The sequence below is a fragment of the Mesorhizobium sp. LNHC221B00 genome (assembly GCF_000502935.1).
GTDB classification, from domain to species: Bacteria; Pseudomonadota; Alphaproteobacteria; order Rhizobiales; family Rhizobiaceae; genus Mesorhizobium; species Mesorhizobium opportunistum.
Map to the genome: position 1 here is coordinate 287,032 of NZ_AYWR01000005.1, position 57,671 is coordinate 344,702.

Annotated in this window: 47 protein-coding genes, 1 tRNA gene and 1 pseudogene (2 of these 49 only partly in view); 25 read left to right on the forward strand and 24 right to left on the reverse strand. The window is 63.3% G+C overall.

Going from position 1 to position 57,671, the window contains the following annotated elements; translation table 11 throughout:
- The 3 genes from X741_RS157190 to X741_RS157180 all read right to left on the reverse strand — a co-directional run.
- Nucleotides 1-521, reverse strand: partial view of a magnesium and cobalt transport protein CorA gene (locus X741_RS157190; RefSeq protein ID WP_013897272.1) — the 5' portion only. 487 nt of this gene lie to the left of the window's left edge; the window shows 521 of its 1,008 coding nt (coding positions 1-521); its start codon is at nucleotides 519-521; its stop codon lies off the left edge, out of view.
- 98 nt (nucleotides 522-619) lie between these two features.
- Nucleotides 620-1,345: a phosphate signaling complex protein PhoU gene (gene phoU, locus X741_RS157185; protein WP_023777201.1), complete on the reverse strand. Its 726-nt coding sequence runs from the start codon at nucleotides 1,343-1,345 to the stop codon at nucleotides 620-622.
- A 109-nt stretch (nucleotides 1,346-1,454) separates the two neighbouring features.
- Entirely contained in the window at nucleotides 1,455-2,720 is a 1,266-nt protein-coding gene (locus X741_RS157180) for an ATP-binding protein (RefSeq protein WP_023777202.1), read from the reverse strand.
- Nucleotides 2,721-2,839: 119 nt separating this feature from the next.
- On the opposite strand from X741_RS157180, the gene ppk2 reads away from it, so the two are divergent.
- On the forward strand, nucleotides 2,840-3,748 hold the full coding sequence (gene ppk2 / locus X741_RS157175) for a polyphosphate kinase 2 (protein ID WP_023777203.1): 909 nt from the start codon (nucleotides 2,840-2,842) through the stop codon (nucleotides 3,746-3,748).
- A 99-nt stretch (nucleotides 3,749-3,847) separates the two neighbouring features.
- On the opposite strand, the gene X741_RS157170 is transcribed toward ppk2, so the two are convergent.
- The 3 genes from X741_RS157170 to X741_RS157160 form a co-directional block, all read right to left on the reverse strand.
- Nucleotides 3,848-4,606 (reverse strand): enoyl-CoA hydratase-related protein, encoded by a 759-nt coding sequence (locus X741_RS157170; RefSeq protein WP_031249924.1) that lies wholly within the window; start codon nucleotides 4,604-4,606, stop codon nucleotides 3,848-3,850.
- Nucleotides 4,603-5,241, reverse strand: coding sequence for an acyl-homoserine-lactone synthase (locus X741_RS157165; protein ID WP_023768365.1), 639 nt, complete (start codon nucleotides 5,239-5,241; stop codon nucleotides 4,603-4,605). The genes X741_RS157170 and X741_RS157165 overlap by 4 nt, the downstream gene beginning before the upstream one ends.
- Nucleotides 5,242-5,357: 116 nt before the next feature.
- Nucleotides 5,358-6,089: a LuxR family transcriptional regulator gene (locus tag X741_RS157160; RefSeq protein WP_013897278.1), complete on the reverse strand. Its 732-nt coding sequence runs from the start codon at nucleotides 6,087-6,089 to the stop codon at nucleotides 5,358-5,360.
- A 260-nt stretch (nucleotides 6,090-6,349) separates the two neighbouring features.
- Between X741_RS157160 and X741_RS157155 the strand changes: the two genes are divergently transcribed.
- A complete protein-coding gene (locus tag X741_RS157155) occupies nucleotides 6,350-7,198 on the forward strand; it encodes a transporter substrate-binding domain-containing protein (protein ID WP_023768367.1) in 849 nt (282 codons plus the stop codon).
- A gap of 41 nt (nucleotides 7,199-7,239) precedes the next feature.
- Here the strand turns inward: X741_RS157155 and X741_RS157150 are convergent, their stop codons facing one another.
- The gene (locus X741_RS157150; protein WP_023777205.1) at nucleotides 7,240-7,653 is read right to left on the reverse strand and encodes a tellurite resistance TerB family protein; all 414 of its coding nucleotides are present in this window, start codon (nucleotides 7,651-7,653) and stop codon (nucleotides 7,240-7,242) included.
- A 168-nt stretch (nucleotides 7,654-7,821) separates the two neighbouring features.
- Here X741_RS157150 and X741_RS157145 point away from each other — a divergent pair, with 168 nt between their 5' ends.
- A complete protein-coding gene (locus tag X741_RS157145) occupies nucleotides 7,822-9,468 on the forward strand; it encodes a lysine--tRNA ligase (RefSeq protein WP_023768369.1) in 1,647 nt (548 codons plus the stop codon).
- Here X741_RS157145 and X741_RS157140 read toward each other — a convergent pair.
- The 9 genes from X741_RS157140 to X741_RS157100 all read right to left on the reverse strand — a co-directional run bounded on the left by X741_RS157140 (nucleotide 9,434) and on the right by X741_RS157100 (nucleotide 19,593).
- The gene (locus X741_RS157140) at nucleotides 9,434-10,291 is read right to left on the reverse strand and encodes a thermonuclease family protein (protein ID WP_031249925.1); all 858 of its coding nucleotides are present in this window, start codon (nucleotides 10,289-10,291) and stop codon (nucleotides 9,434-9,436) included. The genes X741_RS157145 and X741_RS157140 overlap by 35 nt on opposite strands.
- A gap of 9 nt (nucleotides 10,292-10,300) precedes the next feature.
- Nucleotides 10,301-10,951: a helix-turn-helix transcriptional regulator gene (locus X741_RS157135; RefSeq protein WP_023777207.1), complete on the reverse strand. Its 651-nt coding sequence runs from the start codon at nucleotides 10,949-10,951 to the stop codon at nucleotides 10,301-10,303.
- A 123-nt stretch (nucleotides 10,952-11,074) separates the two neighbouring features.
- A complete protein-coding gene (locus X741_RS157130) occupies nucleotides 11,075-11,620 on the reverse strand; it encodes a thioesterase family protein (protein ID WP_023777208.1) in 546 nt (181 codons plus the stop codon).
- A gap of 8 nt (nucleotides 11,621-11,628) precedes the next feature.
- Nucleotides 11,629-13,848, reverse strand: a complete 2,220-nt coding sequence (locus X741_RS157125; protein ID WP_023777209.1) for a 3-hydroxyacyl-CoA dehydrogenase NAD-binding domain-containing protein — start codon at nucleotides 13,846-13,848, stop codon at nucleotides 11,629-11,631.
- Between the two features lie 14 nt (nucleotides 13,849-13,862).
- Nucleotides 13,863-15,071, reverse strand: a complete 1,209-nt coding sequence (locus X741_RS157120) for an acetyl-CoA C-acetyltransferase (RefSeq protein WP_023777210.1) — start codon at nucleotides 15,069-15,071, stop codon at nucleotides 13,863-13,865.
- Nucleotides 15,072-15,104: 33 nt separating this feature from the next.
- The gene (locus X741_RS157115) at nucleotides 15,105-16,274 is read right to left on the reverse strand and encodes an acyl-CoA dehydrogenase family protein (RefSeq protein ID WP_023777211.1); all 1,170 of its coding nucleotides are present in this window, start codon (nucleotides 16,272-16,274) and stop codon (nucleotides 15,105-15,107) included.
- A 232-nt stretch (nucleotides 16,275-16,506) separates the two neighbouring features.
- Nucleotides 16,507-18,297 carry an acyl-CoA dehydrogenase gene (locus X741_RS157110; protein WP_023777213.1) on the reverse strand — a complete coding sequence of 597 codons (1,791 nt, stop codon included), beginning with the start codon at nucleotides 18,295-18,297 and terminating at the stop codon, nucleotides 16,507-16,509.
- Nucleotides 18,298-18,398: 101 nt separating this feature from the next.
- Nucleotides 18,399-18,902: a hypothetical protein gene (locus X741_RS1000000169670; protein WP_156937865.1), complete on the reverse strand. Its 504-nt coding sequence runs from the start codon at nucleotides 18,900-18,902 to the stop codon at nucleotides 18,399-18,401.
- Between the two features lie 229 nt (nucleotides 18,903-19,131).
- Nucleotides 19,132-19,593: a MerR family DNA-binding transcriptional regulator gene (locus X741_RS157100; RefSeq protein WP_023777215.1), complete on the reverse strand. Its 462-nt coding sequence runs from the start codon at nucleotides 19,591-19,593 to the stop codon at nucleotides 19,132-19,134.
- Between the two features lie 482 nt (nucleotides 19,594-20,075).
- On the opposite strand from X741_RS157100, the gene X741_RS157095 reads away from it, so the two are divergent.
- The 4 genes from X741_RS157095 to X741_RS157080 all read left to right on the forward strand — a co-directional run bounded on the left by X741_RS157095 (nucleotide 20,076) and on the right by X741_RS157080 (nucleotide 27,444).
- Nucleotides 20,076-24,095, forward strand: a complete 4,020-nt coding sequence (locus X741_RS157095) for a peptidoglycan-binding protein (RefSeq protein ID WP_023777216.1) — start codon at nucleotides 20,076-20,078, stop codon at nucleotides 24,093-24,095.
- 192 nt (nucleotides 24,096-24,287) lie between these two features.
- Nucleotides 24,288-25,211, forward strand: a complete 924-nt coding sequence (locus X741_RS157090) for a sulfite exporter TauE/SafE family protein (protein ID WP_023777217.1) — start codon at nucleotides 24,288-24,290, stop codon at nucleotides 25,209-25,211.
- Nucleotides 25,211-26,002: a TIGR02186 family protein gene (locus X741_RS157085; RefSeq protein WP_023777218.1), complete on the forward strand. Its 792-nt coding sequence runs from the start codon at nucleotides 25,211-25,213 to the stop codon at nucleotides 26,000-26,002. The genes X741_RS157090 and X741_RS157085 overlap by 1 nt, the downstream gene beginning before the upstream one ends.
- Before the next feature lie 185 nt (nucleotides 26,003-26,187).
- A complete protein-coding gene (locus X741_RS157080) occupies nucleotides 26,188-27,444 on the forward strand; it encodes an Hsp70 family protein (RefSeq protein ID WP_023777219.1) in 1,257 nt (418 codons plus the stop codon).
- Between the two features lie 143 nt (nucleotides 27,445-27,587).
- Here X741_RS157080 and X741_RS157075 read toward each other — a convergent pair whose 3' ends face one another.
- Nucleotides 27,588-28,490 (reverse strand): LysR family transcriptional regulator, encoded by a 903-nt coding sequence (locus X741_RS157075; RefSeq protein WP_023777220.1) that lies wholly within the window; start codon nucleotides 28,488-28,490, stop codon nucleotides 27,588-27,590.
- A 269-nt stretch (nucleotides 28,491-28,759) separates the two neighbouring features.
- On the opposite strand from X741_RS157075, the gene X741_RS157070 reads away from it, so the two are divergent.
- From X741_RS157070 to X741_RS157060, 3 genes are read left to right on the forward strand one after another with little or no spacing between them, the layout of a single operon-like run.
- Nucleotides 28,760-31,690 (forward strand): molybdopterin oxidoreductase family protein, encoded by a 2,931-nt coding sequence (locus X741_RS157070; RefSeq protein WP_031249926.1) that lies wholly within the window; start codon nucleotides 28,760-28,762, stop codon nucleotides 31,688-31,690.
- Nucleotides 31,687-32,421 (forward strand): 4Fe-4S dicluster domain-containing protein, encoded by a 735-nt coding sequence (locus X741_RS157065; RefSeq protein ID WP_023777222.1) that lies wholly within the window; start codon nucleotides 31,687-31,689, stop codon nucleotides 32,419-32,421. The genes X741_RS157070 and X741_RS157065 overlap by 4 nt, the downstream gene beginning before the upstream one ends.
- A 3-nt stretch (nucleotides 32,422-32,424) precedes the next feature.
- The gene (locus tag X741_RS157060; RefSeq protein WP_023777223.1) at nucleotides 32,425-33,360 is read left to right on the forward strand and encodes a DmsC/YnfH family molybdoenzyme membrane anchor subunit; all 936 of its coding nucleotides are present in this window, start codon (nucleotides 32,425-32,427) and stop codon (nucleotides 33,358-33,360) included.
- 2 nt (nucleotides 33,361-33,362) lie between these two features.
- On the opposite strand, the gene pdeM is transcribed toward X741_RS157060, so the two are convergent.
- Nucleotides 33,363-34,079: a ligase-associated DNA damage response endonuclease PdeM gene (gene pdeM / locus X741_RS157055; protein ID WP_013897299.1), complete on the reverse strand. Its 717-nt coding sequence runs from the start codon at nucleotides 34,077-34,079 to the stop codon at nucleotides 33,363-33,365.
- Nucleotides 34,076-36,610: a ligase-associated DNA damage response DEXH box helicase gene (locus X741_RS157050; RefSeq protein WP_023777224.1), complete on the reverse strand. Its 2,535-nt coding sequence runs from the start codon at nucleotides 36,608-36,610 to the stop codon at nucleotides 34,076-34,078. The genes pdeM and X741_RS157050 overlap by 4 nt, the downstream gene beginning before the upstream one ends.
- 440 nt (nucleotides 36,611-37,050) lie before the next feature.
- On the opposite strand from X741_RS157050, the pseudogene X741_RS1000000170815 reads away from it, so the two are divergent.
- From X741_RS1000000170815 to X741_RS157040, 3 genes and pseudogenes are all read left to right on the forward strand, one after another.
- Nucleotides 37,051-38,366: pseudogene (locus tag X741_RS1000000170815) on the forward strand (helix-turn-helix domain-containing protein); the annotation flags it as partial.
- A 180-nt stretch (nucleotides 38,367-38,546) separates the two neighbouring features.
- Entirely contained in the window at nucleotides 38,547-38,897 is a 351-nt protein-coding gene (locus X741_RS157045) for a transposase (RefSeq protein ID WP_023777226.1), read from the forward strand.
- Nucleotides 38,846-39,694 carry an IS3 family transposase gene (locus tag X741_RS157040; protein ID WP_245272681.1) on the forward strand — a complete coding sequence of 283 codons (849 nt, stop codon included), beginning with the start codon at nucleotides 38,846-38,848 and terminating at the stop codon, nucleotides 39,692-39,694. The genes X741_RS157045 and X741_RS157040 overlap by 52 nt, the downstream gene beginning before the upstream one ends.
- 78 nt (nucleotides 39,695-39,772) lie before the next feature.
- Here the strand turns inward: X741_RS157040 and X741_RS157035 are convergent.
- Together X741_RS157035 and X741_RS157030 are read right to left on the reverse strand one after the other, a co-directional pair.
- Nucleotides 39,773-39,847, reverse strand: a tRNA-Gln gene (locus X741_RS157035).
- 117 nt (nucleotides 39,848-39,964) lie between these two features.
- Complete coding sequence (locus tag X741_RS157030; protein WP_023764462.1) at nucleotides 39,965-40,309, reverse strand: VOC family protein; 345 nt, start codon at nucleotides 40,307-40,309, stop codon at nucleotides 39,965-39,967.
- 225 nt (nucleotides 40,310-40,534) lie between these two features.
- Here X741_RS157030 and ppdK point away from each other — a divergent pair, with 225 nt between their 5' ends.
- From ppdK to X741_RS157015, 3 genes are all read left to right on the forward strand, one after another.
- Nucleotides 40,535-43,213 (forward strand): pyruvate, phosphate dikinase, encoded by a 2,679-nt coding sequence (gene ppdK, locus X741_RS157025; protein ID WP_023777228.1) that lies wholly within the window; start codon nucleotides 40,535-40,537, stop codon nucleotides 43,211-43,213.
- A gap of 131 nt (nucleotides 43,214-43,344) precedes the next feature.
- Nucleotides 43,345-44,445, forward strand: a complete 1,101-nt coding sequence (locus tag X741_RS157020) for a glycosyltransferase family 9 protein (protein ID WP_023777229.1) — start codon at nucleotides 43,345-43,347, stop codon at nucleotides 44,443-44,445.
- Nucleotides 44,446-44,696: 251 nt separating this feature from the next.
- Complete coding sequence (locus X741_RS157015) at nucleotides 44,697-45,437, forward strand: polysaccharide deacetylase family protein (RefSeq protein ID WP_023777230.1); 741 nt, start codon at nucleotides 44,697-44,699, stop codon at nucleotides 45,435-45,437.
- Between the two features lie 77 nt (nucleotides 45,438-45,514).
- On the opposite strand, the gene X741_RS157010 is transcribed toward X741_RS157015, so the two are convergent.
- Together X741_RS157010 and X741_RS157005 are read right to left on the reverse strand one after the other, a co-directional pair.
- Entirely contained in the window at nucleotides 45,515-45,904 is a 390-nt protein-coding gene (locus tag X741_RS157010) for a DUF427 domain-containing protein (RefSeq protein ID WP_023777231.1), read from the reverse strand.
- A gap of 131 nt (nucleotides 45,905-46,035) precedes the next feature.
- The gene (locus X741_RS157005) at nucleotides 46,036-46,392 is read right to left on the reverse strand and encodes a hypothetical protein (RefSeq protein WP_013896531.1); all 357 of its coding nucleotides are present in this window, start codon (nucleotides 46,390-46,392) and stop codon (nucleotides 46,036-46,038) included.
- Between the two features lie 323 nt (nucleotides 46,393-46,715).
- Between X741_RS157005 and X741_RS157000 the strand changes: the two genes are divergently transcribed.
- Together X741_RS157000 and X741_RS156995 are read left to right on the forward strand one after the other, a co-directional pair.
- Entirely contained in the window at nucleotides 46,716-48,344 is a 1,629-nt protein-coding gene (locus X741_RS157000) for a fatty-acid--CoA ligase (RefSeq protein ID WP_023777232.1), read from the forward strand.
- Between the two features lie 81 nt (nucleotides 48,345-48,425).
- Complete coding sequence (locus X741_RS156995; protein ID WP_023777233.1) at nucleotides 48,426-49,211, forward strand: DUF1499 domain-containing protein; 786 nt, start codon at nucleotides 48,426-48,428, stop codon at nucleotides 49,209-49,211.
- A 41-nt stretch (nucleotides 49,212-49,252) separates the two neighbouring features.
- Here X741_RS156995 and X741_RS156990 read toward each other — a convergent pair whose 3' ends face one another.
- A complete protein-coding gene (locus X741_RS156990; protein ID WP_023777234.1) occupies nucleotides 49,253-50,173 on the reverse strand; it encodes an MBL fold metallo-hydrolase in 921 nt (306 codons plus the stop codon).
- 185 nt (nucleotides 50,174-50,358) lie between these two features.
- Here X741_RS156990 and X741_RS156985 point away from each other — a divergent pair, with 185 nt between their 5' ends.
- The 7 genes from X741_RS156985 to X741_RS1000000169675 all read left to right on the forward strand — a co-directional run.
- Nucleotides 50,359-50,949, forward strand: a complete 591-nt coding sequence (locus X741_RS156985; RefSeq protein ID WP_023764453.1) for a biotin transporter BioY — start codon at nucleotides 50,359-50,361, stop codon at nucleotides 50,947-50,949.
- A gap of 64 nt (nucleotides 50,950-51,013) precedes the next feature.
- Nucleotides 51,014-52,039: an NAD-dependent epimerase gene (locus X741_RS156980; protein ID WP_023777235.1), complete on the forward strand. Its 1,026-nt coding sequence runs from the start codon at nucleotides 51,014-51,016 to the stop codon at nucleotides 52,037-52,039.
- Between the two features lie 123 nt (nucleotides 52,040-52,162).
- Nucleotides 52,163-53,044, forward strand: a complete 882-nt coding sequence (gene rfbA / locus X741_RS156975) for a glucose-1-phosphate thymidylyltransferase RfbA (RefSeq protein WP_023777236.1) — start codon at nucleotides 52,163-52,165, stop codon at nucleotides 53,042-53,044.
- The gene (gene rfbC / locus X741_RS156970; RefSeq protein ID WP_023777237.1) at nucleotides 53,045-53,599 is read left to right on the forward strand and encodes a dTDP-4-dehydrorhamnose 3,5-epimerase; all 555 of its coding nucleotides are present in this window, start codon (nucleotides 53,045-53,047) and stop codon (nucleotides 53,597-53,599) included.
- Nucleotides 53,600-53,628: 29 nt separating this feature from the next.
- Entirely contained in the window at nucleotides 53,629-54,699 is a 1,071-nt protein-coding gene (rfbB, locus tag X741_RS156965) for a dTDP-glucose 4,6-dehydratase (protein ID WP_023777238.1), read from the forward strand.
- Nucleotides 54,696-55,598 carry a dTDP-4-dehydrorhamnose reductase gene (gene rfbD / locus X741_RS156960; protein WP_023777239.1) on the forward strand — a complete coding sequence of 301 codons (903 nt, stop codon included), beginning with the start codon at nucleotides 54,696-54,698 and terminating at the stop codon, nucleotides 55,596-55,598. Before rfbB ends, rfbD begins: the two co-directional genes overlap by 4 nt.
- A 98-nt stretch (nucleotides 55,599-55,696) precedes the next feature.
- Nucleotides 55,697-57,671, forward strand: partial view of a glycosyltransferase gene (locus tag X741_RS1000000169675; protein ID WP_198023946.1) — the 5' portion only. 1,289 nt of this gene lie beyond the right edge of the window; the window shows 1,975 of its 3,264 coding nt (coding positions 1-1,975); its start codon is at nucleotides 55,697-55,699; its stop codon lies off the right edge, out of view.

Below are 57,671 nucleotides of genomic sequence, written 5' to 3' on the forward strand. Positions count from 1 at the left end.
TCGTCCTCGATCTGCTCGAGCACCGGCATGTAGTTGTCGACGATGAAGTCGAGAATGGCATAGAGGACGAAATCCTCGCCCTTGGCCAGCGAATGCGGGCAGCTTTCCCAGTGCTGGCGCACGGCGGCATAGGATGTCGAAGGCCCGTGCCTGACGCTGACGATGTAGCCGCTGCCGACGAACAGATGCGTCTCGCCGAAGGTGACACGTCCTTCGATCAGCTGCGCGGTACGGGCGACGATGAACAGCGCATCGCCATATTGTTCGATCTTGGGCCGTTGATGCGGATGTTCGGCATCCTCGATCGCCAGTTCGTGCAGATGAAATTGCGCCTGGACACGCGACAGAAGCTCCCGGTCGGGTTCAAGCAGCCCGATCCAGACGACGTGTCCCGACTTCTTGGCCCACTCGCCGGCTTCCTCGATCGGGATGTCGGCAATGCGACGCCCGGCGGTATAGACGCCGGAGGCGATGATGCCTGACTGCGGCGGCGCGGGCTTGAACTCCCGGACATATTCCATCGCTGCCTCCCGAAAGCATTGCCCTCACTGGGGAACCAACCCGTCTGGCATCGGGATAGTTTAGCGCAATATGATCAAGCGTTCGAGAAAAAGTGCACTCACTTCGCCGACGGTGGCGGTGAAAGGCCTATCTTGTCCGTCTTGTCGCCCTTCGGCCGGTCCGCGGGCATCTGGTCGCCGGTGACGATGTAGTAGATGGTCTCGGCGATGTTGGTGGCATGGTCGCCGATGCGCTCGATGTTCTTGGCGCAGAACAGGAGATGCGTGCAGGGCGTGATGTTGCGCGGATCTTCCATCATGTAGGTCAGCAATTCGCGAAACAGCGACGTGTACATGGCATCGATCTGGTCGTCGCGGTCGCGCACGAAACCGATCTTCTCGACCGAGCGCGACGCGTAGACGTCGAGAACTTCCTTGAGCTGGGTCAGCGCCAAATTGGCCAGGGCCTCCAGGCCACGGAACAGGCTGGTCGGCTGGCGCCCGTCGGTGACGGCGACCACGCGCTTGGCGACGTTCTTGCCGAGGTCGCCGACCCGTTCGAGGTCGGCGGAAATGCGGATGGCGCCGACAATCTCGCGCAGGTCCGTCGCCATCGGCTGGCGTCTGGCGATGATGATGATCGCCTTGTCGTCGATCTCGCGCTGTCCCTCGTCCAGCACCGCGTCGTCACGGATGACCTTCTGGGCCAGTCCCGGATCGGCGTTGACCAGGGCGGCGACCGCCTGCTCGACCATGCGTTCGGCATGGCCGCCCATCGCCGCGATGCGCTTCGACAGATATTTCAGTTCCTCGTCGTAGGCGCTCACTATGTGCACGGACTGCATGGACGAATGCCTTCCCACGGATGTCTTGAGTCGTTTCCTTCGAATCCCCGCTGATACGCTAACCGGATGACAGAAAAAAGAAACGGCCTCTGGGAAAACTAGGGCAGTATCAGTGCGCCGGCAAATGAACAGAGAAGGCGGCGCCCTTGCCGACCTCCGACCTGATCGTCAGCCTGGCGTTGTGACGCGTCAGGATATGCTTGACGATCGACAGGCCGAGGCCGGTGCCTTTCTGGGTCCGGCTGGTCTCGACATCGATACGGTAGAAGCGCTCGGTGATGCGCGGAATGTGCTCCTCGGGAATGCCGGGGCCGAAATCCCTGATCGTCACGTCGACACCGGGTTCGGAACCATCGTCACCGGGCGCGATCGACACGATGACGCGGCCGCCCGACTGGCCGTATTTGCAGGCGTTCTCCAGAAGGTTCTCGAAAACCTGGAACAGCTCGTCGCGGTCGCCCGGCACATCGAGCGGCCCGTCGGCGAAATCGCGCTCGATGACGACGCTATTTTCACGGGCCAGCGGGGCCAGGGAATCGATGACGCTGTCGACGGTCTGGCGCAAATCGACCTCAGTTCCCGGCTTGAGATAAGGCTTCATCTCCAGTCGCGACAGCGACAGGAGATCATCGATCAGACGCGCCATGCGGCCGGTCTGGTTCTGCATGATCTGCAGAAATTGCTCGCGCGCCGCCGGATCGTTGCGGGCCGGTCCGCGCAGCGTTTCGATGAAGCCGGAGATAGAGGCCAGCGGAGTGCGCAATTCGTGGCTGGCATTGGCGATGAAGTCGGCGCGCATGCGGTCGATGCGCCGCGCTTCGCTCTGGTCCTTGAACACCAGCACGTAAAGATCGGTGCCGTGTCCGACCGATGACGCGCTGACCCGGTAGGCGCGCTCGACCGGCAGCTTCTCGGTATAGTCGACGACATCCGACGCGACGTTGCCGGACAGCACACCGTCCAGCAGGGCCTGCATTTCCGGCGCCCGGAATTTCAGCGACAGCGATATGCCCGGCGCAATCCCGGCAAAGGCGGCGAAGGCAGCGGCGTTGGCATGGACGATGGTGGCTGCATGGTCGAAGATGATGAGCGGGTCGGCGACGGCCGCCGCCAGATACTCGCCTGAGAGCCGCTGCAGGCCGATCGCTTCGATCGACGCCGCACCCTCAACCGATTGGAGGGCACCGGCCGTCGGCAACATCGCGGCCGCGAGCAGCAGGAGCAGCGCCGGCACCAGCACGTAAGCGGAAATACCCGCGAAGGCGAAGGCGATCAGAACCGCCGCGACACCGGCCGCAAGCAGCCAGCGGCTGTTCCACAGCCTGACGGCCAAGGTCCGTGCCATTCCTTTCTGCTCTGCGTCCAGGTCTGTCATCCGCCCGTGTGCCCGCGCCTATGCCGTCCCCACCGGTCGTGCGGCGACGGAAACTTCCGCTGGACCGCTCCGGAGGCTCCCAATAGCATGAGTCCGGATGCTTAAAAGGGTTCGTCTCGATGAAAAAAGCCAAGGAAGACTCCGCCGCGCCGACTTCGGGTCCGCTGAAAATCAGGATCGGCGGCAAGGAGCGGGAGTTCGATATCGAGAATCCCGAGCTTCCAGATTGGGTCGAGGACAACAAGCTGACCGCAGGCGGCTATCCCTACGACAAGAAAATGAAAAGCGACGAGTATGACGAGACGCTCGAGAAATTGCAGATCGAGCTGGTCAAGGCGCAGGCGTGGTTGCAGGCGAGGGGCAAGCGGGTGATGGCGCTGTTCGAGGGACGCGACGCCGCCGGCAAGGGCGGCACGATCTTCGTGGTGCGCCAGTACCTCAACCCACGCACGGCGCGCAACGTGGCGCTGACCAAGCCCACGCCCACCGAACTCGGACAATGGTACTACCAGCGTTATGTCGACCATTTCCCGACGGCGGGCGAATTCGTCACCTTCGACCGTTCCTGGTACAATCGCGCTGGCGTCGAGCCGGTGATGGGGTTTTGCACGCCGCAACAGCACGAGAAGTTTCTCGACGACACGCCGCATTTCGAGCGGATGATCGTCAATGACGACATCCACTTCTTCAAATTCTGGCTGAATATCGGCCGGGAAACGCAGCTCGAGCGCTTTCACGATCGCCGGTACAGCCCGCTGAAGAGCTGGAAGTTCTCGCCGATCGACATTTCCGGCATTACCAAATGGGACGATTACACCAAGGCGCGCGACACCATGTTCGAGCGCACCCACAAGGAATTCGCACCGTGGATCATCGTGCGGGCCAATGACAAGCGCCGTGCGCGGCTGGCGGTGATGCGGCGCATCCTGTTGTCGCTGCCCTATGAGGGGCGCGATCTCGATGTCGTCGGCAAGGAAGACAAGAAGATTATCGGCGAAGGGCCGTCATTCCTTGGCAAGGAAGGCTGATACCTGCCGTGCCGCGTGACGTCCACGCGGCACGGCATTGTTGGCGATCCTCAGGCCGTGCCGCGTGACGTCCGCGCGGCACGGCATTCTTGGCGATCCTCAGGCCGCCAGCCTGGCGATGCGCTGCAATCGCCGCAGCGTGGTGTCGTCCTGAAGCGCCTGCTGAAACAGCGATATCTCCTGGTCGATGCGGTCGCACAGCGCACCAGTGTTGCCCTTGAGCAGGCCACGCGTCTGCAGCAAGGCGGCGACCGGCTTCTTGGCGAGCTGCCTTGCCCGGCCAAGCGTCGCTTCCTCGACACCGTCGTGCACGATCTCGGCGACGAGGCCGAGCGCCCTGGCGTCCTCGGCATGGAGCGTGTCGCCGAGGCAGAAGAAGCGGAAGGCGCCGGCATAGCCGAGCTTCTGCGGCGCCAGGATGCTGGTCGCGGCGTCCGGCACAAGGCCGAAATCGACGAACGGCACCCGGAACGTGCTCTTGCCGGAAGCAATCACCATGTCGCAATGGAACAGGATGGTGCAGCCGACGCCGACGGCATCGCCGTCGACGCAGGCCAGGATCGGTTTGGGAAACGTTGCCAGCGTGCGGAACATGTCGGTGACGGCGGCGATCAGTTTCTGATGCTTGCTGGCATCGAGGAACTCGGAAAAATCGCCGCCGAGGCAGAAGCAGCCGGCCAGGCCACGCAGCACGACGACACGTACTTCGTCATTCTCGGCGGCTTCGTGGAACGTCCTGGCAAGGCTTTCATAGGCTCGTCTGTCGAGCACCGGCCGGCCATCATTCGACGACACGGTGACGACCAGCGTATGGTTGCGCAGTCCAGGTTGCGGGTGCATGGCGATTTCCGATCTCATGACGCCCGCCTTTGACCGAACATGTCGGGATATCCCCGGGCCAGGACCGGGGCATGGTGATTGCGGCGCGAACGCACCACGTCCAGCGTGTGCTCGTTGAAGGAGAGCAGCGTCGCCACGACCTGCTGGTTGCCGTAGGTGCGCTGATAACCCAGCGGCGTCGCCAGGAAATGCAGCTGCAACGCGCGCAGCACCCACATCGGCTCGAACTCGATGATCACCTTGTCGACGCCGCGCTTCAGCCCCCACTCGACGAAGCCGGCTATCAGTTCGGTGCCGACGGTCGAGACGCCACGACGGCCATCGCGAAATCCGGGAGCCACCGCATAGCGGGTCAATTCCCAGATATTTGGACCCGATGGCGGCGTGCCTTCGGAAAGGTCGGTCAAAACCTCGGTCAACAGATGCGGCCGCGTGGTCGGGAGCATCCTCTGATAGCCAGCGACTTCGTTGCCTCGGATGACGATCTGATGCACCGCCTCGTCATGATCGAACTGGTCGACCTCGAATCCGTCCGGGCGGCGCAGATCCTCCCACCCCATCTCCTCGACGAAAATCTGATAGCGTAGCCGATGGACCGCCTCCCAAAGGTCGGGGCGTTGCATCAATTCCTGGGTTGTAAGACAAAAAAGCATACTGCCGTCTCCTGTGTTCAAAGGATGATACGGCCGTGCTTTGATGAGAAAATTGCGTGATCACGTAGGCGGGAGTTCGATCACGTAGGCGGGAGTTCTAGGTCGGCACGGCCGACCTAACTAATGTAGCCGCGTCTTATCGCTTCGGCGACAGCCTGAACTCTATTGACGGCACCGAGTTTGCTTTTGGCGTTAAGAAGATGTTTCTCCGACGTGTGTTCGGAGATGCCGAGGATTTGCGAAATCTCCCATTCGGACTTGCCGACGGCGGCCCATTGCAGGCATTCGCGTTCACGTGGCGTCAACTCGACATGGTCGATGGTGTTGCCGGACATGGTGTGGAGCTGCATGGCGCGGCCAACCGCATAGGTCGAGACCAGCGACACCAGACCGAACTCGGCCGCCGACAGCTCCACGGCCTCGCCGCCCAGCGACACCATGACGATCTGGCCGTCGAGCGTGATCAGCGGGAAGGCCAGCCCGTCGCGCAGCTTGAACGCGCCGGCATCGCCCATCACTTCGCCGCTGCTCTTGTCGATGCGAATGTCCTGGGCAGCTTCGCGCCACTGGAAAGGTGCCTGCAACTGCTTCATATGGCTGACCACGGGATCGTGATCGACATAGTTGCGCGCTACGTAGCGCTCCAGCCATTCGACAGGCCAGTCGCAAAGCAGCACGTGCTGCTTTTGCTGCCCGGCCGGCGTGCCTGGCTGCGGAACGGTTCCTGCCATCAGCGCGGTCAAACCGAAATCCGATGTTATACCCAACAGTTTCTCACAGACCGCCGCCGCCGTTCCTGCGTGCTGCAGTTGGTCTATGTATTCCAGCGTACGATCAAATTGACCCATCGCAACATCAACCCCATGTTGCCTCATGCATTGAGACCGATGGTCCATGCATTGTCTGCACTTTGCCACCGACCGCCGATTGCAACGCGCCCGTTTCCGGTTGTGGTTCTCGACCCTGGTCCCCCAACCAGGGCAGCCACCGCTGTTTGCAAACACGCTAAAGCATATCCTGAAATCGGCGCGTTGAAATCAAAAACCATTGTGCCTGTACCATTTTCGTACCAAAACCGCTGCGAACACGAGTGCGGCGGAGTTCTATCGTGGCGTTCCAATGGCGGTTCCTGGTCCTGGCCTCGATGATGATTGCGGTGCTGCCATTGGCTGGCGCGCGCGCGGCGGAACCGCAGGTGCCGGTGCTGTGGGACGCCAAGGAGCGGCTGCCCAAGCCGGACCTTTCCGCGCTGCCGCGGCTGCGATTCCTGACGACCACGGATTTTCCACCCTTCAACTTTCTCGACAGCTCGGGAAAATTGTCCGGTTTCCACATCGACCTGGCGCGCGCCATCTGCGCGGAACTCGGCATCGTCGACAAATGCCAGATCCAGGCCTTGCCGTGGACTGAGCTCGAAGGGGCGCTCGAGAAGGGCGAGGGCGAAGCGATCATCGCCGGCATCGCCGCGACGCCGCAGTCGCGCCAGACATACGCCTTCTCGCGCTCCTACCTGCAGTTCCCGGCACGTTTCATCATGCCGAAGGGCAAGGCATTGCTGGAACCGATCTTCGACAAACTGCGCGGCAAGCGCGTGGGCGTGATATCAGGCTCGGCACATGAGCGCATGCTGCGCGACTATTTCAGCACGGTCCAGGTCGTCACCTTCGACGGACCCGAAGCCCTCTACAGCGATCTCAAGGCGGGCAAGATCGACGCGGCCTTCGGCGACGGCATGCGCTTCGCCTTCTGGCTGGGCGGCTCGGACGCGGCAGGCTGCTGCCGCTTTGCCGGCGGCCCCTATCTGGCTCCCGAATATCTGGGCACGGGCATGGCCATCGCCACGCGGGCGGACGATCCGGCGCTGGCGGCGGCGCTGGATTACGCGCTGCAGGAAATTTCGGTGAAGGGCACCTTTGCCGAATTCTACCTGCGCTATTTCCCGGTCAGCTTTTTCTGATCCGGTTCCGGTCAGTTTTTTCTGATCCGAACGGACTGCCGTCAGGTCAGTGTGCGCAGCCGCGCCTTGGCGGCGCGGCCGATGGCGGCGACGGTCAGTGTGTCGAGATCGAGCTCACGCCGGATCAGTTGCAGCACCCGCACTTCTTCCAAGCGCATTTCGAGATCGACGGCGGCCACTTCGAAGGCGGCGGCGTAGGCGGTGTCGCGCAGGCGCTCCGGCAGGGCCTCGCCGACCTGGGCCAGCACACCCTCGAGACCGTCCTTTTCATGCAGCAGTTTCTGGCAAGCCTGGGCGACGGGAACCAGCCCGTCCTGCTTGAAATCCTCGAACACCGGCCATGAGCGAACAACATCGCCGATCCTGGCCAGTTCGACATCGGTCATATCACGGTCGGAGGCCGAGGTGATGACCATCAGGTAGATCAGGGCTTCATGCGGGGACGGCGATGGCATTGTTTGCTCCTTGAACGGGCTTCGAAGGTAGGAACGTGCCCCAACGGCCGCAAGGAAAAAGCGCCGCGCGCGTTGACGCTCCGGCCACGCGCGCCTAGAGACCGGTTGAAAATCGACACTTGCGGCCATATCGCGAATTTGGCCCGCGAATAATTGGAAAACAGGACCATGGCGGGATCAAACATCATCGATCTCAATCCCGAACTGCTGGCGGCGGCGGCCGAGAGCAAGGCATGGCCGTTCGAGGAAGCCAAAAAGATCATCGAACGCTACAAGGGCGCCGACTTTCCCGAAACCATCCTGTTCGAGACCGGCTACGGACCGTCCGGCCTGCCGCATATCGGCACGTTCGGCGAAGTGGCGCGTACCTCAATGGTGCGGCATGCGTTTCGTGTGCTGACGCAGGACAAGGTCGCGACCAAGCTGCTCTGTTTTTCCGATGACATGGACGGCATGCGCAAGATACCCGACAGCGTACCGGATCGGGCGGCGCTGGAACCGCATCTGCACAAGCCGCTGTCTTCGGTTCCCAATCCGTTCGGCGGCGACTATGCGAGCTTTGCCGACCACAACAATGCGATGCTGTGCCGCTTCCTGGACACGTTCGGCTTCGACTACGAATTCGCCAGTGCGACGCAGTACTACAAATCGGGCCGTTTCGACGCGATGCTCAAGCGCGCCGCCGAGCGCTACGACCAGATCATGGCGGTGATGCTGCCGACGCTCGGGCCGGAGCGGCAGGCGACCTACAGCCCATTCCTGCCGATTTCCCCGAAGAGCGGGCGGGTGCTTTACGTGCCCATGAAGCATGTCGACGCCAAGGCCGGCACCATCACCTTCGACGACGAGGGCACGGAGACCACGCTTTCGATCACCGGCGGCCGGGTGAAGCTGCAGTGGAAGCCGGACTTCGGCATGCGCTGGGCAGCGCTTGGCGTCGATTTCGAAATGTTCGGCAAGGACCACCAGACCAATGCGGTGGTCTACGACCGCATTTGCAACATTCTGGGCGGGCGTGCGCCGGAGCATTTCGTCTACGAGCTGTTCCTGGACGAGAACGGCCAGAAGATCTCGAAGTCGAAGGGCAACGGGCTGACCATCGACCAATGGCTGACCTATGCGCCGACCGAGAGCCTGGGGCTCTACATGTACCAGCGGCCGCGGCAGGCGAAGAAGCTCTATTTCGACGTCATCCCGAGGGCGGTGGACGAGTATTACACCTTCCTTGGCGCCTACCCGCGCCAGGACTGGAAGGAACGGCTGGGCAACCCTGTCTGGCACATGCATGACGGCAACCCGCCGGCCATCGACATGCCGGTGCCGTTCTCGCTGCTGCTCAATCTGGTCAGCGCTTCCAATGCGCAGAACAAGGACGTGCTGTGGGGCTTCATTTCCCGCCACACGACGGGCGTAACGCCAAAGACGCATCCGGAGCTCGACCAGCTGGTCGGCCATGCGATCCGCTATTTCGACGATTTCGTGAAGCCGACAAAGACCTTCCGCCCGGCCGACGAGATCGAGCGCGAAGCGCTGCTGGCCCTCGACAAGGCGCTTGGCGACTTGCCGGCGGACGCCGGTGGCGAAGCGATCCAGAACGCCTCGCTCAACGTGGCGCGCAAGATCGAGCGCTATCAGGATCATTCCAAGCAGAGCCCGGAAGGTGGCCCGGGCGTTTCGGGTGCCTTCTTCCAGATGATCTACCAGGTGCTCATCGGCCAGGAGCGCGGCCCGCGCTTCGGATCGTTCGCAGCGCTCTACGGCGTCGCCGAGACCCGCGCGCTCATTCAGAAGGCGTTGGCGGGACAGCTGGCTTGAGGGCGCCGTCGACCTCTTCCAGGATCGAGCCCGGCGCCTGAGGCGCCGGGGCGGGCGCGGCCGGCGCCGCCGAGATGCCGGCAAGGTTCGGCGCCGATCCGAAAATACCTTTCTTTTCGTTGCGGGCCTTTTCGCCGGCATCGACATAGGGTCCGCCTTTGGCGGCGCGCGCCCAGCCGTTCTCGACCAGCCATTGACCGATATCCTGCTTGCCGATCCGGCATTCCGCCGCGACCAGGTCGCGGCCGCCCTCGGGGGGCACGGTGCAGACCACGGCGCGGCCGCGCAGAAAGGCGCGGAACGCCGTGCGGGCGCGGATGCCGCATGGCCAGGATTTGCCATCCGTAGTGCAGGTCTCGTCCTGCCCGACGACGTCGATGCCGGAGACCGCGACCGAATAGCCCTTCGCCTCGATCAGGCCGGCGGCCGATGCGACCGGCTGAAACAGCTTCGTGCCATTCCAGTCGTCGGGCATCTTCGGCTTGGGCGGCATGGCGAGTGCGAGTTTGCTCAACGGTTCGCGCGGCTCGACCCGTTCGAGTTCACCGGTTGGCAGTTCCGGCGGGGCGACGAGGGCTGGATCGATCGCCCTCGAATGCGGCGACGGCGGCTTTGGCGGTTGCGAGGGCGTGGGAAGAGCTGAGGTGGCCGGCTCCTCGGACCCCGCATCGGTGCCGGCTTCAGCGATCGTATCGGCGCCAGGATCGATCTGATCGACCGTAACGGCGCTTTCGCTTTCCTTCAGCGTGCGCCCGCCGGCGATGACCAGCGCCGCCATCACCGGGACCATCAGAACCGCAAGGACAAGATGGGGGAACCGCATCGGTCGGACCTACTGGCTTGCCCAGACAATCCGCGCCACCCACTCGACCTCGCGCATGGAGATGTCGCGGTCGGGATGATCGGGATTGAGCGAGACCAGTGAAATCGACTTGACGGTCTGGCGTTCGAGCACCTTGGCCATCACCTCGCCGGCAGTGGTCTTGACGACGACACGATCGCCCTTGCGGGTGACCGCGCCCGGCTCGACGATGAGGACGTCGCCATTGCGGTAGAGCGGCAACATCGAATCGCCCTGCACCTGCAGTGCGTAGGAGCTCTCGGTCGATTGCGCCGGCAGTTCGACCAGATCCCAGCCCTGTCCCGCCGGAAAGCCGGCATCGTCGAAGAAGCCGCCGGCGCCGGCCTGGGCAAAACCGAGCAAAGGCACCGACCGTCTGCGGCCATCCCGGGCGTCATGGACAAGTCCGGCCCTGCCTTCGATCAGCCCGGTGAATTCGTCGAGCGACGCCCCTGTCGCCTCGATGATCTTGGCCAATGATTCGGTCGATGGCCAGCGGGGCCGGCCATCCGACGACAGGCGTTTCGACTTGTTGAAAGCGGTTGAATCGAGCCCTGCGCGCCTTGCCAGACCCGAGGCCGAAAGCGAATAGCGCTCGGCAAGAGCATCGATGGCAGCCCAGACACGGTCGTGCGAGAGCATGTCGTGCTCTCCTCCGAAACAGGAAAAAATGCCTTTTCCTTCTAGTCTTCGAATGCCGGTTTGTCCACCGGCGTGCGGCCGTGACGCGCGTTCCCGTCGGCTGGGCAAACTCCGATTGCGGGATTAATCCGCCGCCTTGGCAAGGCTGCGCAAACCCTGGTGCGATGTCATGAAAATCCGCTCTTCCTGCGTTGGCGGTCGCGGATTTACAGCACGGCCAAGTGCGGTCACAACCTCGTCTATGTCGAGGAAGCGTCGAACTTTGCGGTCGTAGACGCCGGCCGTCGTCAGGATCAAGGCGGCCGTCTCGCCATTGTCGAGGACGAAACGGTGCTTGCCGATGACCTGGGTTCCTTCCCAGGTCTCGATCGAGGACACCACCTCGAAACGGCGCCACAGCCTGATCTCGTGGGCATAGACCACCTGCAGTCCGCCCATCATCGGCGCCCAGCCATTCTTCCGCGCCAGCCTGATAAGGCCGGCACGGACGAACAGGTCGATGCGGCCGAGATCGGCCAGCATCATGTATCGCGCATTGTTGAGATGGACGTTGAAATCGATGTCGGTCGGCAGGCAGCGAAAGCCCAGCCGGCTTTCGCCGCCCATTACGTAGGGGCCACGGCTTCTCGTCGTGGCCAGCATGCGCGCCATACGCGCCCAGACGTACATGATTTACATCAGGCGGCCTGCTTCACGTCGCCCTTGGCGTAGGGATCGAAGCGTTCGTAGAAGGTTTCGCCCTTCTCGGCCATGTCGAGCAGCAGCTTCGGCGCCTTGAACTCGGCCCCGCATTTCTTCTGCAGGCCCTTGGCGATCTTGACGAATTCCTTGGCGCCGATGCCGTCGATATAGGACAGCGCGCCGCCGGTGTAGGGCGCGAAGCCGAAGGCCAGGATCGAGCCGACATCGGCCTCGCGCGGATCGGTGACGATCCCCTCCTCCATCACCCGCGCCGCTTCCAACGCGATGGTGACGAGCAGACGTTGCTGCAGCTCCTCATAGTCGACCTTCTCGGGTGCCAGTTGCGGATAGAGATCCTTGAGGCCGGGCCACAGCTTCTTCTTGGCGGGCTTGGCCGGATAATCGTAAAAGCCCTTGCCGTTCTTGCGGCCGAAGCGGCCATGATCGTCGACCATGGTGTTGATCAGCCCCATCTGCTTGGGGTCGACAGCCTTGTCGCCGAGATCCCTGATGGTCTGCTTCATGATCTTCTGGGCAAGGTCGATCGCCGTTTCGTCGGTTAGCGCCAGCGGCCCAACCGGCATGCCGGCTGCCTTGGCCGCATTTTCGATCATCGGCGCGGGCACGCCTTCGATCAGCATCTTGTAGGCTTCCGACATATAGCGCAACACGCAGCGGTTGACGTAGAAGCCGCGCGTGTCGTTGACGACGATCGGCGTCTTCTTGATGGCGCGCACGAAGTCGATCGCGGTCGCCAGCGCCTTGTCGCCGGTTTTTTTGCCCAAGATGATCTCGACCAGCATCATCTTGTCGACCGGCGAGAAGAAATGGATGCCGATGAAGTTCTTCGGCCGCGCCGAATTCTTGGCCAGGCCGGTGATCGGGATGGTCGAGGTGTTGGAGGCGAAGATCGCCGACGATTTCAGCACCGCCTCCGCCTGTTCGGTGGCGGCTTTCTTGACGGCGGAATCCTCGAACACCGCCTCGACCACCAGATCGCAGCCGGCAAGGTCGGCATAGTCGGCCGTCGGCGTGATCAGCGACAAAAGCTTGTCACGCTCCTCGGGCTTGGCGCGACCCTTCTTGACCTGATCGGAGGCCAAGCTGTCGGAATGCGCCTTGCCCTTCTGCGCCGACTCCATGTCGCGGTCGAGCAGCACCACCGGGATGCCGGCCTTGGCCGTGACATAGCCGATGCCGGCGCCCATGAAGCCGGCGCCGAGAATGCCGATCTTCTTGAATTTGGTTTCCGGCACGCCGGCCGGGCGGCGTGCGCCCTTGTTCAGTTCCTGCAGCGACACGAACAGCGAGCGGATCATCGCCGCCGCTTCCTTGGTCTGCATGATCTCGGTGAAATAGCGCTGTTCGATCCTGAGCGCGGTGTCGAACGGCACCAGCAGGCCTTCATAGACGCATTTCAGGATCGCGGCGGCTGCCGGATAATTGCCATAGGTCTCGCGGCGCAGGATGGCGATGGCCGGCGGCCAGAGGTTGAAGCCGGCGGGTGTATAGATCTGGCCGCCAGGCAGCTTGAAGCCCTTCTCGTCCCACGGCGCCACCGGCTTGAGCCCGTTCCTGATCATCGCCTTGGCGGTCTCGACCAGCCTGGCCGGCTCGGCGATCTCGTGGATAAGCCCCATGGACTTGGCCCTCTGCGGCGACAGCGTCTGGCCGGAGGTCAGCATCTGCAGCGCCTGCTGCTGATCGGTCAGCCGCGGCACGCGCTGGGTGCCGCCGGCGCCCGGGAAGATGCCGATCTTGACCTCGGGAAGCGCCATCCTGACCTTGTCGCTGTCGGCTGCTACGCGGCCGTGGCAGGCGAGCGACAGCTCAAAAGCGCCGCCCATGCAGGTGCCGTTGATCGCCGAAACCCACGGCTTGCCTGAGGTCTCCAGCTTGCGGAACAGGCCGGTCATATAACCGGCATTCTCGAACAGCGCCTTGGTCGCCTTTTCGGCATCCTTGCCCTTGTCCGTGGCGAAAGTCGCCAGCATCTTCTGCAGCAAGGTGATGTCGGCGCCGCCGGAGAACGTGTCCTTGCCGGAGGTGATCACCGCGCCCTTGATGGCCGCGTCGCCGGCCACGTGATCGACAATGGCGTTCAACTCGCTCATCACCTCTTCGGTGAAGACGTTCATCGAGCGGTCCGGGCTGTTCCAGGTGACCAGCGCGATGCCGTCGGCGTCGATGTCGAGGGTGAAATTGGTGTAGCTCATTTTCTCTCTCCCCGTCAGACGCGTTCGATGATGGTTGCGGTGCCCATGCCGGCGCCGATGCACAGCGTCACCAGCGCGGTGTTGAGGTCGCGGCGCTCGAGTTCGTCCAGCACAGTGCCGAGGATCATCGCGCCGGTGGCGCCGAGCGGATGGCCCATGGCGATGGCGCCGCCATTGACGTTGATCTTGTCGTGCGGGATGTCGAAAGCCTGCATGTAGCGCAGCACCACCGAGGCAAAAGCCTCGTTGAGTTCGAACAGGTCGATGTCGGACAGCTTCATCTTGGCGCGCTTCAACAGCTTCTCGGTGACGTCGACCGGACCGGTCAGCATCAGTACCGGCTCCGAGCCGATGTTGGCGAAGGTGCGGATCCGCGCGCGCGGCTTCAGGCCCATGGTTTTCCCGGCCCTCTTCGAACCGAGCAGCACGGCCGCCGCGCCATCGACGATGCCGGACGAATTGCCGGCATGGTGGACGTGGTTGACCTCTTCCACCTCGGGATGCTTCTGCACCGCGACCGCATCGAAGCCGCCCATTTCGCCGGGCATGACGAAGGACGGATTGAGCGAGGCCAGTGACTGCATGTCGGTCGACGGACGCATATGCTCGTCATGGTCGAGGATGGTCAGGCCGTTCTGGTCCTTGATCGGGATGACGGAGTTCTTGAAACGGCCATCGGCCCAGGATTTGGCGGCGCGCTTCTGGCTCTCGACCGCATAGGCGTCGACATCGTCGCGGGAGAAGCCGTATTTGGTGGCGATCAGGTCGGCCGAGATGCCTTGCGGCACGAACCAGCCGGGCAGGCCGACCGAAGGGTCCATGAACCAGGCGCCGCCCGAGGCGCCCATGCCAACGCGCGACATGGATTCGACACCGCCGGCGACGACGATCTCGTCGGCGCCCTGGGCGATCTTGGCGGCGCCGAAATTGATGGCGTCGAGACCGGAGGCGCAGAAGCGCGAGATCTGCATGCCCGGTGCCTTGTTGTCGTAGCCGGCCTCGAAGGCGGCGGCGCGCGGAATGACCGAGCCGGCCTCGCCGACCGGGTCGACGCAGCCGAAGATGATGTCGTCGACATTGCCGGTATCCAGCCCATTGCGGTCGCGCAAAGCCTCGAGCGTCTTGGCGGCGAGCCGTACCGCCGGCACCTCGTGCAGCGACCCGTCCTTCTTGCCCTTGCCCCGCGGCGTGCGCACGGCGTCATAGACATAAGCGTCAGCCATTTTTCTGCTCCTTGGGTTTGCCGGTCGTCGCTCTCAGAGCGAGCGGCCGATCAGCAATTTCATGATCTCGTTGGTGCCACCGTAGATGCGCTGGACGCGGGCGTCGCGGAACATGCGGGCGATCGGATATTCATTCATGTAGCCATAGCCGCCATGCAATTGAAGGCATTCGTCGACGACTTTTCCCTGCAGATCGCTGAGCCAGTATTTGGCCATCGACGCCGTCACCGGATCGAGGCCGCCATTGATGTGGCGGGCGACGCAATCATTGTAGAAGACGCGGCCGATGGTGGCCTCGGTCTTGAGTTCGGCCAGCTTGAACTGGGTGTTCTGGAAGTCGATGATCGCCTTGCCGAACGCCTTGCGCTCCTTGACGTAGTCGATGGTCAGCGCCAGCGCCCGCTCGATCATGGCGATGGCGCCGGTGCCGATCTGCAGCCGCTCCTGCGGCAGCTGCTGCATCAGCTGGATGAAGCCCTGCCCTTCCTCATGGCCAAGCAGGTTGGAGGTCGGCACGCGCACGTCGTTGAAGAACAGCTCCGACGTGTCGTTGGCCTTCAGCCCGATCTTGTCGAGGTTTCGGCCACGCTCAAAGCCTTCCACTTCATCTGTCTCGACGACGATCAGCGAGGTGCCCTTGGCGCCCTTTTCCGGATCGGTCTTGGTGACGACGATGATGAAGTTGGCGAGCTGGCCGTTGGTGATGAAGGTCTTGGAACCGTTGATCTTGTATTGGTTGCCATCCTTCTGCGCTCGCGTCTTGACACCTTGCAGGTCCGAGCCGGCGCCCGGTTCGGTCATGGCGATGGCGCCGATCAGTTCGCCGGTCGCCAGCTTCGGCAGCCACTTCTTCTTCTGCTCTTCCGAGCCGTAGTGGAGGATGTAAGGGGCGACGATCGAATTGTGCAGGCCGATGCCGAAGCCGTCGACACCGACATGGCCGATGGCCTCGATGATGGCGCTTTCATGCGCGAAGGTTCCGCCCGAGCCGCCATACTCTTCCGGCATCGAGGCACAGAGCAGACCGGCGGCCCCCGCCTTCAGCCAGCTTTCGCGGTCGACCATCTCGTTCTTCTCGAACTCGTCGTAACGCGGCGCGATCTCCTCCGACATGAAGCGGACCGCCATGTCGTAGAGCATGCCGACCTCGTCCGCCGCCCAGGCGGGTTTCGGCAAAGAAAGCGCTTCAGCTGGATTTGTCATGCCGTTTCTCCCGCGCCGACGTCCCCCTCCCCCTCGAGGGGAGGGTGGCCGCGAAGCGGTCGGGTGGGGTCGCCGATGACGTGCTCGACCTTATCTTCGAAACTGACGCGGGTTTGGGGCATTGCGATCATTCTCCTCCCAAAGCGCCAACCAGCCGGCGCACTGCACGCAGGACCCCTCCCGGCCCTTCGGGCCACCCTCCCCTCAAGGGGGAGGGGGACGCCGGCTATTTCTAGAACGCTTCCGCAGGCAGCGCCATTAGCGTGTCCGCACCACTGGAAATGCGGGCCAGATGTGCCGATGTCTCCGGCATGATCCGCTCCATGAAGAAGCGCGCCGTCACCACCTTGTTGTCGTAGAAGGACTGGGAGCCGTTGGCGCCGGTCTTACCCTGTGCTGCCTTGGCCATCAGCGCCCACATGTAGCCCAGCGCCACGAGGCCGAAGAGATGCATGTAGTCGGTCGAGGCCGCACCGGCATTGTCGGGCTTGGCCATGCCGTTCTGCAGCAGCCACATGGTCGCCGCCTGCAAATCGTTGAGACCCTTCTTCAACGCTTTGGTGAACGGCGCCATCTTTTCGTCGGCGCGGTTTTCCTCGCAGAATTCGCCGACTTCCTTGAAGAAGGCCTGCACGGCGCGGCCACCATTCAGGCCAAGCTTGCGGCCGACGAGGTCGAGCGCCTGGATGCCGTTGGCGCCTTCATAGATCATGGCGATACGGGCATCGCGCACGAACTGGCTCATGCCGTGCTCCTCGATATAGCCGTGGCCGCCGAACACCTGCTGCGCCATCACGGCGTGGTCGAAACCCTTGTCGGTGAGCACGCCCTTGACCACCGGTGTCATCAGGCCGGTGTAGTCGTCAGCCGCCTGGCGGTCCTTTTCGTCGCCGGAACGGTGGGCGATGTCGGACTTGATCGCCGTCCACAAGGCCAGCGCGCGGCCGGCTTCGTTGAAGGCCCTCATGGTCATCAGCGAGCGGCGGATGTCGGGATGGACGATGATCGGGTCGGCCTTCTTGTCGGGCGCCTTCGGCCCCGACAGCGAGCGGCCCTGCAAACGGTCCTTGGCGTAGGCGACGGCGTTCTGGTAGGCGATCTCGGAGAGCGACAGCCCCTGCAGGCCGACACCGAGCCGTGCCTCGTTCATCATCGTGAACATGGCCTTCAAGCCGCCATTGGCCTCACCGAGCAACGTACCCTCGGCCTCGTCATAATTCATGACGCAGGTGGAATTGCCGTGGATGCCCATCTTCTCCTCGATCGAACCGCAGGAGAGGGTGTTGCGCTCGCCCGGATTGCCTGATGCATCGAGCTTGAGCTTCGGCACGATGAACAGCGAGATGCCCTTGACGCCTTCCGGCGCGCCCTCGATGCGGGCCAGCACCAGATGGACGATGTTGTCCGACATGTCGTGCTCGCCGGCCGAGATGAATATCTTCTGGCCCGAGATCTTGTAGGTGCCATCGCCATTCGGCACCGCCTTGGTGCGCAGCAGGCCGAGATCGGTGCCGCAATGCGGCTCGGTCAGGTTCATGGTGCCGGTCCAGGCGCCCTCGACCATCCTGGGCAGCCATTTGGCTTTCTGCTCGTCGGTGCCATGAGTGATGATCGCCGCGATCGCGCCCTGCGTCAGGCCCGGATACATCATCAGCGACATGTTGGCCGACACCATGTATTCGGCAACCGCCGTGTGCACGGCATAGGGCAGGCCCTGGCCGCCGAACTCGACCGGCGCGGCAAGCCCCATCCAGCCGCCTTCGCGGTACTGGTCGAAAGCTTCCTTGAAGCCCTTGGGCGTCGTCACCGAACCATCGTCGTGACGGACGCAGCCCTCCATGTCGCCGACACGGTTGAGCGGGTGCATGACGTTTTCGGCAAGCTTGGCGCCTTCCGCGAGGATCGCCTCCAGCACGTCGGGCGTGGCGTCCGCAAATCCGGGAAGGTTCGAATAGCGCTGGTAGCCCAGCACCTCGTTCAACACGAACAGCGTATCCTGGACCGGTGCCCTGTAGATCGGCATGCTTTTCCTCCACCATGCGGATTTGGCCCCAAACCAAGCCGTGCGCGGCAGGCGAGCCAATGTCGAAGTCGCAATAGCAATTATTGACGTTTGCGTAAACGTCAATTGTTTGGGCCGCAAAAATTTTTGCCAGGCTTTGTCCGAAATTTCGCAAGCGGCCGCTTGCCCGGCTGTTCGCGACAGGGCAATTTCATCGCATGAACCCCGCCGCATTCATAATCAGCGTTCAGAGCCATTACCTGGATCAGTTTCGGGCGTTCGTAGCAAAGCAGCGGCAGAGCTGCGTTCAGGGGTCTCCCGAAGTAAAGTTCCAGATCGGTGAGGATAGCGGGATATTTCGGGGGCTCTGTTGCGTCGACTTTGTCAAGAATGACGGCAAAGTCGATCCCATCGAGCTTCAGCCGGATTTCCTCACATTCGAGCCGATATCGGGTCGGATTGAGCGCGCCGAATTCCTGATAGAGCAGTTGCAATGGAACGATGTCGTGATCCATCACACGCTCGCGGCTGCTCCGCTCGACCAGATAGGCATCTGGTTCCAGCACTGGTTCGATCCCGATGACGAGCGTCACCAAGAGGGCGCCGAATTGGGAAATATCATCCACTCGGCTTCCATTCGGCCCAAAGTGCTGAACGTGGACTTCGGAACGGCTTCCCCGGACGCATTCTGGAGCCTGCTTGCGCTTCTTGAAGCTGCAGGCGCGACCGGCCTTCGGATCACCAATTCACAGGCGCAGGCATCATCCTAGCGCGGCGGTCCGCTGCGCCCATCCTAAAAAAGCCGCGCGGCAACGGCCACGCGGCTTTTTCGGTTGAAAGCAGATGGGGGCTGGCTTAGCCCGCGACGCTCGCCTGCGGCGCCGAGCGCTCGGCCAGCATCTGGCGCACCGCCGTCATCGAGCCGCCAAGCTCATTGATGGCGTCGTCGATCAGCGCCCGCTGCTTCTGCAGGCGGGCAAGCTGCTTTTCAGACTTGTCGAGCGCCAGCCGCAGCTGCTTGGCGTTGGACCCGGTCGGATCGTAGAGATCCATCATCTGCTTGACGTCGCGCAGCGAGAACCCGACCTTGCGGCCGAGCAGGATCAGTTTCAGCCGGGCCCTGTCGCGGCGCGTGTAGAGACGGGTCGAGCCGTCACGCTGAGGATTGAGCAGGCCCTTGTCTTCGTAGAAACGCAGCGTGCGCAGCGTCACGCCGTACTTCTTGGCCATCTCGCCGATGCGGACGAGATCCTCGCCGGCTTCGACAGGTATATTGTTGGTGTTGGCCGCGGTCTCGCCGGCCGAAATAAGCTTCATGGTCACTGGCTTTCCCCGTCTGGTGGCGTCGCGGTCCTTGACCATGCGTCGCCTGACTGGAAGCGGGGGCGTGCTTCCGGCCGTGGTTTCGACAAACAAATCGCAAAACAGCACACTCGATGCGCCTTTTACGTTTACGTCAATTCTATACCGATAGCCGCCTCATGACGCAAGGGCGTTCTGTGGGCGTTCCGCGGTCGGTGCTTTTTGACGCAGCGCAAGGGCGATGCCGCAGCGCGGGCGCGGCCGTGAACTTCCTTCCAACTTCTTAAGCTTGGTTAACGCGTTGTTTACCACGTTGGGCGAAATGTGCGCATGTCGGCTACCCGTGTTTATCCTGTATCGAATTTTTCACGGTTTTTCGGAGCGCGGGTGAACCCCGGGAAGCTTGTCTTCCACCGCATGGAAGCGCGGTCGCCTCGTTCCGGCAGGGACTTGGGGAGCTGGTCGCAAACTGGCCAATCTGAAAGACGGACGCACCGATGAACAGCAAGCGGTCCTATCTCGATACACTCAACGCCGGCAGGCCGCGCAGGCCGCAGACCACGCTCGAGCAGCTCAACCGCTCGCTGGAGACGCTGGAACAGCGGCTGGGGCAGACGCGCGAAGACACGATGGCACGTCCCGCTCCCCGCCAGTATGGCGCCGAACCGCGCTATCCCGCAGCCGATCCCCGCTATCCCGCCACCCAGCCCCAGCAGCGCTGGTACGAGGATCCGCAGCCGGCACCGCGCGCCAAGGCCCCAGTGCCGCCCCCCGCCTTCGACCAGAGCTATCAGGCCATTGCCCGTGACATCGACCGCGTCCGCGGCCAGGAAGACAGCGTCGCCATGGTCGGCAAGATCGCCGGCGAGTTGCGCGGCATGCGCGAGGAACTGCGCCACCAGATGACATCAGGACTGCAGCGCGAATTCGAAGCACTGCGCAAGGATATCGATCGCGCCTTCCAGTCGAACGCCAAGCCGGGCGCATCGGGCCCAGGCGGATCGGGCAAGGGCAGCGCCGAACTCGGCGTCGAATTCGAACGGCTCTCCGGCGCCATCAAGTCGCTGTCGGAAAAGAGCGACGACAGAAGCGTCAACCTGCTGCGGCTGGAACTCGAGCAGGTCAAGTCCGCGCTCGACACGCTGGCGCGCGAGGAGAGCGTGCAGAAGGTCGATCGCCGCTGGGATGATTTCGATCGCCGCTGGACAGCCTTCGAAGACCGCGTCGACGCCGACCAGCGCAAGCGCTCCGACGAGCCCGCGCTTGCCGCCTTGACCGATCGGCTGGAGCAGATCAGCAATGCCGTCAACAACCTGCCGGAATCGCTGTCGCTGCGTTCGCTGGAGGAGAAGGTCCGCACGCTGGCCAGCGCCGTCGATCACTTCGCCAGCCAGCAGGACAATCGCGGCGGCGACACGCTGGCCATGATCGACGAGCGGCTGGACGAGATTTCCCGCGCCATCGTTGCCTCGACCGTCGCGGCGCAGGCCAATTCGCTCGACCATGAAGCCTTCGAGCGCATCGAGAAGCGGATCGATTCTCTGGCCCTGCAGATCGAGGAAGTGGCGCAGGACCGCCCGGGCAATGCCGTCATGGATCGCCTGAGCACGCTGTCGAGCCGGGTCGACGAACTCGCCGGCCGCGCCAACCTGCCCGAAGAGGCGATGGAACGGCTGGCCAAGCAGATCGCGCTCATCGCCGACAAGATCGACCAGGCGCCGGCCATGCCCGATGCCGACTATATCTTCCAAGGCCTGGAGCAGCGTTTCGACGTGCTGTCGAGCATGATGGAACGCCGCCAGGGCGACGCCATCGAACAGGGCAACATGCTGTTTCGCGATCTCGAGCGCCGACTGGACGAGGTTGCCGACCGGCTGGACCAGCGCGTGCCGCAGATCGACAGTGCCGGTATCATGGAGGCCATCGACGCCCGCTTCACCGCGCTCGCCAAGCGCATCGAGACGCGCGCTCCCGATCCCGCAGGCGAAGCGGCAATCCGCGGCCTGGAAAGCCGGCTCGTGGACATTTCCAGCCGGCTCGACGCATCGGCCGCGCAGGTTGCCGGCATCGACCCGGCGCTGATCCGCAGCCTGGAGGCGCAGGTCACCGGCCTGTCCGCGCATCTTTCCAAGCCCGGCACGCCGCTGCCGGAATTCGAAGACATCAGTCCGCGCCTCAACGAAATCGAGAAGTCGCTGGCCGGGACCCGCGATTCCATCCTCGGCGCGGCGCGCGAAGCGGCCGAAAACGCAGTGCAGTCGCTGGCCGGGTCGAGCGCCAATACCGCCGCCGTTTCGGGGCTCGCGCAGGACCTGAAGACGCTCGAGACGCTGACACGCCGTTCCGACGAGCGCAATTCGCGGACCTTCGAGGCCATCCACGACACGCTGCTCAAGATCGTCGACAGGCTTGGCTCGCTGGAAACCAGCGATCCGTCCGAGGCGGTGAGCGAGCTTTTGGACGCACGGCCAGATGAAGCAGTCGGCAAACGCCGCGCACGCACGGCCAAGATGGCGGTCGAGGCGCCGTCGATGGATATCGACGCGCCGATGCCGCTGACGGGCGACATGGCCGATCTCGACGGCCGTGCCGCCGCCATAATGCGCAACGAGCCGGGAGGCACACGCTCGCCGGCGGAAGCCGCCGCTGCAGCCGCCATGGCCGCACTCGGTTCCGACACCATTGCCGAGAAGGACCAGCCGGCCGGCCGCAAATCGATGTTCGGCGGGCTGGCACGCGCCTTCAAGGGCAAGAAGGCGGCGGATATTCCGCCCCTGGCCGGCTCTGCGCCGAGCGCCGATATCCCGAGCGTCGATCTCGACGAGCCGCTCGACCCGAAAATGGCCAACCGGCCGCTGGAGCCCGGCTCGGGCGCGCCCGACCTCAATGCCATCATGAAGCGCGTGCGCGACGAGCGGGGCCAGCCGGCAAAGCTCAGCGACAGCGATGCCTCCAAATCGGACTTCATCGCGGCGGCGCGGCGCGCGGCGCAGGCCGCCGCGGCCGAAGCCGATGCCTTGAAGCGCCAGTCGACGATGAAAGGGCCGGTAAAGGCGCTCAGGATCGGCGACCTGCTCAAGGCACGGCGCAAACCGATCCTGATGGCGGCGGCCGCGATCATGCTGGCGCTTGCCGGCCTGCAACTCGGCAAAGCATTCCTCTCCGATCCGGCCCAGGTGGCAAGCAACGACGCGGCACCAATCGTGGCCTCGCAGCCGGTTCAAACGGCATCCGTCGACGCCGCCAGCCCGCCGAAGGCGGAAGCCCAGCCGGCGGCAACAGACAACGCGCCGGCCCACGCCGTCAGGCAGGCCGAACCATCCGCGCCGATGGCTAAAGACGACATGGTCAACCAGACCGCCATGGCGATGCCTTCCGACAACGATGCGATGGCGGATACGGCACCAGCCACAGCGGGATCCACGGCTACGGCCGACGCTTCCGGCGCAGGCGCCGCCTCCGAAGCAATGGCTCCGGCCGCGCCCACTTCGACGGCCCCGACGACGTCAACGCCGGTGGCCACCACCGGTGGCGCGCAGGCGACGGCCAGCGATGCCCAGCCGACCATGGCCGCGCCAACCGCGACCAACGACACCAAGGGCAACGACACCACTGGCGCGGTTGCGCCGACGGATACATCCGCCGCGACAGCCGCGGCCAAGTTCGACATTCCGGCCGAGGCCGGCCCGGTCGGGCTCCGCGATGCCGCCGCCGGCGGCGATGCCAAGGCGCTGTTCGAGATCGGTTCGCGCTACGCGGAGTCGCGCGGCGTCAAGGAAGACATGGCGACAGCGGCCAAATGGTATGAGAAATCGGCGGAACTCGGCTTCGCGCCGGCCGAATACCGTATCGGCAATTTCTACGAGAAGGGCATCGGCGTCGCGCGCGACATCAAGAAGTCGAAGACCTGGTACCAGATGGCCGCCGAGCAGGGCAACGCGAGCGCCATGCACAATCTGGCCGTGCTGTTCGCCATGGCCGCCGACGGCGTGACCGACAATGAATCGGCCGCCCACTGGTTCCAGGAGGCCGCCGATCTTGGCGTCAAGGACAGCCAGTTCAATCTCGGCATTCTCGCCGCCAAGGGCGTCGGCATGAAGCAGAACCTCGAGGAATCCTACAAATGGTTCGCGCTCGTCGCCAAGACCGGCGACAAGGACGCGGCCGCCAAGCGCGACGAGATTGCCAATGCGCTGCGGCCCGAACAGCTCGAGCGCGCCCGCGCCGCGACCGAATTGTGGAAAGCCAAGCCGCTCAACGTGGCAGCCAATTCGGTCGACGTTCCCGATGCCTGGCAGGAAGGCACGCCGCAGACCACCGCCAGCATCGACATGAAAAAGGCGGTCCAGAACATCCAGCGCATTCTCAACAAGAACGGCTACGACGCCGGTGGTGCCGACGGCAAGATGGGCCAGAAGACGAAGACCGCGATCATGGCTTTCCAGACCGACAACAAGATGCCGGCCACCGGCGCGGTCGACGAGAAACTGGTCAAGGCGCTGCTGGCGCGCAAATAACGGCAGATGCGTCGCTTCCACGACGCCCTTGCCACACATTTGCCTGTTAACTGATTGAGATGTTTTTTGTTTCGGCGCGGTAACGGGGTTTTTTCCCGCCGCCGCGTCGGCGCAAGAAAAAATTGGCTTTTCGGTGCGAGACTGTCCGCAACGGCTGTATTCGCCGACAGGCAAACTGATCGAGACTGACGGGTGGGCATCTATCTCCCGATTGCGGAAATTTCCGTCAACGTCTTCGTGCTGCTGGCCATGGGCGCCGCGGTGGGTTTCCTGTCGGGCATGTTCGGCGTCGGCGGCGGCTTCCTCATCACGCCGCTCCTGATCTTCTACAACATTCCGCCAGCGATCGCGGTCGCCACGGGCGCCAACCAGGTCATCGCCTCCTCCTTCTCCGGTGCGCTGTCGCACATGAAGCGGGGTACGCTCGACTTCAAGCTCGGCGGGGTGCTTCTGGCCGGCGGCATTGTCGGTTCGACCGGCGGCATCTTCGTGTTCGCTTTCCTGCGCAGGCTCGGCCAGCTCGACCTGTTCATCTCGCTGCTTTACGTCGTGCTGCTCGGCACGGTGGGCGGACTGATGCTGGTGGAAAGCGCCAATGCGCTGCGCGCGACGCGCAGCGGTGCGGCACCGGTTCTGAAGAAATCCGGCCAGCACAACTGGATCCACCGCTTGCCGCTGAAGATGCGCTTCAGGGCCTCGAAACTGTTCGTCAGCGTCATCCCGGTGCTAGGCCTTGGCGCCGGCATCGGTTTCCTGTCGTCCATCATGGGCGTCGGCGGCGGCTTTATCATGGTGCCGGCGCTGATCTATCTGCTCAAAGTGCCGACCAATGTGGTTATCGGCACGTCGCTGTTCCAGATCATCTTCACCTCCGCCTACACGACGCTGGTTCACGCCAGCACCAACCAGACCGTCGACGTGATGCTGGCTTTCCTGCTGATGGCGGGTGGCGTGGCCGGCGCACAATATGGCGCCAAGGCCGGCCAGAGGCTGCGCGGCGAACAATTGAGGGCGCTGCTGGCGTTGCTGGTTCTGGCGGTGGCGATAAGGCTGGCCATCGGCCTGTTCGTCACGCCGCCCAACCTTTATTCACTGTCCGGCGCGGGCCTCAACTGATGACGCGTCCTAACGCATTCGCAACCGCCATTCTCCTGTCCTTGCTCGTGACCGCCTTGCCGGCGAAGGCACAGACGCCGCTGACGGAAGGCATCCAGATCGGGCTCTCAACCGACAATGTCTCGATCACCGCCGGCTTTTCCGGTGCCGACCTGACCATTTTCGGTTCGCTGGAAAACCCCGATCCACTGGTTGCCCGCCAGGGCCGCTACGATGTCATCGTCGTGCTCGAAGGGCCGCCCAAGCCTGTGGTGGTGCGCCGAAAGGACCGGGTGCTCGGCGTCTGGATCAATCTGGAATCGGAAACCTTCGAGAACGTGCCGGTCTCCTATTCGGTGGCGACGACACGGCCGCTGCAAGACATTACCGAACCGAACAGTTACAAGCAGCTGTCGCTCGGCGCCTCCAACCTCTACATGCAGCCCGCCGATGCCGGCGACAGCCCGGCGACGATCCAGGAATTCACCGCCGCGCTGCGCGAACGCAAGGCGGCGGCCGGCCTCTACAGCGAGAATGTCGGCGGCGTGCAGTTCCTGTCGCAGAACCTGTTCCGCGCCACCGTCAGGCTGGCACCGAATGTGCCAGTTGGAACCCATAAAGCCCGTGCGTTCCTGTTCAAGAGCGGCCTGTTCATCAAGGAGAGCTCGGCCCAGCTCGAAATCCGCAAGTCCGGCTTCGAACAGTCGATCTTCCGCGTCGCGCACGATTATGCCTTCCTCTACGGCGTCTTCGCCATATCGTTGGCCATGCTGACGGGCTGGCTCGGCAGGCTGGTCTTCCGCAGGGACTGAGACGTCCAAAAGGGGTTTCCCTTTCCCAGGTCATGCTGTAGACCGCACCTCCCCGCCCGACGGGCAAGCAATTCAATTCGGCAGAGTGGTCAATCCGGCAGAAGTGGTTCGGTCGCCCGGACCGCAGCGCACGCTTCTCCCGCGAGCGCCGATCCGCTGCCTGCCACCAATGACAGGAGGCTGCCTTGCGACCAGCATTCGCCGGTATCGACTTCGGCACGTCGAACTCCACGGTTGGCGTGGTCCGCAACGGGCAGCCGCGCCTCGTCGGGCTTGAAGACGGCCAGGTCACGTTGCCGAGCGCGGTGTTCTTCAATTTCGAGGACGGCCGCATCTGCTTTGGCCGCCAGGCCATCGCCAACTACACCGACAGCGTCGAAGGCCGGCTGATGCGCTCGCTGAAGAGCGTGCTCGGCAGTTCGCTGGCGCACGAAAAGACGCGCATCAAGGCGCGCTCGATCGGCTTCATGGAAATCATCGGCCTGTTCCTCGGGCATCTCAGGAAGAGGCTGGAAGAAGACGCCGGCGACGTGGTCGAGACGGTGGTGCTTGGCCGGCCCGTGCAGTTCGTCGACGACGATCGGCAAGCCGATGCGAATGCGCAGGGCGACCTTGAAAAAGCCGCCCATGCCCAGGGCTTCAAGCACATTGCTTTCCAGTTCGAGCCGATCGCCGCGGCGCTCGACTACGAGCAGAGGGTCACGCGCGAGGAGCTGGCGCTGATCATCGATATGGGCGGCGGCACGTCCGACTTCTCGGTCGTGCGCGTCTCGCCGGAGCGCTCCCGCTCGCTGGACCGCAAGGACGACATCCTGGCCAGCCGGGGCGTTCATATCGGCGGCACGGATTTCGACCGGCTGCTGAGCATTGCCCATGTGATGCCGCGGCTCGGCTATCTGACCCCGACCAAGGATGGCAAGCGCAATCTGCCGGCCAGCTATTTCATCGATCTCGCGACATGGCAGCGCATCAACCTGGTCTACACCGCCAAGGCGATGACGCATCTGCGCCAGATCCGCTACGAGGCCGTGCGCGCCGACCTGGTCGATCGTTTCATCCACATCGTCGAGCATCGTTATGGGCACGCGCTGGCGGCACTGGTCGAAAAGGCCAAGATCGAGTTGACGGACAGATCATCCGCCGAGGTGGCGGTGAAGCTGCCGGGCGCGGACTTCTCCGCCGAGATCACGCGCGGTGGGCTGGACGCCACGATCGCCCGGGACATCGAGCGGGTCACCGCAACGGTCGGGGAGACCATCCGCGACGCGCGGGTCAAACCGTCCGACATCACCGCGGTGTTCCTGACCGGCGGATCGACCGCGATCCCGCTGGCAAGACGGGAGATCCTGTCGCTGGTGCCGCAGGCTTCCGTCATCGAGGGCGACATGTTCGGCTCGGTCGGGCTTGGCCTGGCTCTCGACGCGCAGCGCAAGTTCGGCTGACCGGTCCGTTGATATTCAGGTGATGCCGGCCTGCAAATGGCCGTTTCCTGCGCTTCCGGTACTCGCGTACCCGAACGTACGCTCCGTTCCGGTTCTCGGAACCAACCATTTTCGGCACGGCCTGACCTGAATCTCAACGAACCTTATGCTGGCGCAGATCCGGTCGTTTCGGCACCGAGATGCGCCTTGAGCGCCATCTGGGCCAAGCTTGCCTGGCGATCGCGGTGCGTGATCATGGCGAAGTCGCGTTTCGGCAGTTCGAGCGGCACCGACCGCAGGCTGCCTTCGGCAACGGCACGGCCGACGACCAGGTCCGAAATGATGGTGGCGCCGGCACCCGCCTCGACCGCCTGGCGAACCGCCTCGTTGCTGGGCAGCACCAGGAATATTTGCAGGTCGGCAAGCGAAATCCCCTCGCGCCGCGCCAGATCCTCCAGCACCTCGCGCGTGCCCGAGCCGCCCTCGCGGATGATCCAGCGCAGGCCCCTGATGTCGGGATGGCCGGGCGCGGTTTCGGCGATCTCGGGGTGGGAACTGGCAACGACCAGCATCAGCCTGTCGGTATCGACCTTGGCGCGGCGCAATATGTCGGATTCGGTGCGCCCCTCGACCAGGCCGAGATCGGCGGTTCCATCCAGCACGCTGGCCTCGACCTGCCTGGTGTTGCCGATGGTGACGCTCAGCCTGACGGCCGGATAGGCTTCGTGGAAGGAAGCCAGCCGGCGTGGCAGCCAGTAGCTGGCGATGGTCAGGCTGGCCGCGATCGAGAGACTGCCGGCGATCGTCTGTGAGACATGTTCAAGCACATTGCGGGCGGCGGCGGCCCGCTCGAGCACGGCCTTCGCCTCCGGCAGGAACCGATGGCCAGTCTGGGACAGTTCGATGTTGCGGCCGACGCGGTTGAACAGGTGCACGCCGTGCTGTTCTTCGAGCGCGCGGATGGCGGCCGATGCCGCCGACTGGGAGATACCCAAAAGCTCCGCCGCCTTGGTCATGTGGCCGCGCTCGGCGACGGCGACGAAAATGCGCAACTGATCCAGGGTCATGTGCGCATTAAGAACCAATATCGATCGAATTTACAAGAACAACTGATTAGACGGATCGATAGCTTTATTCTACTTTTTCAGGTGAAGTTAGAAAAAATTGGCCATCAGGTCGCAGCGAATAAAATGATCGGGCGGTTCAGATCCCTGTTTGCCCATTGGGCCCGTGGCATAAGGCGACGGCTGGCCGGCGATCGCTACCACCCGGAAGAGCACTACATGCGCGGCCCCGGACCGAAGACGCGGGCCAAATCCGCGAACCGCACTGAACCATGATGCACGGACCACCGCGCGGCGCGAATTCGGCACCATCGCAACGCCCGCTTGCCGACACGCGCGCGCCTGACGAAGGTGACGGCGTCGACACCTCGCCCGATGTTTCCGACAGCATCGCCAAGACCACCTGCTACATGTGCGCCTGCCGCTGCGGCATCGACGTGCACATCAAGGACGGCAAGGTCCGCTACATCAACGGCAACAAGGACCATCCGGTCAATCGCGGCGTGATCTGCGGCAAGGGCAGTTCCGGCATCATGCAGCACTACAGCCCGGCGCGACTGAAGAAGCCCTTGCTGCGCAGCGGGCCGCGCGGCTCGGGCGAGTTCCGCGAGATCGAGTGGGAGGAAGCGTTCGTGATCGCCACCGAGCGGCTCTCCGCCATCCGCCGGACCGATCCGAAAAAACTCGCCTTCTTCACCGGCCGCGACCAGTCGCAATCCCTGACCGGCTGGTGGGCGAGCCAGTTCGGCACGCCGAATTTCGCCGCCCATGGCGGCTTCTGCTCGGTCAACATGGCGGCCGGCGGCCTCTATACGATCGGCGGTTCGTTCTGGGAGTTCGGCGAGCCCGACTGGGACAACACTCGGTATTTCATGCTGTTCGGCGTTGCCGAGGATCATGATTCCAACCCGATCAAGATCGGCCTCGGCAAGCTCAAGGCGCGCGGCGCCAAGGTGGTGTCGATCAATCCGTGCCGGACCGGCTACAATGCCATTGCCGACGACTGGATCGGCATCCGGCCGGGCACCGACGGCCTGTTCGTCTTCGCGCTCATCCACGAATTGCTGAAGGCCGGCCGCGTCGATCTCGATTATTTGCTGCGCTACACCAACGCCCATATCCTCGTCGTGCAGGAGCCAGGTGCTGCCGACGACGGTCTGTTCGTCCGCGATGCCGACGGCAATCCGCTGGCCTGGGACAGGGTGGCGAAGACCTCCGTCAAGGCAACCGACCCGGAGGCGAAGCCGGTGCTGACCGGCAGCTTTACGATCGAAGGGCGTCACTGCGTTCCGGTGTTCCAGCTCATTGCCGACCGCTACCTCGACGAGAGCCATGCACCGGATGCGGTCGCGGAGCGTTGCGGCATTCCTGCCGATACGATCCGCCGGATCGCCGCCGAACTTGCCCATGTCGCCTTCGAACAGACCATCGAGCTGCCGATAGCCTGGACCGACTGGGCCGGGCGTCGGCACGAGACGATCAAGGGGCGGCCCATCTCGATGCATGCCATGCGCGGCATCTCCGCCCATTCGAACGGTTTTCACACCTGTCGCGCCATCCATCTGCTCCAGGTACTGCTGGGAACCGTGGATGTTCCCGGCGGCTTCCGTTTCAAGCCACCCTACCCCAGATCCGCGCCACCAGGCCCAAAACCCGCCGGCAAGACAACCAAGGCGATGACGCCGCTCGACGGCATGCCGCTTGGCTTCGTCTGTGGGCCGGACGATCTGCTGGTCGACGAAACAGGCACACCGCTTCGCATCGACAAGGCCTATTCGTGGGAGGCGCCGCTGGCCGCGCACGGCCTGATGCACACCGTCATCCGCAATGCCTGGGCCGGCGATCCGTACCCGATCGACACGCTGATGATGTACATGTCGAACATGGCGTGGAATTCCTCGATGAACACCGTCGAGACCATGGCCATGCTGACCGACAGTGATGATGCGGGTAACTACAAGATCCCCTTCATCATCTATTCCGACGCCTATTATTCGGAGACCGTGCCGTTCGCCGACCTCGTGCTGCCGGACACCACCTATCTTGAGCGGCATGACTGCATCAGCCTGCTCGACCGGCCGATCAGCCATGCCGACGGGCCAGGCGATGCCATCCGCCATCCCGTCGTCGAGCCGGACCGCGACGTCAGGCCGTTCCAGTCGGTGCTGATCGAGCTCGGTGCGCGGCTTGGCCTGCCCGGTTTCGTCAAGGACGACGGCTTGGCCAGATATGCAGACTATGCCGACTACATCGTCAACCACGAGCGCACGCCAGGCATCGGCCCGCTTGCCGGCTGGCGCGGCCAGGATGGATCGTCGATCGGCAAGGGCGCGGCTAATCCGGACCAGTTGCAGCGTTACATCGACAATGGCGGGTTCTGGCACCACGACCTCGCTGACGACCAGCGCTACTACAAGATGGCCAACCGCTCCTATCTCGACTTCGCCGTGCAGATGGGCTTCATCCCCACGGCGGAGCCGATCGTCTTCCAGCTTTATTCCGAGCCGTTGCAGCGCTTCCGCCTCGCCGCGCGAGGCCACGGCCGCGTGTTGCCGCCAGAGGGCGATCGCCAGCGCATCGAGACCTACATGGACCCGCTGCCGTTCTGGCACGTGCCGTTCGAGGAAGCGGCCGTCGATCTCGAAAAATACCCGCTGCACGCGCTGACGCAACGGCCGATGCACATGTACCATTCCTGGGGTTCGCAAAATGCGTGGCTCAGGCAAATCACCAGCCAGAACCGGCTGTTCGTGAATCACCGGACCGCCGCCGGCCTCGGTCTGGCCGATGACGACTGGGTGTGGATCGAAAGCGTCAATGGCAAGGTGAAGGGGCAGATCAAGCTGGTCGACGGCGTCAACGAAAGCACGGTCTGGACCTGGAACGCGATCGGCAAGCGGCGCGGCAGCTGGGGACTGAAGGACGATGCCACCGAGAGCAATCGCGGCTTCCTGCTCAACCACGTCATCGGCGACCAGACCGCTGCGGACGCGCAGGGCAAACGCTATTCGAACTCCGATCCGGTCACCGGCCAGGCGGCATGGTTCGATCTTCGCGTCCGCATCGTCAAATGCGCTGATGAGGAAGCCGGCTTCACCGAGCCGCAATTCGAGCGGTTTCAACAGCCTCCGCATTTCGAGCCCGCGCCCGACAAATTGACCTTCGGCGCCGAATTCCGCACGAAAAGAGAAACCACCAGATGACCTGCCTTCCCGCCCAAACCGACAAGAGGCTCGGCCTGGTCATCGACCTCGACACCTGCGTCGGTTGCCAGGCCTGCGTCACCGCTTGCAAGGAGTGGAACACCGGCGGCCACATGGCGCCGCTGACCGACATCGACCCCTATGGCGGCCATGTCGACGGCGTCTGGTTCAATCGCGTCCACAGTTACGAGCACACCACCGAGATGGGCGGGCGCACGGTCAACTTCCCGCGCTCCTGCCTGCATTGCGAGACGCCGGCGTGCGTCACCGTCTGCCCGACCGGGGCCTCCTACAAGCGGGCCTCGGACGGCATCGTGCTGGTCGACGAAGACAAGTGCATCGGCTGCAAATTGTGCAGCTGGGCCTGCCCCTACGGCGCGCGCGAATTCGATACCGATGTCGGCGTGATGAAGAAATGCACGCTGTGCGTCGACCGCATCTACAATGACAATCTGGCCGAAGAAGACCGTGTGCCGGCCTGCGTCGCCGCGTGCCCGACCAGCGCCCGGCATTTCGGCGATCTCGGCGACCCCCATTCTGCCGTCTCGCAACTGGTGGCGGAGCGCGGCGGCGTCGACCTGATGCCCGAGCTCGGTTATCGCCCGACCAACAAATACCTGCCGCCGCGCGCCCACACGCAACGCGCCGCATCGGTGCCTGCGAAGGCGCTGGAGCCGGTGCGGGCCGAGGGCGGCTTCCTCGGCTGGGTCGACCGCATGCTTTCGAACTAGAACATGCATCCAGCCTTTTCCGTCGTCTTCTTCACCACTGCCACCGGCGCGGGCTACGGCCTGCTGGCGCTGCTTGGCGTGCTCGGAGGCTTGCAGCTCATCCCGCCCGATTTCTGGCTCGGCCTCACCGGCCTGGGTCTGGCGCTCGGCCTCGTCGCGGCCGGATTGTTGTCCTCGACCGGCCATCTCGGCAGGCCTGAGCGAGCCTGGAGGGCGTTCTCGCAATGGCGCAGCTCGTGGCTGTCGCGCGAGGGCGTTGCCTCCGTCATCACCTTCATCCCCGCGGGGCTGTTCGGCATCGGTTGGGTGTTCTTCGGCCGCACGGATGGCTGGGTAGGCATCGCCGGAGTTCTGACGGCATGTTGCGCGGTGATCACCGTATGCATCACAGGCATGATCTACGCGTCGCTGAAGCCGATCGCGCAATGGCACAGCCGATTCACCTTGCCCGGCTATCTCATCTTCTCTGCGATGACCGGCAGCGCGCTGTTGAACGCGCTGCTGCAGAGTTTTGATGTCGGTTCGAAGACGCTTCTGGCGGCTTGCGTGCTGCTGACCATGATCGGCTGGGGCTGGAAGCTGGCGACATGGCGCTACAACGACCGCCTGGAGATCCCGACCAACGCCAACACCGCGACCGGCCTTGCCGGCGGCACGGTGCGGTCGTTGGAATGGCCGCATACCGAGGAAAATTACCTGCTCAAGGAAATGGGTTTTCGCATCGCGCGCAAGCACAGTGCAAAGTTGCGCCTGATCACGCAAGCTCTGGCCTTTGCCTTGCCAGTCCTGCTCCTCGCCGTCACCTCTGCCCTGCCCTGGCCTTTTGCGGCGGCGGCGTCGGTGCTCGCCGCGATCGTCCAGTTCGCCGGCATGCTTGTCGAACGCTGGCTGTTCTTCGCCGAGGCGAAGCACACGGTCACGCTCTACTACGGACGTTGAGGTCAGCCGGGGCGCAGCATCGAGCCGGAGATGGCGAAGATGCGGTCGACGCCAAGCATGTAGGCCATCAGCGATTCCAGGCGGAACAGCCCGGCATAGGCGCGGTCGAGCACGTTGAGCGAACCGGTATAGGCGCCAAAGGCCGGCATGATCATGCGCCCACCGTCGCCGGCAAAGCAGCGCCTGCGCACCGAGCGCCCCTGCTGGACGATGCGCGCGCACGGATGCAGGTGACCCGATATCTCGCCTTCGACGCGCAGCTTGGATGGCTCGTGCCGGAACAGCAGCGAGCCGATCGCCAGTTCGCGCACCGTTTCGCCAGGCAAATCGGCCGGCGCTTCGGGATCATGATTGCCGGCGACCCAGAACCAGTCGCGGCCTGCCATCAGCGCTTCCAGCCGCTCGCGGAAACTGGCATGCATGCGCTCCGCGCCACCGCCATCATGGAAGCTGTCACCCAGGCTGATGACGATCGAGGGCTGATAATCCGATATCACAGCCTGCAGCCGCAGCAATGTCGCGCCGGTGTCGTAAGGCGGGATCAGCGTGCCGCGCCTTGCCAGCGACGAGCCTTTTTCGAGATGCAGGTCCGATACCGCCAGAAGCCGGAGCTCGGGAAAGTAGAGCACGCCGCGCGGATCGCAGACCGCGCTCTCGCCGGCGATGCCGACAAGGTCGGCCTCGGCGATCAGCGATGTCCGCGCCAGCGAAAAGTTCATTCCTCGACCATCTCCGGCCCCATGGCTTCCTCGACCAGCGTCGCGGCATCCATCAGCAGCGTTTCATCGGCTTCGCCATTCACCGGCATCTTGCCGATCTCGAGCATGATCGGCACGGCAAGCGGCGAGATCTGTTCCAGATCCTTATGCACGATTCGACCTTGAATGCGCGAGAGCATGTCGGCAAGTCTGCTGACATCGAGCAGGCCGGTCGCGGCATCGGCACGTGTCGCCTGCAGCAGAATATGGTCGGGCTCGTGGCTGCGCAGGACGTCGTAGATAAGGTCGGTCGACACGGTGACCTGGCGGCCGCTTTTCTCCTGGCCGGGATGGCGTTTTTCGATCAGTCCGGAAATCAGCGCGCAGTTGCGGAAGGTGCGCTTGAGAAGCCAGCTGTCGGCCAGCCAGGCTTCGAGGTCGTCGCCAAGCATATCCTGGTCGAAGAGCGCACCGAGCGACGGCTTCCGGGCCTTGAACATCGCGCCCATGTCACCCAGCGACCATATGGCCAGCGCGTAGTCGGTGGCGACGAAGCCGAGTGGTCTCGCGCCTGCCCGGTCGAGACGGCGGGTAAGCAGCATACCGAGCGTCTGGTGCGCCAGCCGGCCTTCAAAGGGATAGGCGACCAGATAATGGCGATTACCGCGCGGAAAGGTCTCGATCAGCAAGTCATCGCGCTTTGGCAGCACCGACTTGTCGGCCTGGAACCGCAGCCAGTCGGCCACCTGCTCGGGCAGCTTCCCCCAGCGCCGGGGGTCGTCCAGCATGATGCGGACCTGCTCGGCAAGGTAGGTCGAAAGCGGGAACTTGCCGCCGCCATAGTAGGGTACCTTGGCATCGCTGCCGGGCGCATTCGAGACGAAGCATTCGTTCTCGCGGATGCCTTCGAAGCGCAGCACCTTGCCGGCAAACATGAAGGTGTCGCCATGCGTCAAGGTTTCGAGAAAAGCCTCCTCGATCTTGCCGAGAACCCGGCCACCGCGTGAGGCCGAGCCCTTGCTGCCAGCCTGCACGTAGCGCACGTTGAGCGCCGGCACTTCTATGATGGTGCCGACATTCAACCTGTATTGCTGGGCGACGCGCGGATTGGAGACGCGCCACAGCCCATCCTTGTTCAGGCGGATGCGGGCGTAGCGCTCATAATTTTTCAGCGCGTAGCCGCCGGTGGCGACGAAATCGATGACGCGGTCGAAGGTCGACCGGTCGAGGCTGGCATAGGGCGCCGCCGTTCGCACTTCCTCAAACAGATCATCGGCACGGAACGGCGCGCCGCAAGCGCAGCCGAGCACGTGCTGCGCCAGCACATCGAGTCCGCCATCGACCAGCGGCGGTGTGTCCTGGGCGCCGAGATAGTTGGCGTCGAGAGCAGCACGGCATTCCAGTACTTCGAAGCGGTTGGCCGGGATCAAAATCGCCTTCGACGGCTCGTCCATGCGATGGTTGGCGCGGCCAATGCGTTGCGCCAGTCGGCTCGCCCCCTTCGGCGCACCGACATGCACGACCAGATCGACATCGCCCCAGTCGATGCCGAGATCGAGCGTCGAGGTGGCGACGATGGCGCGCAGTGCGTTCTCGCCCATCGCCTTCTCGACGCGCCGGCGCTGGGCCACATCGAGCGAGCCGTGATGCAGGGCGATCGGCAAGGTATCCTCGTTGACCCGCCATAATTCCTGGAACAGCAGCTCCGCCTGGCTGCGGGTGTTGACGAACAGCAACGTCGTCTTGTGGCGCTTGATCTCGCGATAGATCTCCGGCGTGGCGTAGCGCGCCGAATGTCCTGCCCAAGGCACACGCTCTTCGGAATCGAGGATGGAAATCTCAGGCTTCGCGCCACCGGTGACAACGATCAATTCGGACATATCGCCGGGTGGGTTCTGGCTGACCAGCCAGCGCCGCAATTCGTCCGGCTCGGCGACCGTCGCCGAGAGACCGATTGTCTGCAGGCCGGGCACATAGCCGCGCAGCCGCGCCAGCCCGAGCGCCAGAAGATGGCCGCGTTTCGACGTCACAAGCGAGTGCAATTCGTCGAGCACGACATAGCGCAGATCCTCGAAGAAGCGCCGGGCGTCGGAGGCGGCGATGAGCAATGCCAACTGCTCGGGTGTAGTGAGCAGAATGTCGGGTGGCACCAGCTTCTGCCGCTGGCGCTTGTGGGAAGGCGTGTCGCCGGTGCGCGTCTCGATGGTGACGGGCAGGCCGATCTCTTCCACCGGCTTGCCGAGGTTGCGCTCGATGTCGACAGCCAGCGCCTTCAGCGGCGAGATGTAGAGCGTGTGGATGCCGCGATGCGCCTGGCCCGGTTTCCGCCTTGGCCTGACGGCGAGTTCGGTCAGCGAGGGAAGAAACCCAGCCAGCGTCTTGCCGGCGCCGGTCGGTGCGATCAGCAGCACCGATTGCCCGGCCTGGGCCTTCGCCAGGAGTTCGATCTGATGGGCGCGCGGCGACCAGCCTTTCTCGCCGAACCATCTGATGAATGGTTCGGGCAGGACGACGGCTGCATTCTGATTGGCAAGGCGCGGTTGCTCGGTCACGCTCCCAGAGGTAGCGCGACGGCGGCCCAACGCCAAGGAAAATCGGAACAAAAGGGGATCGGATCGTTGGAGAGCGCCCCTCTCACGTCACTATACGGAGAGAGGATGCCGGCAATCAGGTGAGGGCAGCGCGAACTTTCAATCGTTGGCGTCGCCCCTCATCCGCCCTTCGGGCACCTTCTCCCCGTATAGTGACGGGGAGAAGGAAGAAGTGTCCGAACCGGATAGATAGGTAACAGAATGGACCTGATGGATGGGTGACAGTTTTCTCCTTCGCTGGGAGGACCGGCGATGGTTTGGCGAGAGACTGGCATCATGGACGAGCGACTTCGGTTTGTTGTGGACTGCCTGGCAGGTGAGGAGACGATGAGCGAGATTNCCCTGGCGCAGCATCTGCAGCACCCGCAATTGCTGCGGCGTCAGCTTGAGAGACTGGCATCATGGACGAGCGACTTCGGTTTGTTGTGGACTGCCTGGCAGGTGAGGAGACGATGAGCGAGATTGGTGCGGCCTACGGCATCTCTCGCAAGATCGGCTACAAGTGGCTTGGTCGCTATCGTGCGTTGGGCCCGGAAGGTTTGCGCGATCTGCCACGGGCGCCGCTCAATCACGGCCGGGCGACGGCTCTGGATCTGGTGGAACGGATCGTGGCGGCAAAGGAGACGCATCCACTGTGGGGGCCCAAGAAGATCGTGGCGCGGCTCAAGCGCACGGCCCTCGAGCTGCGCTGGCCGTCAGCTTCGACGGCGGGTGCCATCCTTGCACGACATGGGCTTGTGGGCGCGCGCAAGCGGCCACGGCTGCGGGCCTGCGGCAACGGCCCCTGGCCGCCGGCCGAGGAACCGAACGCAGTGTGGACTGGCGACCACAAAGGCTGGTTCCCGACCGGCGACAAGCGGCGTTGCGAGCCCTTGACGGTGATGGATGCGTCAAGCCGCTATCTTCTGGCGCTGGAAGCAACGGGCTCGACGGCCGATGCCGAGGCCTGGCCGGTGTTCGAGCGGTTGTTCGAGGAGCATGGGCTGCCGGATCGCTTCAGAAGCGACAATGGCCCGCCGTTCGCGTCGGCCGGCGTNATGCGTCAAGCCGCTATCTTCTGGCGCTGGAAGCAACGGGCTCGACGGCCGATGCCGAGGCCTGGCCTGTGTTCGAGCGGTTGTTCGAGGAGCATGGGCTGCCGGATCGCTTCAGAAGCGACAATGGCCCGCCGTTCGCGTCGGCCGGCGTCGCCGGGCTGACGCCACTTGCCGCGCGCTTCGTCAAACTTGGCATCGTGCTGGAGCGGATCGCGCCCGGCAAGCCGCAGCAGAACGGCCGCCATGAGCGCTTTCATCTGACCATGCTGCCGCTGGCCAAGCACCCGCAAGCCGACAGAACAGCTCAGGGTCGAGCCTTCGAGGCCTTTCGGCGCAGCTACAATGAGGAGCGACCGCATGAGGCGCTGGCCATGGACACTCCAGCCCAGCATTACCGCCGCTCACAGCGCCTCATGCCAAGAACGCCACCCGAGCCCGATTATCCGGCCGAGGCCGCGGTCCGCCACGTGCGCCACAATGGCGAGATCCGATGGAATGGCGGCTTCATCTATGTCTCGCAAACGCTGGCCGGTGAAGCGGTCGCGGCCACCGAAACCGAGGATGGCCAATGGGCGCTTTCCTTCTATGCCCATCCCCTGGGCATCATCGACACGAGGCGCATGAAGCTCGTCCGCCGCAGCGCCGCGCCAACCAAACCGCTTGGCGCTGCGGCGGACGAATAGAGGGGAGAAGTGTTACCTATGTATGGAGTGCGCCCCTCGGGCCGGACAGGTTGAACAAGCAGAATTGACTTGGAAGCCGGGCTTTCGAAGGATGGAAGNTGGAGTGCGCCCCTCGGGCCGGACAGGTTGAACAAGCAGAATTGACTTGGAAGCCGGGCTTTCGAAGGATGGAAGCCCATGGTGACTTATCGCACGCACAGCATCGAGTTTAAACGTCAGGTAGTGCAGGAGTTCCTCTCCGGCGAGACGCTGCATGGTCTCGCCAAGCGGCATGGACTGCCGCGTAACCTGATCCGCATCTGGGTCCAGAAATACGAGGCCGGCTCCTTCGACGAGGACGTGGCGGCGGCCGACACGATGCAGACCTATGAGGCGCGGATCGCAGCGCTGGAGCGGCTGGTAGGCCGGCAAGCCTTGGAAATCGAGTTTCTAAAAGGGGCTCTGAAAAGCGCACCACGTCCGAGAAGCGGGACTACATCCGTGATCACCGGCCCGGCGGTGTCTCCATCGCTGAAGGATGCCGGCTGATGGGGATCGCGCGATCGACCTACTACGATCAGCCTGAAACCGCCGTGGATGACACAGCGCTCGTCGAGAGAATGGGTGAGATCTCCGACAGCTTCGAAGCTTACGGCTATCGCCGCATGCAGGCGGCGCTGCGGCAGCGCGGCATCATCGTCAACCACAAGAAGGTCAGGCGGTTGATGCGCGAGCATGATCTGCAGCCCAGGATCACGCGGCGCTTCATCGCCACTACGAACAGCGATCACGAGTTGCCGATCTTCCCCAACCTGGCGAAGAACGTGACACCCGACGGCCCGAACCAGCTCTGGGTGAGCGACATAACATACGTGGCGATTGCGGCGGGCTTCGTCTACGTCGCGGTCATTTTGGATGCCTGGTCACGCAAGGTCGTTGGTTATGCGATCGGCCGGTCGATCGACGCGCGCTTGACCGTTGCAGCATTGAAGGCGGCAATCGAACGACGAAAGCCACCGCCGGGCTGCGTCCATCACTCGGACCGGGGATCGCAATATGCCGCACTCCTCTACCGCAATCTTCTCGCCGAGCACGATCTTATTGGATCGATGGGCCGGCGCGGCAATCCCTACGATAATGCGAAAGCGGAAAGCTTCATGAAGACGATGAAGGTCGAAGCTGTCTATCCGATGGCCTACGAAACCTTCGCCGACGTCGCCGAGGACCTTCCCCGCTTCATTGATGAGGTTTACAACACCCGCCGATTGCACTCAGCGCTCGGCTATCTCAGCCCGCAACAGTTCGAGGACCAACACGCCCGGCACATGGTCAAAACTGCGGCTTAATCCTGTCCGGCCCGAGGGGCGCACTCCAGTCTCCGGTATAAACCGTAACCTATATGTCCGGAACGGACCTAAATGTGATGGCTGGGGCGCCAGGATTCGAACCTGGGAATGTCGGTACCAAAAACCGATGCCTTACCACTTGGCGACGCCCCAATAGCCGTCAGAGTCGCTTGTGCGGCGCGTTATTAGCAGAGCAGCCGAAAAGCACAATGCTTATGAGCGAGAGCGAGAACGCCCTGAACGGCACGGAGCTGCCGACCATGTGAGGCGCTATTCGCTCCACACGGCCAGCTCGTTGCCGGCCGGATCGACAAAGTGGAAGCGCCGGCCGCCGGGGAATGAGAAGATCGGCTTGACGATCGCGCCGCCGGCACTTTCCACGGCGCGCAGGGTTTTCTCCAGATCCCTGCTGTAGAGCACGGGCAGGGGCTTGGCCGGTGCTTCCTCGGCCTCGGCCTGAAAACCGCCGTCCAAACCTTCCGCAAAGGCCGAATAGGTCGGCCCGTAATCGGTGAACGACCAGGCGAAGGCGGAACTGTAGAAAGCTTTCAACCGATCCAGCGTGCCGCCGGTTGCCGGCATTTCCAGATAATCGAGTTTTCCATCCTGTTTCATGGGATACCTCTTTGTTCTCTTTATGTTCTAGTGTGGGTATAGTGGGGTGGCAAGTCTTTTTTGCCGCACCCTTGGACATCGCTTTTTCTTAATCGATTGTAGGGGCCGGACGACTTTGCCGGCACCTTGCCTTTCGCACTGCACCATCATATCGCTCCAGGGTCGGACGCGGCGGAACCATCGGTTTCGTCAACCTTTCCAATCTCCCGCAACCGGAGAGCAAGCATGACCAAATGGGTTTTCACCTTTGGCGATGGGGCGGCGGAAGGCCGTGCCAGCGACAGGAATCTGCTGGGCGGCAAGGGCGCCAACCTGGCCGAGATGTGCAGCCTTGGCTTGCCGGTGCCGCCGGGCTTCACCATCACCACCGAGGTCTGCAACGCCTACTATGCGAACGCCCGCGCCTATCCGGCGGGATTGGAAGCCGATGTCGCGGTCGCGCTCGACCACATTGGCCAGCTGACCGGCCGCCGGTTCGGCGATCCGTCGAAGCTGCTCTTGGTTTCCGTGCGCTCCGGGGCTCGCGCCTCGATGCCTGGCATGATGGATACCGTGCTCAATCTCGGCCTCAACGACGAGACCGTCGAGGCGCTGGCCGGTGATTCCGGCGATGCACGCTTTGCCTATGACAGCTATCGCCGCTTCATCCAGATGTATTCTGATGTCGTCATGGGTCTCGATCACGAGGTGTTCGAGGAAATCCTTGAAGACCAGAAGGCGAGCCTCGGCCACGAACTCGACACCGAGCTGACGGCCATCGAATGGCAAGGCGTGATCGCACTCTACAAGGCCAAGGTCGAGGAGGAACTCGGCAAACCCTTCCCGCAAGATCCGCATGAGCAGCTCTGGGGCGCCATCGGCGCGGTCTTTTCGAGCTGGATGAACAACCGCGCCATCACCTACCGGCGCCTGCACGACATCCCCGAAAGCTGGGGCACGGCGGTCAATGTCCAGGCCATGGTGTTCGGCAACATGGGCGAGACCTCGGCCACCGGCGTCGCCTTCACCCGCAATCCGTCGACCGGCGAAAAGCAGCTCTATGGCGAGTTCCTGGTCAATGCGCAGGGCGAGGATGTCGTCGCCGGCATCCGCACGCCGCAGAACATCACCGAGGCCGCGCGCATCGCCGCCGGCTCCGACAAGCCGTCCTTGCAGAAGCTGATGCCCGACGCGTTCCAGTCCTTCGTGACGATCTCCGACAGCCTGGAAAAGCACTACCGCGACATGCAGGATCTCGAATTCACCATAGAGCGCGGCAAGTTGTGGATGCTGCAGACCCGGTCCGGCAAGCGCACCGCCAAGGCGGCGCTGAAGATCGCGGTCGAGATGGCCAGGGACGGGCTGATCACGAAGGAGGAAGCCGTCGCACGCATCGATCCGGCCTCGCTCGACCAGTTGCTGCACCCGACCATCGACCCGAAAGCCGCGCGAGACGTCATCGGCGTCGGCCTGCCGGCATCTCCGGGCGCGGCCACCGGCGAGATCGTCTTTTCCTCCGGCGATGCCGAGGATCTGAAGGCGCAAGGCCGCAAGGCGATCCTGGTGCGCATCGAGACCAGCCCGGAGGACATCCATGGCATGCATGCGGCGGAAGGCATCCTGACCACGCGCGGCGGCATGACCAGCCATGCCGCCGTCGTCGCGCGCGGCATGGGCAAGCCCTGCGTCTCCGGCGCCGGCTCGCTGCGCGTCGACTACAAGGCCGGCACGCTGCTCTCGATGGGGCAGACCTTCCGCAAGGGCGACGTCATCACCATCGATGGCGGCAACGGCCAGGTGCTGAAGGGCGCCGTGGCGATGCTGCAGCCCGAACTTTCAGGTGATTTCGCCGCCATCATGGAATGGGCGGACGCGGTGCGCCGCATGAAGGTGCGCACCAATGCCGAAACGCCGCTCGACGCCCGCATGGCGCGCTCCTTCGGTGCCGAGGGCATCGGGCTTTGCCGCACCGAACACATGTTCTTCGACGGCGCCCGCATCGTCGCCATGCGCGAGATGATCCTGGCCGACACCGAGAAGGACCGCCGCACCGCCCTTGCCAAGCTTCTGCCCATGCAGCGCTCGGATTTCCTGGAACTCTTCGAGATCATGGCCGGCCTGCCGGTGACGATCCGCCTGCTCGATCCGCCGCTGCACGAATTTCTGCCCAAGACCGAGGAGGAGGTGGCCGAAGTCGCCGCCGCCATGAACGTGTCGCCGGACAAGCTCCGGCAACGCACCGACGCCCTGCACGAATTCAACCCGATGCTCGGCCATCGCGGCTGCCGGCTGGCCGTCTCCTATCCCGAGATCGCCGAGATGCAGGCGCGGGCCATCTTCGAGGCCGCCGTCGAGGCCGGCAAGAAGGCCGGCGCGCTGGTGGTTCCCGAGATCATGGTGCCGCTCGTCGGCCTGGTGAAGGAACTCGACTACGTGAAGGCGCGCATCGATGCGGTCGCCAAGAGCGTGATGGACGAGAGCGGCGTCAAGATCGACTACCTGACTGGAACCATGATCGAATTGCCACGTGCGGCGATCCGGGCTCATGTCATCGCCGCTACAGCCGAGTTCTTCTCCTTCGGCACCAACGACCTTACCCAGACCACCTTCGGCATTTCGCGCGACGATGCTGCCTCTTTCCTGGAGACTTACCGCCAGAAAGGCATCATCGAGCAGGATCCCTTCGTCTCGCTCGACATCGACGGCGTCGGCGAACTGGTGCGCATGGCTGCGCAAAAGGGCAGGGCGACGCGGCCCGACATCAAGCTCGGCATCTGCGGCGAACATGGCGGCGACCCGGCATCGATCCGTTTTTGCGAGGAGGTCGGACTCGACTATGTATCGTGCTCGCCCTATCGTGTGCCGATTGCCAGGCTGGCGGCCGCGCAGGCAGCGGTGCAGGTGGCAAAGACCGGGCGCGGATAGGAAGCGAGCCCGGATCGAAACTTACGGTTTTGTATGAAAACTCACGCGAACGTGCCGAAGGCGTTGCGTAATCTCGACATCGTCACTGCCTAATCTGCGCACGGACCGTCAATTGTTTCCGGAATCACACGTTGCAGATATCTCCCGCGCCATTCCGCTCGATCCTGATCATTCAGACGAAGTTCATCGGCGATATCGTTCTCGCCTCGACGCTCGCCAGGAACCTGCAACTCGAATTCCCCGATGCCAGGATCGTGTTTCTCTGCGAAGCGCACTTCAAAAGCTTCGTGATCGCGCATGGCATGGCTTCCGAGGTGGTTACGTTCCGGCGCTCCCGGATCCGCGGCACCCCGCTGGAGCGCGCACAAGAACTCTATGCCGTGGTACGGGCGCTGCGCCGCTTCCGTTTCGACCTGACGATCGACGTGACCGATTCAAAGACCTCGCGCATTGTCAGTGGGCTGGTCAACGCAAAGACCCGCGTCGGCTATAATCCTCCCGAGAGGCCTCTGAAGCTGCTGGAGCGTCAGCCCGCCAATCTGTTTGCCAAGCCGTATGGGTTTGGCGGCCATCATTTCGTCTATCGCTATCTCTCGCCGCTTGAAGCGCTTGGCGTCGATCTGCGCGTCACCGTGCCAAGCCTTCAGCCATCGCCGTTAGAGACGGCGAAAGCACAGGCGCTTTTGGGCAAGCATCATCTGCGGCCGAATGCCTTTGTCGCCGTGCATGCCGGCGCGAGCTTCAAGGGCCGGCAATGGCAGCCGGAGCGATTTGCCGAGGCGATCAACGAAATTGCAGCCGGTACCGGACTGGGTGTCGTCCTGGTGGGAGGGCCGGACGAAAGCGAGATCGCCGGACGGATACTCGCCAGGACGGCGACGCCGATGGTCGACCTTGTCGGGACGCTGTCGCTCGAGAGCCTGTTGGCCGTTCTGAAACAAGCGCGGCTGTTTCTTGGCAACGAGAGCGGCCCTATGCATATGGCTGCCGCCGTGGGCACGCCGATCGTCGGGCTTTTTGGTCTGACGAATCCGTCGCGCTGGGGACCGGTCGGCGTGCCCAGCATCGCGCTTCGGCCGTCGACGCCATGTGACTGCGTGGCCAAGGATCTGTGCCGCTGGCCCGATCCCAGCAGGGTTTGCTGCGTTTGGCGTCTGGAGGTGAAGCCGGTCGTCGATGCGGTGCGCGAGGTGCTCGCGCGCACCGAGATGAAGCGCGAGCGCGCCGTCTGATGCATGTCGTCCAAAATGGCTCCGGTTTTTGGAGAGAACGGCATACATGAAAAGAAAGCTTACAGCGCGTTGCCCGATCCGTTTCGGGCCGACGCGCTTTAACGGCGGCAAGGCCGCCGTCGAAGGGGTCGTTCACCAACCGTCGGTCAAATTGCCGCGTCAGGCATTTTTCTGCTATTCATCGTCCCGATTTCCGCCTTGATGCGGGCCTTGGGATAGCGGCTTGAAATCGCCTATCAGGAATTGGTTTAATGCGTCTGCCGCAAAAACATCTCTGCATGATCGCCATGTCGCTGGCGGTGGTGTCCAGCGCTCACGCCGTGCCGCTGGTCGAGCCCACGCTGCATATAAAGCCTGCCGCAAGCGGGGCCGGCCGGGTCGCGCTGACGCTCGATGCCTGCGGCGGACAAACCGACACACGGATCCTTTCGGCGCTGGTGGAAAACAAGATCCCCGCCACCATTTTCGTCACCGGCATCTGGCTGAAGCGCAATGCCGCGGCCGTCGCGATCATGCGCGCGCATCCCGACCTGTTCGAACTCGAGAATCACGGCGGCCACCATATTCCGGCGGTCGACACGCCGCAGAAGATTTATGGCATACGCAGCGCCGGCAGCCCCGAAGCGGTGCTAGCCGAGGTCGAATCGGGTGCCGCCGCATTGGCCAAGACGGGTGAGCCGGCTCCGAAATGGTTCCGGGGCGCAACGGCCGAGTACAGCCCCTCGGCCATCGCGATGATCCGCAAGCTCGGCTTCAAGATCGCCGGCTTCTCGATCAATGGCGATGGCGGCTCATTGCTGGGTGCCAAGGAAACCGCCCGGCGCATCGCCGCGGCCAAGGACGGCGACGTCATCATCTCGCACATCAATCAGCCGACCCATGCCGCCGGCGAAGGCGTGGTGCAGGGCCTGTTGGCGCTCAAGGACAAGGGCATGACCTTCGTGCGTCTCGACGATGCCGATGGCATGGGCAACAACGGCACCACCGACTGAGGGTGCGTCGATATTGGGGTGGTGATCGGCCCGCCCTCAAATCTCAACGCACTCTGAGTGCCTTCAAGTCGAAGAACTCAGCCAGGCCTGGTTTCGATGGCGACCTTGCTGGCGTAGAACGCCCCGTGATCGCGGATATCGGTCATTTCGTCGAACGGATGCCGATAGGCCCACATCGCGTCCTTGCCCGCCTCGCCGGCCGTCAGCACGCTCCAATAACTGGCATCACCCTTGTAGGGACAATGGGTGGAGTGCTCCGTGCCGGTGAGCTTGTCGAAATCGATGTCGGCGAACGGAATATAGAAGGCTGCGGGGTAGGGGGCCTCGGTCAGCACCTTGGCCCTCGTGGACGATGCGATGACTGTATCGCCGGCGCGGACGGTAACGGTGCCTGCATAGGGCTCGATGGTGATGATCTTGTCGGGATTGCGCTGGAAGCCGGGGGCAGGGTTGGCGATCTTATCCATGCTGGTTCTCCTTACCTGGCTCCCTAAAATGTGGCGGGCACAGCCATTGCGCAAGGTCCGTTCGCATCACGAAAACCGGCGCCAATCGCCGAGGCGTGGCGCTATAGCGCTTTCGAGTGTCACCCGAGGCTTCAGGCGGCGGTTCTGAATGCGTCCATCAGTCCGGCATAGGCGGCTGCAATGCCCGCCACCGGGTTGCTGCTTCTCGAAACGGTCTCGACCTTCAGCGAGCCGCCGCCGGTCGGCAGGGTGAGCAGCAGGAACTGGCGATTGCCGCCGTCGCCGACGGATGCCGCCGCGACATGCTGGCCTTCGCCTCCGCTCTCGACACACATCTTGAACAGCAGCGTGCCGCCGACCGCTTCGAGCGCGCCGCCGACAACTTCAACAAATTCGTCCTCGGAAACAGTCTTTTCGTCCGGCACCAAATCGGCCAGGCTTTCGGCAAGTGTGCTCTCCAGAGCCTTGTCCTCGAGTTGCGCGTCCATGCGAACCTCTTTCAGTCGCCAATCGCACCCCTTTGCCCGTTAACGAAACTTAACGCCGACGATGGCCGGATTGTGGCGGATTTCCCGGTGATTTGGGGGGTAGGAGACTGCCGTCACGGCGGCGATTTTGACCCTCCTGCCATCCCCGTGGCACGAGGGATCAGCAGGTCGAAATCCAAAACATGTCGGAATTCAACCGTTTGCCGTTACGGCACGGACTCCGAAATTCGCTGGCCGCGCAAGCGGGTGACTGGACAATCCGCCGGTTCGCTTCACAATGCGCCAAAGCTACGACGCAAAATGCGCGAGGGAGGAGGAACGGGATGCTGGGGCTGATGCAGGAATGGCCGCTGCTGTGCCACAAACTGATCGACAACGCCGAACGGCAACATGGGGTGCGCGAGATCGTGTCGCGCTCGATCGAGGGACCGATCGTGCGCACCACCTATGCCGACATCCACCATCGTTCCCTCAAGGTTGCCCAGCGGCTGGAACGCGACGGGTACGGGATGGGCGACCGCATCGCCACGCTGGCCTGGAACACCGCGCGCCACATCGAGGCCTGGTACGGCATCATGGGCATTGGCGCGATCTATCATACGCTCAATCCGCGCCTGTTTCCCGAGCAGATCGTCTGGATCATGAACCACGCCGAGGACAAGGCCGTCTTCGTCGATCTCACCTTCGTGCCGTTGCTCGAAAAGATCGCCAGTGCCGTCAAATCTCTGAAACAGGTGATCGTGCTGACCGACAAGGCGCACATGCCGCAAACCACCTTGCCCAATGCCGTCGCCTACGAGGACTGGCTTGACGGGGTCGATGGCGATTTCGCCTGGAAGACCTTCGACGAAGGCACCGCCGCCGGTATGTGCTATACATCGGGCACGACAGGCGATCCCAAAGGCGTCGTCTACAGCCACCGCTCGAACGTGCTGCACGCCATGATTGCCGCCATGCCCGATGCGATGGGTCTGTCGGCGCGCGACACGATCCTGCCGGTGGTGCCGATGTTCCACGCCAATGCCTGGGGCCTTGGCCAGAGTGCACCGATGATCGGCGCCAAGCTGGTCATGCCCGGCTGCAAGATGGATGGCGCCTCGATCTACGAGTTGCTCGACACCGAGAAGGTGACCCTCAGCGCCGCCGTGCCGACCGTCTGGATGATGCTGCTGCAATATCTGGAGCAGACCGGCAAGACGCTTCCTCATCTGAACAAGGTCGTCATCGGCGGCTCGTCCTGCCCGCGTGCGATCATGACGAAATTCCAAGACAATTATGGGGTCCAGGTCATCCATGCCTGGGGCATGACCGAAATGTCGCCGTTAGGAACGCTATGCACCCTGAAGCCCGAATATGCCGGCCTCGAGGGCGAGGCCCGGCTCGACGTCCAGGGCAAACAGGGCTACCCGCCCTTCGGCGTCGAGATGAAGGTGACCGATGACGACAACAAGGCGCAACCGTGGGACGGCAGGACATTTGGCCGGCTGAAGGTGCGCGGCCCGGCGGTTGCCCGCGCTTACTATGGCGGTGTGGGCGCCGAGCAGTTCGACGAGGACGGCTGGTTCGATACCGGAGACGTCGCCCACATCGATGCCGGTGGCTACATGCAGATCACCGATCGCGCCAAGGACGTCATCAAGTCCGGCGGCGAGTGGATTTCGACCATCGACCTCGAGAATCTGGCTGTCGGTCACCCGGATGTGGCGGAAGCGGCGGCCATCGGCGTCCACCATTCGAAATGGGGCGAGCGGCCGTTGCTGGTCGTCGTCGCCAAGCCCGGCAAGGAGCCGACCAAGGCTGGTATTCTCGACTTCATGGACGGCAAGGTGGCCAAGTGGTGGATGCCCGACGATGTCGCTTTCGTCGGCGAGATACCGCATACCGCCACCGGCAAGATCCAGAAGATCACCTTGCGCCAGCAGTTCAAGGACTACCGCTTGCCGACGGATTGACGGGGATGTTGCATGTTTCGGCTTCAAGCCGCCGCGAAAAGGCACTAGACCTCGGTCCGGGTTGGGGCAGCGCAGAAAACAATGGTTAGCATTTCCGAACGGCAAACGTCGAAGGCGGCCGGCTGGTCGCGGCGCACGGCCGCATTTTCGGCGGTGCTGTTGCTGACCGACTATGTCGGCCATCGCTTCGGTCTTGTCGAAACGCCGGTGTTCCTGTGGGTGCTGGGCATTGTTGCGCTGCTGGCGGCGCTGGCGCTGTTGTTCGCCGCCTTTGCCTTTTCGAGACTGTGGAATTTCGGTGATCGCGGCGGCCGCGACCTGACCCTCGGCGTCTTGCTGGCCCTGTTGGTGCTGGTCCCCTACGGCGTTGCCGCCTACTGGGCCACGATCTATCCGCCGCTCAGGGACATCTCGACCGACCTCGAGGAACCGCCGGCGCTCGACATCAGCGACCGGACGAAGGACATGAACGTGCTCTCCCCGCCGACGCCGGGCGAACAGCGGCTGCAGACCGACAGCTATCCGCTTGTCACCGCGCGCAGCTACGACCTGCCCTTCGAGACCATCGTCAACGCCGTTGAAACCGTGCTCGACCGGCGCGGCTGGGACCTTTCCCAGCCATACCCCGACCTCGCCGGGCAGAGCGACGTGACCATCACCGCAGTTGCCTCGAGCTTCGTGCTCGGCCTTCCCGCCGACGTGGCGATCCGCGTGACGGATGACGGGGACACGATCATCGTCGACATGCGGTCGGCGTCGCGTTATGGCCGCTACGACCTTGGCGACAATGCCGCGCGCGTCACCGATTTCCTGGCGGAACTCGATCAGGAAGTCGCCGGCCAGGTCGGTGCGGCTCCAGCCGAATAGTCGGTTTCCTCCGGATATGCGTTTGCGTCCGGGGAAGCCGATCAGGCAGGCGCGAAAATGCCGTCGATGGCGGGGGCGGCGTCTGTCGACACCATGCCGCGCGCCACCAGGTCCTCGAGATGGGCAAGCACCGATAGCCCGGCAGCGCCGTGCAGCCGCGGATCGGTATCACTGTAGATCGCCTTGACCATGTCGGGGATCGTCCGGTCACCGGTCCTGACCCGCTCCAGTATGGCTCGTTCGCGCATCTTGCGATGCGTCTTCAGCCCGCGCATGAAGTTGCGCGGCTCCGTCACTGGTCCGCCATGGCCAGGCAGCAGCAGGCGATCGCCGCGCTCGATCAGCCGGTCCAGCGACGCCATGTAATCGGCCATTGCCCCGTCCGGCGGCGCGACGATGGACGTCGCCCATGCCATGACATGATCGGCCGAGAACAGGATGCCGGTTCCTTCCAGCGCGAATGCCGCGTGATTGGCGGTGTGGCCGGGGGTCAGAACCGTCCGGATCGCCCAGCCGTCGCCGGCGACCAACGCCCCGTCCGGCAGCGCGATATCCGGAACGAAAGCAGTGTCGGCGCTGGCATCGAGCGCATTGATTTCGCCGGTGTGCAGCGGCCTTGCCGGCCGATGCGGGCCCTCCGCCAGCACGGCGGCGCCGGTGCGCTCTTTCAGCCGTGTCGCCAGCGGTGAATGGTCACGATGCGTATGGCTGACGAAGATATGGCTGACCGGCCTGCCGGCGATCACGTCGAGCAAGGTCCGCAGATGCGCTTCGTCATCCGGCCCGGGGTCGACGACCGCCAGCGTGTCGCGCCCGATGATGTAAGAGTTTGTGCCGTGAAAGGTAAACGGGCTCGGATTTCGGGCCGTGATGCGCCGCACATCGGCTGCCACGTCTATCCCGTGACCGTAGCCGGGATCGAAACTGGTATCGAATTTGAGAGCCGCGTCTTTTCGAACCATGTCTTTTCGAACCAAGTCTTTTCGACCATGCCTTTTCGACCATGCCGGGCACATTGTTTCCTGGAACAATGTAGGCACTTTGTTCCAGGAACGGCAAAACCGATTGCCGCATAGCACGCAAGCCAATATAGGAAAATGCTGAGACCGCGATTGTTGGATCGCGACAAATCGGATTGGGGAAGACCATGGCAACTGCAACGACGATGCGCCCGCTTGTTTCTCTGGCTCTGCCGCAAGAAGGCGCGGCGCGACTGGCAACGCAGTTTCTCCTGGCGATTGCCGGAACGCTGCTGCTGACGCTGTCCGCCAAGACCAGGGTGGTGCTGGGTCCGGTCGATATCTCGATGCAGACGCTCGCCGTATTCCTGATCGCCGCCGCCTTCGGCATGCGTCTCGGCGTTGCCACCCTGCTGCTTTATATGGCGGAGGGCGCGATGGGCTTCCCGGTCTTCCAGGGCACGCCGGAGAAGGGTATCGGCATTGCCTATATGGTCGGGCCGACCGGCGGCTATCTCGCTGGCTTCGTCGTCATGGCCGCTATTGTCGGCTGGGCCGCCGATCGCGGCTGGGATCGCCATCCGATCAAGCTTGTCAATGCGATGCTGGTTGCCGAAGTCGTGATGATGGCAATGGGCTTCGCCTGGCTGGCCGTGCTCATCGGTCCGGAGAAGTCCTGGCAGTTCGGCGTCGTGCCGTTCATCGTCGGCGACCTGATCAAGGTTGCGCTCGCGGCGAGCCTGGTGCCGGCCGTCTGGTCGCTGCTGAAGCGCTCCTGAGTTCCCTCAGCAAGCCGGTATACCGTAGACGTCAGGGGTCCACTCCCGGAGACGGTCGTTTCTGATGAAGGTTCTGGTCACCGGCGTCGCCGGCTTCATAGGCTATCATGTCGCCAGGCGGCTCCTGGAGCGCGGCGACGAGGTCGTCGGCGTCGACAGCATCAACGACTATTATGATCCGCGCCTCAAGCGGGCGCGGCTGCGGCTTCTGGCCGAGGCGAGCCGAAGCACCAATGCCGGCTATCATTTCATCCAAGGCAATCTCGCCGACAGGACCGTGGTTGACGGCTGCTTTGCCGACCACGCCTTCGACCGGGTAATCCATCTCGCCGCCCAGGCCGGGGTGCGCTACAGCCTGGAAAATCCGCGCGCCTATGTCGAAAGCAACATCGTCGCTTTCACCAACATGCTCGAGGCCTGCCGCCACAGCCGTGTCGGACACCTGACCTATGCCAGCACCTCGAGCGTTTACGGCGCCAACACCGACATGCCGTTTTCCGAACATCGCCCGGCCGACCACCCGCTGCAGTTCTACGCCGCGACCAAGCGCGCCAACGAGCTGATGGCGCACAGCTACAGCCACCTGTTCGGGCTGCCGACCACTGGTTTGCGCTTTTTCACCGTATACGGTCCCTGGGGCCGTCCCGACATGGCGCTGTTCCTGTTCACCAGGAGCATCTTGGCCGGCGAGCCGGTCAAGCTGTTCAACAACGGCAATCACACGCGCGACTTCACCTATGTCGAGGACATTGCCGAAGGCGTTGTCCGCGCCAGCGACAGCCCCGCCGCGGCCAACCCTGCCTGGGATTCCGGCCATCCGGACCCGGCGACGAGCAGCGCGCCCTGGCGCATCTTCAACATCGGCAACAACAACCCGGTGAAGCTGGCCGCCTATGTCGAGGCGCTGGAAAACGCGCTTGGCCGCAAGGCCATCGTCGAACTCCTGCCGCTGCAGGCAGGCGACGTGCCCGACACCTTCGCCGACACCTCCGCACTTCAACAGGCCGTCGGCTACCGCCCCGGCACGTCCGTTTCCGAGGGGGTAGGGCGGTTCGTGGAATGGTATCTGGCGTATTTTGGACGGGAATAGCGGGGTCGCTCTTTGCACGAAATAGTCCGCCCGTTTGCGGGACGCCGCATTGACAAGCCATTGCATGAAACCTAAGCACAGGCACTCAAGGCCGGGGGGCTTTGGCATGTCGAGGAGAGCTTCTTGAAAGGAATTATCCTTGCTGGAGGCAGCGGAACGCGTCTTTATCCACTAACGTTAGCAGTCTCTAAGCAGATCCTCCCGATCTACGACAAGCCGATGATCTATTATCCGCTGAGCGTGCTGATGCTCGCGGGGATCCGCGAAATTTTGATTATTTCGACGCCGCGTGATCTGCCCGCCTTCCGTGAGTTGCTGGGCGACGGATCGGAGTTCGGCCTGGCGCTGTCCTACGCCGAGCAGCCTCAGCCCAATGGCCTCGCGGAAGCCTTCATCATTGGCCGGGATTTCATCGGCAAGGACAGCGTCTCGATGATCCTGGGCGACAACATCTATTTTGGCGACGGGCTGTCGCAGCTTTGCCGCACCGCGGCATCGCGTGAGATGGGTGCTTCGGTGTTCGCCTACCATGTCGAGGATCCCGAACGCTATGGCGTGGTGTCCTTCGACAAGGCCACCGGAACCGCGCTGACGATCGAGGAGAAGCCACAGAAGCCGAAGTCCAACTGGGCCGTCACGGGTCTCTATTTCTACGACAATCAGGTCGTCGACATCGCCCCCACCATCCGGCCCTCGGCACGTGGCGAACTCGAGATCACGGCGGTGAACAACGTCTATCTCGAGCGCGGCCTGCTCCATGTTCACCGGTTGGGGCGTGGCTACGCGTGGCTCGACACGGGCACGCATGACAGCCTGCATGAAGCCTCTTCCTTCGTGCGCACCATCGAGCACCGCCAGGGCATCAAGGTCGCCTGTCCGGAGGAAATCGCCTTCGAACAGGGCTGGCTGACGGCGGACAAGGTGCTGGAGCGCGCGAGCCGCCTGGGAAAGAACGAATACGCGGCTTATCTGCGCCGGCGTGTCGCCGATCTTTCGGAGGGGTAGATGCTGGAGGTGAGATCGCTTGGCATCGACGGGGTGCTGGAAATCGTTCCGAAGCGGCATGGCGATGCGCGCGGCTTCTTCATGGAAACCTACAACGCCGAGCGCTTTGCGCAGGCCGGCATCGACCTCGTGTTCGTGCAGGACAACCATTCCTATTCCGCCGCGGCGGGCGTGCTGCGCGGGTTGCACTACCAGCTTGCACCGCGCGCTCAGGACAAGCTGCTGCGCGTCATCCGTGGCAGCGTCCTAGACGTAGCGGTCGATATTCGCCGGGGCTCGAAGACCTTTGGAAAATGGGTCGCTCTCGAAGTATCGGCTGAGAAGGGCAACCAGATCCTGGTGCCGAAGGGCTTTGCGCATGGCTTCGTGACGCTCGTGCCCGACACCGAGGTCCTGTATAAGGTGACCGACATCTATTCGCCCGAGCATGACCGCTCGATCCGTTTCGATGATCCGGTCATCGGCATAGAATGGCCGTCGCTGGCGAGCGGGTTCCAGCTTTCGGACAAGGATCTCAAGGCGCCGCTGCTCGCCGCCGCCGAGGTGTTTGCCTGATGTTGCCAAAGGTGCGTGAGGACAGCAGCATGAATTTTCTGGTGACGGGCGGAGCCGGCTTCATCGGTTCGGCGGTGTGCCGGCACCTGTGCGCTAATCCGGCCTACCGGGTGACCAATCTCGACAAGCTGACCTACGCGGGCAACCTGGCCTCGCTGCGGCCGATCGAGAATGCCCACAATTACAGCTTCGCCCATGCCGACATCTGCGACGAGCGGGCGGTACTGGACCTATTGCGCCGCAACGATATCGACATCGTCATGAACCTCGCCGCCGAGAGCCATGTCGACCGCTCGATCGACGGACCTGGCGCCTTCATCGAGACCAACATCGTCGGCACCTACAAAATGCTCAATGCCGCGCTGGAATACTGGCGTGGCCTTTCCGACGAGAGGAAAAGCCGCTTCCGCTTCCATCACGTCTCGACCGACGAGGTGTTCGGCGACTTGCCTTTCGACGGCGGCATGTTCGTCGAGGAGACCCCTTACGCGCCGTCGTCGCCCTATTCGGCCTCGAAGGCGGCCTCGGACCATCTCGTGCGTGCCTGGCACGAGACCTATGGCCTGCCGGTGGTGCTTTCCAACTGTTCCAACAATTACGGCCCCTATCATTTCCCCGAGAAGCTGATCCCGCTCGTCATCCTCAACGCGCTCGATGAAAAGCCGCTGCCTGTCTACGGCGCAGGCGCCAATGTGCGCGACTGGCTGTTCGTCGAGGATCACGCGCGGGCCCTGGAACTCATTGCCACCAAGGGCACGCCGGGCGAGAGCTACAATGTCGGCGGCAATTCTGAACGCACGAACCTCGCCGTTGTCGAGACGATCTGCGACCTGCTCGACATCAGGCGTCCCCGCGCCGATGGCAAGCGCTATCGCGACCTGATCACCTTCGTCAATGACCGCCCCGGCCACGACCGCCGTTATGCCATCGATGCCTCCAAGATCAGCCGCGAGCTCGGCTGGGCGCCAAGCGAGAATTTCGACAGCGGCCTGGCGCGGACGGTGGACTGGTTCCTGGACAACAAATGGTGGTGGGGGCCGATCCGCGAGCAGCGCTATGCCGGCGAAAGGCTGGGCGAAGCACGCAAGGAGAGCGCGTGAGGATCGTTGTCACCGGACGCGACGGCCAGGTCGCGGCAAGCCTGCTGGAGGCTGGCCAGAGCCGCGCCGATGTGGAAGTCATCGCCATCGGCCGGCCGGAGTTCGACCTGGCAAGACCCGATACCGTCTTTGACGCCATCTCGGCGGCCAAGCCGGATGTCGTCGTATCGGCCGCCGCCTACACCGCCGTGGATCAGGCCGAGGACGAGCCCGATCTGGCCTTTGCCGTCAACGCGACCGGCGCCGGCAAGGTGGCCGAAGCGGCGGCACGGCTCGGCGTTCCCGTCATCCATCTTTCGACCGACTATGTCTTCGACGGAACCAAGCCCGAGCCCTATGTCGAGACCGACGCGACCGCGCCGCTGGGCGCCTATGGCGCCTCCAAGCTCGCCGGCGAGCAGGCCGTGGCCGCCGCCAATCCGCGCCACCTGATCTTGCGCACCGCCTGGGTCTACAGCCCGTTCGGCCGGAATTTCGTGAAAACCATGCTGCGGCTGGCCGCCGACCGCGACGAGGTCTCGGTGGTGGCCGATCAATGGGGAAACCCGACCTCGGCGCTTGATATCGCTGACGCGATCCTGCATGCGGCGGCCATGCTGCACCGCAACAAGGATATCGCTGTGTTCGGCACCTATCATCTGGCCGGCACGGGCGAGACCAACTGGAGCGGCTTTGCCCGTCATATACTGGACACAAGCCTGGCGTTTGGTGGTCCTTGGGCGCGGGTCCGGGACATTGCCACGATGGACTATCCCACCAAGGCACGCCGCCCCGCCAATTCCAGGCTATCGAGCGCGAAGTTTGCCTCCACCTTCGGATGGACGGCGCCGCACTGGCGGCAATCGACGGAAGCGGTGGTGAAGTATCTTGCCGGCGGTGGCGCGGAGGGCGCGGTATGACCGCAGCTACGAAGGGGCGGAAGAGCCAGGCTCGTAAAACACAGTCCGGGTTGTACGCCGAACCAATGGACTCTAGCGCGCCAGGTGAGCGTACAGTCTTGGACCTTCCCGAGGCTCTGCTGAACGACGATCTGGCGCCGCTGTTCTGGCGACCGGAGCGGATGGATCAGCCAACAATTGCATGGCTCGGTCACACCCCGTTCGCCCACTGGTTGATCGGCGCCCAACATCCACGCGTTCTTGTCGAGTTAGGCACTCATGCAGGCGTCTCCTACTCTGCTTTCTGCTCCGCTGTCCTGAAGGGAAAGACCGGGACGCGCTGCTTTGCGGTGGACACGTGGAGGGGCGATGAGCAGGCAGGGATCTACTCCGAGGCGATATTTGAGGACTTCAAGCGCTTTCATGACGAGCGCTATGCTGAATTTTCGGAGCTGCTACGATGCACGTTCGACGAGGCGTCGACCCAGTTTGCGGACTCCAGCATAGATCTGCTGCATATCGACGGCCTCCACACCTACGAGGCCGTTCGGCACGATTTCGAACAGTGGTTCTCAAAGCTCTCGGACCGGGCGATCGTCCTGTTCCACGACACAAATGAACGACAGGCAGACTTTGGGGTCTGGAAGTTATGGGAAGAATTGCGGGGCAAATACCCCTCGTTCGAGTTTCCCCACAGTCACGGCCTCGGCGTCCTGCTGGTGGGAAAGAACCCAGCGGAAGCCATTGCCCAATTGTGCCAGCTCGACAGTGCCGACGAGGCGATTGTCCAGCGCCGAATGGAGCTCTTCGGCGATCGCTGGCGCGTCGAAGCGGCGAAGACGTTGGAAATTCAACGTCTCTCTCGCACACTGCCTACCGATGTCAGCGCACTTAACGCGGAATTAGCGGCGGCTCGCAAGCAAATCCGAGCCGGTATGCAAGCGCTGGAGAAGGCCAACACAAATCTCGTTGCAAGAGACGAGGACATAGCGGCGCTTGAACATAAGGTGCAGGAGCGCGATCAGCAGACGGCACTGTTAAATCGCGAAATCGAATTGATTCACAGCAGCCGGATCTGGCGCTATGGATCGTTCCTGCGAAGACTTGCGTCATTTCCGAATGCGGCGACTTTATATGCCGGACGGACCATCGCGTTGCGCGCGCTCCATCATTTGGAAGGCTTGCCATTGGGCAAGCGAGTTACGGAGTGGACAATAACGGGTGATGATCCGCAGTTCGAACTTCTCTGGCGGGGCTCCCAGCCGTTGCCCCCCGGGCACTACCGGCTCAGCGCGTATGTGCCGGCCGAAGCGGAGGCGTTGACTGACGCGCGCCTTTATGTCGACAGCGGCAGGGGGTACAACGAAATCGAACGGATCGATCTGCGGTTTCGTTCGAACGGCAAAGGTCTGGCCGCGTCGACCTTCCCGCTTAGCGTAGCAGCCTCGAAACTGCGTTTCGATCCAAGCGACCGTTCCACCCAGATCACGATCGGCCGCATCCGTTTGCGTCGGCTGGCACGGGTTGAATATTATGCTTGCCTCATCGCGAGAATCCTCGCCCGCCACGTGAAAAGCCCTGGTTCCCTCGTGCGGTCTGCCGCGCGTGGAGTAAAACTCTTGAGGCAAAGTGGCCTCCGGGGGTTTGCGGCCACCCTCCGATCAGCGGAGGCACGAGGCGCTCTGGGCAGCGTTACTTATGAAGGGTGGATTGCACTCAATGACACGCCGACTGAACAAGACGTTGCGGATTTGAGCCAGCGGTTGGCTCAGCTTGAGAAGAAGCCGCTCATTTCGGTACTCATGCCAGTCTACAATACACCAGAGAGACTCCTGCGGGAAGCGATCGAGAGCGTCCGCGCCCAAATCTACGAGAACTGGGAACTGTGCATTGCGGACGATTGCTCGACGGAGCCGCATGTGCGGCGCGTTTTGAACGAATATGCGAAACGCGATCCTCGTATCAAGGTCGTCTTGCGTGACAAGAACGGCCATATCTCGCGGGCATCCAATTCCGCCCTGGAGATCGTCACCGGCGAGTGGGTTGCGATGCTCGACCACGACGATATTCTCCGCCCGCACGCGCTGGCCGAGA

Excerpts from the sequence above, each read along its gene's own strand:
- pdeM (WP_013897299.1), bottom strand. The coding sequence starts at position 34,079 with ATGAACTTTTCGCTGGCGCGGACATCGCTGATCGCCGAGGCCGACCTT.
- phoU (WP_023777201.1), bottom strand. The coding sequence starts at position 1,345 with ATGCAGTCCGTGCACATAGTGAGCGCCTACGACGAGGAACTGAAATAT.
- X741_RS157030 (WP_023764462.1), bottom strand. The coding sequence starts at position 40,309 with ATGAAACAGGATGGAAAACTCGATTATCTGGAAATGCCGGCAACCGGC.
- X741_RS157125 (WP_023777209.1), bottom strand. The coding sequence starts at position 13,848 with ATGAGCTACACCAATTTCACCCTCGACATCGACGCCGACGGCATCGCG.
- X741_RS157150 (WP_023777205.1), bottom strand. The coding sequence starts at position 7,653 with ATGCCATCGCCGTCCCCGCATGAAGCCCTGATCTACCTGATGGTCATC.
- X741_RS157065 (WP_023777222.1), top strand. The coding sequence starts at position 31,687 with ATGACCTGCCTTCCCGCCCAAACCGACAAGAGGCTCGGCCTGGTCATC.
- ppk2 (WP_023777203.1), top strand. The coding sequence starts at position 2,840 with ATGAAAAAAGCCAAGGAAGACTCCGCCGCGCCGACTTCGGGTCCGCTG.
- X741_RS157085 (WP_023777218.1), top strand. The coding sequence starts at position 25,211 with ATGACGCGTCCTAACGCATTCGCAACCGCCATTCTCCTGTCCTTGCTC.
- X741_RS157095 (WP_023777216.1), top strand. The coding sequence starts at position 20,076 with ATGAACAGCAAGCGGTCCTATCTCGATACACTCAACGCCGGCAGGCCG.
- X741_RS157160 (WP_013897278.1), bottom strand. The coding sequence starts at position 6,089 with ATGGGTCAATTTGATCGTACGCTGGAATACATAGACCAACTGCAGCAC.
- X741_RS157070 (WP_031249926.1), top strand. The coding sequence starts at position 28,760 with ATGATGCACGGACCACCGCGCGGCGCGAATTCGGCACCATCGCAACGC.
- X741_RS157130 (WP_023777208.1), bottom strand. The coding sequence starts at position 11,620 with ATGTACGTCTGGGCGCGTATGGCGCGCATGCTGGCCACGACGAGAAGC.
- X741_RS156990 (WP_023777234.1), bottom strand. The coding sequence starts at position 50,173 with ATGGTTCGAAAAGACGCGGCTCTCAAATTCGATACCAGTTTCGATCCC.
- X741_RS157145 (WP_023768369.1), top strand. The coding sequence starts at position 7,822 with ATGGCGGGATCAAACATCATCGATCTCAATCCCGAACTGCTGGCGGCG.
- X741_RS157140 (WP_031249925.1), bottom strand. The coding sequence starts at position 10,291 with ATGCGGTTCCCCCATCTTGTCCTTGCGGTTCTGATGGTCCCGGTGATG.
- X741_RS157165 (WP_023768365.1), bottom strand. The coding sequence starts at position 5,241 with ATGCTTTTTTGTCTTACAACCCAGGAATTGATGCAACGCCCCGACCTT.
- X741_RS157135 (WP_023777207.1), bottom strand. The coding sequence starts at position 10,951 with ATGCTCTCGCACGACCGTGTCTGGGCTGCCATCGATGCTCTTGCCGAG.
- X741_RS157000 (WP_023777232.1), top strand. The coding sequence starts at position 46,716 with ATGCTGGGGCTGATGCAGGAATGGCCGCTGCTGTGCCACAAACTGATC.
- X741_RS157060 (WP_023777223.1), top strand. The coding sequence starts at position 32,425 with ATGCATCCAGCCTTTTCCGTCGTCTTCTTCACCACTGCCACCGGCGCG.
- X741_RS157170 (WP_031249924.1), bottom strand. The coding sequence starts at position 4,606 with ATGAGATCGGAAATCGCCATGCACCCGCAACCTGGACTGCGCAACCAT.
- X741_RS157045 (WP_023777226.1), top strand. The coding sequence starts at position 38,547 with ATGGTGACTTATCGCACGCACAGCATCGAGTTTAAACGTCAGGTAGTG.
- rfbB (WP_023777238.1), top strand. The coding sequence starts at position 53,629 with ATGAATTTTCTGGTGACGGGCGGAGCCGGCTTCATCGGTTCGGCGGTG.
- X741_RS156995 (WP_023777233.1), top strand. The coding sequence starts at position 48,426 with ATGGTTAGCATTTCCGAACGGCAAACGTCGAAGGCGGCCGGCTGGTCG.
- X741_RS157100 (WP_023777215.1), bottom strand. The coding sequence starts at position 19,593 with ATGAAGCTTATTTCGGCCGGCGAGACCGCGGCCAACACCAACAATATA.
- X741_RS157110 (WP_023777213.1), bottom strand. The coding sequence starts at position 18,297 with ATGCCGATCTACAGGGCACCGGTCCAGGATACGCTGTTCGTGTTGAAC.
- ppdK (WP_023777228.1), top strand. The coding sequence starts at position 40,535 with ATGACCAAATGGGTTTTCACCTTTGGCGATGGGGCGGCGGAAGGCCGT.
- X741_RS157180 (WP_023777202.1), bottom strand. The coding sequence starts at position 2,720 with ATGACAGACCTGGACGCAGAGCAGAAAGGAATGGCACGGACCTTGGCC.
- X741_RS157005 (WP_013896531.1), bottom strand. The coding sequence starts at position 46,392 with ATGGACGCGCAACTCGAGGACAAGGCTCTGGAGAGCACACTTGCCGAA.
- X741_RS157115 (WP_023777211.1), bottom strand. The coding sequence starts at position 16,274 with ATGACAAATCCAGCTGAAGCGCTTTCTTTGCCGAAACCCGCCTGGGCG.
- X741_RS157015 (WP_023777230.1), top strand. The coding sequence starts at position 44,697 with ATGCGTCTGCCGCAAAAACATCTCTGCATGATCGCCATGTCGCTGGCG.
- rfbC (WP_023777237.1), top strand. The coding sequence starts at position 53,045 with ATGCTGGAGGTGAGATCGCTTGGCATCGACGGGGTGCTGGAAATCGTT.
- X741_RS156985 (WP_023764453.1), top strand. The coding sequence starts at position 50,359 with ATGGCAACTGCAACGACGATGCGCCCGCTTGTTTCTCTGGCTCTGCCG.
- X741_RS157010 (WP_023777231.1), bottom strand. The coding sequence starts at position 45,904 with ATGGATAAGATCGCCAACCCTGCCCCCGGCTTCCAGCGCAATCCCGAC.
- X741_RS156980 (WP_023777235.1), top strand. The coding sequence starts at position 51,014 with ATGAAGGTTCTGGTCACCGGCGTCGCCGGCTTCATAGGCTATCATGTC.
- X741_RS157075 (WP_023777220.1), bottom strand. The coding sequence starts at position 28,490 with ATGACCCTGGATCAGTTGCGCATTTTCGTCGCCGTCGCCGAGCGCGGC.
- X741_RS157120 (WP_023777210.1), bottom strand. The coding sequence starts at position 15,071 with ATGGCTGACGCTTATGTCTATGACGCCGTGCGCACGCCGCGGGGCAAG.